The sequence below is a fragment of the Pseudomonas sp. EL_65y_Pfl1_R83 genome, assembly GCF_963970695.1.
Taxonomy (GTDB): Bacteria; Pseudomonadota; Gammaproteobacteria; order Pseudomonadales; family Pseudomonadaceae; genus Aquipseudomonas; species Aquipseudomonas tritici.
The window spans coordinates 397306-453094 of the sequence record NZ_CAXAQI010000001.1 but is presented as its reverse complement, the minus strand read 5'-3'; the positions used below and the strand labels follow the sequence as shown (position 1 = coordinate 453094).

Sequence of the window (55789 nt, the reverse complement as noted above, 5' to 3'; positions counted from 1 at the left end):
CAAACCGCTGACCACAGCGTTGTAGTCACTCTGTACAAAGCCCGGGTAGCCCCATTCGGTTTTCAGAATGTCGCGCATCAGGTGCTTGTTCTGGCAGGCGAACTCGCCGTTTACCTGCTGGAACGCACACATCATCATCGCCACCTTGCTGTTTTTCGAGGCGGACTCGAAGGGTGGCAGGGTCATCTCGCGCAGGACGCGTTCGCTGATGATTTCATTGAGGTGGAAGCGGTTGCTTTCCTGGTCGTTGGCGGCGAAATGCTTGGCATTGGCCCACACCCCGCGTGACTGAATACCGTTGATCAACGCTGGTCCCAGGCTGGCGCCGAGGAACGGGTCTTCACCGGATAAATACTCGAACGCGCGGCCGCTGTACGGCATGCGGTACAGGTTCACGCCGGGGCCGGTGACGAACTGATAACCGCCGCTCGCAGTGTCATAGCCCAGGGCACGACCCAGGTCGATGGCGCGACGCGGGTTCCAGCTGGCGGCCAGGTTTGGCCCGGACGGATAGACCACGCCCTGTGCATTGCCTTCGCTGGTGTAGCGCACACCCACGCCGCCATCGGCGCCATGAATCTGCGGGATACCGTACTGGGTCAGCGGCTTGACATCCCAGCCACCGGTGCCGCCGATGTAGGCGAGTTTTTCTTCCAGGGTCATCTTGGCCAGGGTTTTGTCTGCGGCTTTTTCCGCCCGGCTCACACGCCCTTCATCCAGGGCAGGGCTGGTCGCCGCGTGCACCTGGGACACGGCGAGTGCCAGCAGGGCGAATGCCGACTGTGCACCGATCATTTTGCGTTTATTCATGGGGTCTCCGACAACTGTTCAGTAAACATGGCGCGCCGAGAAGTGCGGGTTGCTGTGCACGCTCGTCACTTTTTTCTGGGCAATAGTTGCCCGTGATCGCAATTTTTAACCGATGGCTAATTGCAACTATTTGGCGAATTACGCAGTTTTATAAGTGTAATAATTGTATTGGTTATTGTTGTGGGTAGTGTCTAAGCGATATCACGATATGGCATTTCGAACCGATAAAACCGCATAATTAAGGCAATTCTTGCGGTAATAAGTCAAACGAAAGCTAATTTTTGCGTTAAATAAGAAATAATTTCTTACGCTTTGGAACTTGCCTTAAACCTATCTGTCGATTGGTTTAATAAAATATGTCGTGGCATGGCTAACTAATGGCATTGCTCGGTAGTTCTAAAGTGCCATGTCTTATACAGGCTGTAATACACACTGCTTTGGTGTAGGGTCTTGATCGAGTTCAAGGCGCCACTTGGGCTATCTGCTGTTTTTGATCTGGAGAAAGTTAATGAAGATTTTCCTGCTGGGTGCCGTTGTTGCACTGAGCGTCGCGCTGAGTGGCGCGGCGATGGCGGTTGAGTCCACGGACGCTGATGCGACATCCGGGGCCACCGATTCCACGGTGCTGACCCAGGCCCACGACGCCAAGGCGGCAAAAAAACAGAAGGCTGAAACCACCAAGGGTGGTCGGCCGCTGAACAGCAGCCAGACGACCGCGCCGAAAACGTCCAACTGACCGGAAAACGCGGACCCTGTGGGAGCGGGCTTGCCCGCGATAGCGGTGTATCAGCCGGCACATTCGGCCCTGATCCACTGCCATCGCGGGCAAGCCCGCTGCCACAAGGGGTTTACACAGCCCTTTAGCACATCGCCCCTCAGATTTTTACCCATGTCCCAGCCCAGCCTTTCAACGCCCATCAATGCCTGCCAGCTGCATATCCCGAACACCGAACAGGTGTGCGCGTGGCTGATGCAACAGGCCGGCTTGAAAACCGTCGACCTGGAGCGCGCCCGGCGCCTGTCCCAGGAGGGCGGCGACGGCGAGTTGCTCGGCTTGTTGACGCGCCTGGGACTGGTCTCCGAAGCGGAATTGGCCCGCGCCTGGGCAGACTTGCTCGGCGCACCGCTGCTGCTGGCGGATGCCGCGCCGCCGCTGCTGGACCCTTTGCCGCAACTGACCGAGCGTTTCATGCGCCACTACCAGGTGGTGCCCGTGGGCTGGAGCCAGGGCGGCCTGAGGGTTCTGGCGGCGAACCCATCGCTGGTGTACCCGTTCCAGGCTGTGGCCTATGCCTGTGGTGTGCCGGTGTGGTTGGCCGTGGGTCCGCGCAATGAAGTCGAGACGCTGATCGAGCGCTACTACGGCCAGGGCCGCTCAGCCATGGGCACCCTGATCGAAAACCTCGATGAGCAGGGCGGTGCACTGGAAGACATCGAACACCTCAAGGACATGGCCTCCGAGGCGCCGGTGATTCGCCTGGTCAACCTGATCCTGCAGCGCGCGGTGGAACAGCGCGCCTCGGACATTCATATCGAGCCGTTCGAAAACCAGTTGAAGGTGCGCTATCGCATCGACGGCGTGCTGCACGAAGCCGAAGCGCCGCCGTCGAGTTCCTCTGCGGCGGTGATTTCGCGGGTGAAGATCATGGCGCGTCTGGACATTGCCGAGCGGCGCCTGCCGCAGGACGGGCGCATCATGCTGCGTATCCAGGGCAAGGAGCTGGACTTGCGCGTGTCCACGGTGCCCACCAGTTTTGGCGAGTCGGTGGTCATGCGCCTGCTCGACCGGCAGACCGTGCAGTTCGATTTCCAGAGCCTGGGCTTCGATGGCCAACGTCTGGAAACCTTCCTGGAAGTGCTCGAACGGCCCCACGGCATCCTGCTCGTCACCGGGCCCACAGGCTCGGGCAAGACCACCACGTTGTACACCGCGCTGTCGCGCCTCAACACCGCCGAGCGCAAGATCATCACGGTCGAAGACCCGGTGGAATACCAGCTTGAAGGCATCAACCAGATCCAGGTCAAACCCGCCATCGGCCTGGACTTTGCCGGCGCGCTGCGCTCCATCGTGCGTCAGGACCCGGACGTGATCATGATCGGTGAAATCCGCGACCTGGAAACCTGCCGCATCGCGATCCAGTCGTCCCTTACCGGCCACTTGGTGCTGTCGACCCTGCACACGAATAGCGCGGCGGCGAGTATTACGCGGCTGCTGGATATGGGCGTCGAGAGCTACCTGATCGCGTCGACGGTCAATGGCATCCTGGCCCAGCGTCTGGTGCGGCGCCTGGACCCGGCCACGCGCGAAGCCTTCGAAGCACCCGCGGAGTTGATCGCCGAACATGGCCTGGATCGGTTTACCGAGCAGCGCCCGATCATGCTCTATCGCCCCCGCGCCGATGCAGCGGGTGGTGGCTACCACGGCCGCAGTGCAATCACCGAACTGCTGGTGATGAACGACGAACTGCGCAGCCTGTTGATGCGCCAGGCCGACGCCGCCACCCTCGAACAGGCCGCCCGCCGTGGCGGCCTGCGGACCTTGCACGAAGAGGGCCTGCGCCAGGCCGTGGCGGGTGTCACCTCGCTGGAAGAAGTGCTGCGCGTCACTCGTGGGGAGGGCGCGTGAGCCTGTTCAAATACCGCGCCCTCGACAGCCAGGGCCAGGCGCAAAACGGCACCCTCGAAGCCAAGGACCATGCCGCTGCCGTCGCCGCCTTGCACAAGCGCGGATTGCTGCTGTTGCAGGTCGATGCGGCGGGGGGCCAGGGGCTGCGCAAGGCCTTTGGCCGTGGTCAGTTGAACGGCGCGGCACTGGTCAGTTTCACCCAGCAACTGGCCACGCTGTTGGGCGCCGGCCAACCGTTGGAGCGCTCGTTGGGCATCCTGCTCAAGCAGCCTGGCCAGCCGCAGACCCGTGCGTTGATCGAGCGCATCCGCGAACACGTCAAGGCCGGCCAACCGTTATCCAAGGCGCTGGAGGAGGAGGGCGGCCAGTTCTCGCCGTTGTACCTGAGTATGGTGCGTGCGGGTGAGGCGGGCGGCGCGCTGGAGGACACCCTGCGCCAGCTCAGCGATTACCTGGAGCGTAGCCAGTTGCTCAGGGGCGAGGTGATCAACGCCTTGATCTACCCGGCCTTCCTGGTGGTGGGCGTGCTCGGTTCGCTGGCCCTGTTGCTGGCCTACGTGGTGCCGCAGTTTGTGCCGATCTTCAAGGACCTGGGCGTGCCGATTCCACTGATCACTGAAGTGATTCTGGCGCTTGGCCAATTCCTCGGTGCCTATGGCCTGGCGGTGTTGGCCGGTTTGATCGTGACGATCTGGATACTCGCCGCCCGCCTGCGCGACCCGCAGCGCCGCGAAAAATACGACCGCCGCGTGTTGGGCATTCGCATCATCGGCCCGCTGCTGCAACGGGTCGAAGCCGCGCGACTGGCCCGCACCCTTGGCACCTTGCTCAGCAACGGTGTGGCCCTGCTGCAAGCCTTGGTGATCGCCCGGCAGGTTTGCACCAACCGTGCGCTGCAAGCGCAAGTCGCCCAGGCTGCCGAGTCGGTGAAGGGCGGCGGCACCCTGGCGAGTGCCTTCGGCAGCGAGCCGCTGCTGCCCGATCTGGCCTTGCAAATGATTGAAGTCGGCGAACAGGCCGGTGAACTCGACAGCATGCTGCTCAAGGTCGCCGACGTGTTCGACGTCGAAGCCAAGCGCGGCATCGACCGCCTGCTGGCCGCCCTCGTGCCGTCCCTGACCGTGGTCATGGCGGTGCTGGTGGCGGTGATCATGCTGGCGATCATGCTGCCGCTGATGAGCTTGACCAGCAATATATGAACCCTTGAGGATTGCACCTATGCGCCATACCCGATTCAAACCCGCCCGCCGCCAGGGCGGTTTTACCTTGCTGGAAATGCTCGCGGTGATCGTGCTGCTGGGCATCGTCGCGACCATCGTGGTGCGCCAGGTCGGCGGCAATGTGGACAAGGGCAAATACGGCGCGGGCAAGGCGCAACTCGCCAGCCTGAGCATGAAGATCGAAAGCTATGGCCTGGACGTCGGCTCGCCGCCCAAGAACCTGCAGCAATTGGTCGACAAACCCGGCAACAGCGCCGGCTGGGCAGGGCCGTACGCCAAGCCGTCAGACCTCAAAGACCCGTTCGGCCATGCCTTCGGCTACCGCTTCCCCGGTGAACATGGCGCCTTTGACCTGATCTTCTATGGCCAGGACGGCCAACCCGGCGGCGAAGGCTACAGCGCCGACCTGGGCAACTGGGAATAACCCGCGACCATGATCAGCCCCCAACGCGGCTTTACTCTGCTGGAAATGCTGGTGGTGATCGTTTTGATCAGCATCGCGGCCGGGTTGGTGGGGGTTGGCCTGCAACAAGGCCTGCGTGCGGCGAAAGAGCGTCAGGCCGTGGGGCAGATGGTCGAGGCGCTGCGCGCCACGCGGGCGCGGGCGATTGTCAGCGGCAGTACCGAAAAAACGCTGTTCGACCTGCCCGCGTTGAGCTTCCAGGCGCCGGGTCGACCGTTGAAACACTGGCCGGCCGACCTGCAAGTGACCCTGCACACCGCCGAGCACGCAGGCTCTGCTGTGGAGTTCTACCCCGATGGCAGCTCCACCGGCGGCAACCTGCTGCTGGCCAATGGCAGCCGGCGTTGGCGCATCGATATCGGCTGGCTGACCGGCAGCGTGCAGTCCAAGGCGCTGCCATGAAGCACCAGGGCGGTTTCACGTTGCTGGAGATGCTCGCCGCGCTGACGCTCATGGCGATCTGCAGCAGCGTGCTGCTGGTTGCGTTCGGCCAGAGCGCGCGGTCGCTGTTGCAGGTTGCGCACAGCGACCGACTCACCCACGCCGCCGTCAGCGTGCTGGACCAGGAAGCCGCTGGGCCGTTGGCCAGTGGTGTGCGCTACGGCGATCTGGACGGCGTCGCCTGGCAATTGCGTATTGCCCAGCAGCCCACCCGTATCGGCCAGCCACAGCTGTTTCGGCTCGACCTCAGCGTCCGTGAAGGCCCGCGCCACGCCAGTTTCAGTACCTTGAAACTGCGCGCAGCCCGCGACAAGGCCGGCCTGTGACGCCGCGTCAGCAGGGCTTCACCTTGCTCGAGATCATGATCGTGCTGAGCTTGCTGGGCGTCTTGCTGGTGCTCGTCGGCGGCGCGTTGCTGGGGGCCAATCGTGCGGTGCTCAAGGCGCAGCGCTACACGGTCAGCCTGGATGAAATGCGCGCCGCGCAGCAGTTTTTGCGTACCTCCATCAGCGAGGCGTTGCCCTTGGACGTGACCGAGGACGACAGCCAGACCGATGGGTTTTTCGCCGGTGGCCCGCAGCGCATGCAGTTTGTCGCCACCTTGCCCGGCGTGCTTGGTGGCGGGATCCAGCGCTTCACCTTGCAGTTGGCCGGCGCCGAGGCGCAGCGCGATTTACAGGTGGCGTTCGCGCAGTTTGAGTCTGCGGCGCACGTCAGCGTGCCGGCCTCACGCAGTGAGCCGCAGGTGTTATTGAGGGGGGTCGAGAACCTGCAATTCAGCTACCGCGGCCTGTCGCCCAAGGGCCAGGCCACCGGCTGGATCAGCGAGTGGCCGTGGACCAAGCGCTTGCCTTATGCGGTGCGCATCGAGGCCCGTGTGAATGGACCGGTGCCCTGGGTGACCCAGGTGGTTGCGTTGCGTTTGAACCTGTCGGGCGGGGCACCGGAATGATCAGGCATCAGCGTGGCGTGGCCCTGTTGCTGGTGCTGTGGGTGCTGGCGTTGCTCAGCCTGTTGCTGGGCGGCCTGGCCGGCTGGGTGCAACTGGAAACGCGCCAGGCCGCCTGGCATCGCCAGCACACGCAGGCCGTGTTGGCCGCCGAGGCAGGCGTGGCGCTTGCGATGCAAGGGCTGGCCGACCCGATGCAACGTAAGCAGTGGGTGGCCGACGGGCGAGAAATCCCGCTGGCGTTTGACGATGCACAGCTGCACGTGAGCCTGCACAGCGAGCGCGGAAAGTTGTACTTGAACAGCGCCGAGGTCGCCGACTTCGCCCGTCTGGCCCTGGCCTGCGGCGCCACCCAAGCCCAGGCCAGCCAGCTCGCCAGGGACTTGGAAGTGCGGCGCAACCAGGGCCTGGCGCCGTTTCGGGTAGTCGAAGAACTGCGGCAACTGCCGGGCATGACCCAGGCCCTGTACAGCGCACTGGTGCCCGAGATCAGCCTGTGGAGCGGCCTGGATCGGCCCGATCCGGCGTTCTCCAGTGCCTTGATGCGCCGCGCGCTGAACCTGCCGCGCCAGAGCGCGATAGGGGCCGACCCCGGCGAAGTGCTGGTGGTCAGCAGCCGTGCGCAACGGCCCGGCGGCTACCACGCCCGGTTGCAAGCCACGGTGTTATTGAGCCCCGCGCAAGGCAGCGCACAACCTTATCGAGTCCTACGTTGGCAAGAATGAACGAACCCTTAACCGCACGGCTTCAATGGCTGACGGAGCCCATCACCCAACGCTGGCGCGGCAGCCTGATGCAACTGGGCTGGCGCCTGTGGCTCAAGGAACTGCGTGGCTGCCTGCCGGCGTGGCTGTCGCTGCAAGACATTCCCGAGCACCGCTATCGCTGGCCGTTGACCGCACCCGTGGCAAAACCCGCTGGCGAAGCGCGCCAGGTGTTGCTGCTGGCACCCGATGCGGTGCTGGTGCAAACCCTGCAATTGCCCCCGGCGGCGGCGCGCAACCTGGCCACGGTGGTCGGCTATGAGCTAGACCGCTTTACTCCGTTTGACGCCGCCCAACTGTACTTTGTCGTGCGCCAGGAACGCCGCACACCCACGCACGTGCACGTCACGCTGGTGGCGATCCTGCGCGAGCGCCTGGACCCGATTCTCAACGAGTGTGCGGCCCTCGGATTGCACCCCCATGCGGTGGATGTGGACACTGGCGCAGGCACACCCATGGGCATCGACTTGCTGCCGGCACCCTTGCGACCGCGCCAGCGCCCACAAGGCAAAGGCTTGCAGCGCAGCCTGCCGTGGCTGTGCGGAGCCTTACTGATTGCCGCGATGCTGCTGTGGCTCAACGATCGCCAGCGCGTGCTCGATGCCATGCAGCACAGCGTGCGCGAGCAGAAAGCCCAGGTTGCCGAGGTCCACGCCCTGCGCCAGCAACTGCTCACTACTCGTGGTGCGGCGCAGTACCTGATCCGCCGCAAGGCAGCCCAACCGCCGTTGTCGGCGCTGCTCAACGAGCTGACCGCTTGCCTGCCATCCGACACCTGGATCGACCAGTTGGAGGTCAATGATGGCGCCGACGTGTCCTTCTCCGGGCAAAGCGCCAAGGCCAGTGCCTTGATCACGCGGATCAAGGGCTGCCACAGCCTGGAAAACGCCCAGTTCGAAGGGGTGATTCAACCCGATGCGCAAACCGGCAAGGATCAGTTTTCCTTGCGCGCCCACCTGCACCAGGAGGCCGCCGATGCGCCGACCACTGACACCCCGTGAACGCCGTGGCGCCGCCCTGATCGGCCTGGCCCTGGTGCTTGGCGTGGGTTATTGGCTGTTGATCGACAGCTGGTTCGCCGGCCCCTTGCGCGACATGGGCGAGGAGGCCGAGCAGCTACGTGAGCAACAACAACGCTACGCCGGTGTGTTGCGCCAGGGCGATGGCCTGCGCCAACAGCTTGAGCTCGCACGGCAGGACCCGGCCAGCAGCACCAGTCTGTTGCCCGGCGATGACCCCAGCGCAGTCGCGGCCGACCTGATGCAACGCATCGCCGACCTGATCAACAGCCGCGCCGGCCTCGGTGGCGGCTGCAGCCTGACCCAGCGCATGCCCATCACCCCGGAGCAGGATGACGCCGAGCCGTATCGCCAGGTCAAAGTCAGCCTGACCCTCAACTGCGCCATCGAACCCTTGACCGCGATCCTGCATGAACTGGAGTACCAGCGGCCGTTCCTGTTTGTCGATGAGATGAGTATCCGCCGCCCGCCCAACGCACCCGCCAGTGGCGGTGCCGGCCAGCTGATTGTACATTTGCTGGTTCGCGGCTACCTGCAGCCGCCCGCCGCACAGCAGGTGCGTCGATGATCCCTGCATTGCGTCCTCTGGAATGGCTATTGCTCTGCGTGGCCGCGCTGCTGGGCCTGTTGATGGTTGGCATCCTCAGCAGCATTGGCGATGCGCCGCAGTGGTTGTCGACGCCTGATCCCGATGCGCGCGCCAACACCTCGGCCAACGCGCTGGTGGCCCCGAGTGCGACCCTGGAAAGCCTCGCCGGCACCTGGCAAGCCCCTTTGTTCAGCCCCGACCGCAGCCCTGATCGTGCGGTCGGCCAGGCCGCCGTCTCCAGCTTGGCGAGCCTGACGCTGACCGGCATCGTCCTGAAGGGCAACCTGCGCGTTGCACTGCTCAAACGCAGCGACGGCCCGCCGCTGAAAGTCCACCAGGACCAGACCCTGCCCAACGGCTGGCGCCTGGAACAACTGACACCCCGCGAAGCGCGCTTTGTGCTTGACGGCCGCACGCAGACCCTGAGCCTGCGCGCGCCGCGTTTGCCCGCGCCGTCCACGACACCCCCGATTACCCTTCCTCACGAGTCCGCCCCTTGATCGATTCCTTCCCCGGCGCTTTGCGCACCACCGTGTTTTGCCTGGCTACCGCCGTTTCCATAGGTGGCTGCGGGACATTTCCTGAGCATCTCGACCCGGACGAAGCCCTGTTGCATGAGGCGATGCAAGGCACCGGTTCGCAACGCCCGCCAGTGGACCCGGCCAGCGAACAGCCCCCGGTCGACAGCGGCCAACCCCAGGCGAAGACACCCCCTCAACGCCAGTTGATTCGCGGCAATCAGCAGTTCGTGCGCGCGCCGGCAGCAGCGCCGGCAATCAAGGAGCAGGGCAGCGGTGACATCGTGTTCAACTTCGCCGACCAGCCGATCGAGGCGGTGATCAACAGCGTGATGGGCGACCTGCTGCACGAAAACTACAGCATCGCCCAGGGTGTGAAAGGCAACGTCAGCTTTTCCACCTCCAAACCGGTGAACAAGCAGCAGGCCTTGTCGATTCTGGAAACCCTGTTGTCGTGGACCGACAACGCGATGATCAAGCAAGGCAACCGCTATGTGATCCTGCCCGCCAACCAGGCGGTGGCGGGCAAGCTGGTGCCAGAGATGCGCGTGTCTCAACCCTCCAGCGGCCTGTCGGCGCGGCTGTTTCCGCTTCGTTACATCTCGGCCACCGAGATGCAGAAACTGCTCAAGCCGTTCGCCCGCGAGAATGCATTCTTGCTGGTCGACCCGGCGCGCAATGTGCTGAGCCTGGCCGGTACTCCAGAGGAATTGGCCAATTACCAGGACACCATCGACACCTTTGATGTGGACTGGCTCAAGGGCATGTCGGTGGGCGTGTTCGGCCTGCAACGTGCTTCGGTGGCCGAGTTGATGCCCGAGTTGCAAAAGATGTTCGGCCCCGACAGCGGCATGCCTCTGGCGGGCATGGTGCGGTTCCTGCCGATAGAGCGCACCAACTCGGTGGTCGCGATCTCTTCACAGCCGCAGTACCTCAGTGAAGTGGGCGACTGGATTCACACCATCGATGAAGGCGGCGGCAACGAGCCGCAGATGTACGTCTACGATGTGCGCAATATGAAGGCCACCGACCTCGCCAAGTACCTGCGACAGATCTACGGCACGGGCGCGATCAAGGATGACACCCCGGCCAAAGTTGCCCCCGGTTTACGCACGGCGACCCTGTCTTCGCCGGGCACTAACAGCACGTCCGGCAGCACGCCTGGCGGCCTGAGTAACACCCTGAATAACAGCCAGCCCGCTGCTGATGACGGGGATCAGGAACCGCAAGCCGAGCAGGACAGCGCCGAGCAGGGCATGAGCGAAGACGCTCCGGCCAAAAGCCTCGACGCCGGCACCCGCATCACCGCGCAGAAAAGCAGTAACCAACTGCTGGTACGCACGCGCCCGGTGCAGTGGAAAGAGATCGAATCGGCGATCAAACGCCTCGACAACCCGCCGCTGCAAGTACAGATCGAGACGCGCATCCTCGAAGTCAAACTCACCGGCGAACTGGACCTTGGCGTGCAGTGGTACCTGGGCCGCCTGGCCGGCAATTCCACCAGCACCACCGTGGGCAACACTGCCGGCAGCCAGGGCGCCCTTGGCGGTGGCGGCGCGGGCCTGGGGGCAGCGGACTCGTTGTTCTACTCCTTCGTCAGCTCCAACCTGCAAGTCGCCTTGCACGCCCTCGAAACCAACGGCCGCACCCAAGTGCTGTCGGCGCCGTCGCTGGTGGTGATGAACAACCAGCCGGCGCAGATTCAGGTGGGCGACAACATTCCCATCAGCCAGACCACGGTCAACACCGGCACCTCCGACACCACCTTGAGCAGCGTTGAATATGTGCAGACCGGGGTGATCCTCGACGTCGTGCCGCGGATCAATCCGGGTGGTCTGGTGTACATGGATATCCAGCAGCAGGTCAGTGATGCCCAGGACCCGTCGACCAGTAATGACACACAAACCAACCCGCGTATTTCAACGCGCTCGGTGTCGACCCAAGTCGCGGTGCAGAGTGGGCAGACGGTGTTGCTGGGCGGGCTGATCAAACAGGACAACGCGCAGAGTGTCAGTGCGGTGCCTTATCTTGGAAAGATTCCGGGGTTGCGCTGGTTGTTTGGGAATACCAGCAAGTCCAAGGACCGTACCGAGCTGATCGTGTTGATCACGCCGAGGGTGATCACCAGCAGCAGCCAGGCGCGGCAGGTCACGGATGATTATCGGCAGCAGATGCAGTTGCTTCGGCCAGCTCAATAAGTCACGCCTAACACGCTAAAAATACGGGCGCGGGATTACCCGCGCGCCGAATTTTCATTTGCGTATGGCCTTATTGTTTCAATCACAGAACAACGGATTGATCGACGGGGCAAAATATGCACTTGGCTCCCGTTATTTTTCTGAGAAAAATCCTACAGATAGGTGGGATTTTTCATTCTTCCAGTCCGTACTTTTCCTCCTAGGATGGCGCGCTCGTTTGATCGCAAGCGAGACGGCAAGGGCCGCTCCATCGGTCCTGCAGCCATAAGAACATGCTTAGGAGTCAACACATGAAGATGACCAGTGTGAGCAAACGCCTGCGCCGCTCGGCCTGGGCCGTGATCGTCGCCGGTGCATTGGCAGGCTGTGCTACGCCGCAGCCGCCTGCGGCAAAAATCTCCCTGGCGCGTGATTCGGTTGGGCGCGCCCTGGCAGCGCAAGCGACCCAGTTCGCCCCGCTGGAGATGAAAACTGCCCAGGACAAACTGGCACGCATGGAGCAAGCCATCGGCGAAAAAAATTACATCCAGGTCGACGCCTTGGCCGATCAGATCGAAGCCGATGCCGGCCTGGCCGAAGCCAAGGCCACTGCGGTGCGTAAACAACAAGTCTTGAAGCAGGCGCGGGAGGGCATCCAGGTGCTCAAACAGGAAATGCTCAACGCCCCCGCGACTACCCACTGAGGATCTTGCCATGCGTGCCACTCTCGTCATTCCTGTTCTTTCGGCCCTGGGCCTGGCCTTGGCCGGCTGCGCTACCCCACCGGAAAACCCGCAACTGCTGCAAGCACGCAGCCAGTTCTCCAGCCTGCAGCAAAAGCCTGAGTCCAGCACCCTGGCGGCGGTTGAAACGCGCATCGCCTCCAACGCACTGGACCGCGCCAACCAACTGTCCCTGCACAGCCGTACTGACCCGCAGATCGATCAGCTCGCGTACCTCGCGACGCAGAAAATCGCCCTCGCCGAGCAGACCATCGTCGGTCGCAAAACCGATGCTCAACTCGACAACATCGCGGTCGACCGTACCCAGGTGCAGCTCGACGTTCGCACTGCGCAGCTCAAGGCCTTGCAGGCGATGAAAGCGCAGCCTACCGAACGTGGCCAGGTCGTCACCTTTGGCGATGTGCTGTTCGATACCGGCAAGGCTGAATTGAAACCCGGCAGCCAACGGGACTTCCAGGCGCTGGCGAACTTCCTGTTGCAGAACCCGGAGCGCCAGGTACGCGTTGAAGGTTTCACCGACAGCACCGGTGGCGATGCTTACAACCAGAGCTTGTCCGAGCGCCGTGCCCAAGCGGTTGCCCGTGGCCTGCAACGCCTCGGCGTCGGGGCTGAACGTATTGCAGTGATGGGCTATGGCAAGCAGTACCCGGTCGCCGATAACCTCAGCGCGCCGTCACGCCAGTTGAATCGCCGTGTGGAAGTGATCGTGTCTAACGATGCGTCGGCGGTTAGCGCACGTCGCTAGGCAGGCGGGTTGTTCGATGTGGCTGTTGTCGCGCCCCGGCGCGGCATGCCATTGAGCCGGGAGCAGCACTGCCGCTCCCGGACTTGACGCTCGCCAGTCGGTAACGTGTATCAGCCGAAGCCAACGATGGCTTTGGTTTCCAGGTATTCCTCAAAACCATAGATACCGTACTCGCGCCCATTCCCCGAGCGCTTATAACCGCCGAAGGGCGCCATGGGGTTCCAGGCCGGGTAGTTCAGGTGCACTTGCCCGGCGCGAATGCGCGAGGCGACCGCCCGCGCAAGCTCAAGGTCTTGCCCCTGAACGTGGGCGCCCAGCCCGTAAACCGTGTCGTTGGCGATAGCCACGGCTTCATCGACTGTGTCATACGCAATGATGCAGAGCACCGGGCCGAATATTTCCTCTTGAGCGATGCGCATGGCAGTGGCCACTTCAGAGAACACAGTCGGTCGGGTATAGAAGCCCTTTGCAAAACCCGGCACACGCCCTGGCCCACCGCACAGCAGTTTTGCACCCTCGTCGAGGCCCGCCTCGATCATCGCTTGCACGCGATCGAATTGTGCGCGGTTGGCGATGGGGCCCAGTTGCGTTTCTTCCAATTGCGGGTCACCCACGATAAGTGCATTGGCAGTCTGCGCGGCCAGTGCCTCGACCTCCGCCAGGCGGTTTCTGGGCACAATCATCCGGGTCGGCGCGCTGCACGATTGCCCGACGTTGCGAAACGCCGACAGCACGCCGAGCGGCACAGCCTTGGCGAAGTCTGTGTCAGGCAACAGCAGATTCGGCGACTTGCCGCCCAATTCCTGTGTGACACGTTTCACCGTAGGCGCGGCAGCCTGTGCAACCAGTGCGCCGGCGCGGTTTGAACCGGTGATTGAGATCATGTCGATGTCGGGGTGCGCCGCGATGGCTGCACCCACCTCCGGACCGCTGCCGTTGACCAGGTTGAACACGCCGGGTGGTAAGCCTGCGTCGTGCAGCAGTTGTGCAAAAAGCAGGGCGCTCAGGGGGGACAGTTCGCTGGGTTTCAAGACCACGGTGCACCCGGCGGCGATGGCCGGGGCAACTTTTGCGGTGATTTGATACAGCGGCCAATTCCACGGCGTGATGAGACCGCACACCCCGATGGGGTCGCGTTCAATCGCAGTGCCGCCTTCCACCGTCCGAAAGCGGTAGCTGGACAGCAGGTCACGTGCAACACGAACGTGTTCGGCCGCCAGCGGCACCTGCATGGCTCGCGCAAAACTGATGGCAGCGCCCATCTCCAGAGAAAGCGCCTGCGCCAGCGCTTCCTTGCGCTCAAGGATCAACGCATGGATTTTTCCGAGGATTTGCGCGCGTGACTCGACGGAGCGCGCCGACCACGCGGGGAACGCTGCGCGCGCCGCCGCGACTGCGCGATCGACATCTTCGGCCGAGCCGCGCGCCACCTCGGCCACCACCTCTTCAGTGGCCGGGTTGACCACCGGCAAACTGGCCGGGACGGCAGGGGGCGTCCAACAGCCGTTGATGTAAAACTGCTGAGACGTTGGCAGATCAACGCTGTCGTTATTCGAAGAGAGTGTGGTCATCCAACGAGCTCCTTGGAGCGGTGATAAGCGCTGCGAACAGCGGGGGCCTGGCGTCTGGATACGCTAACAAAACGGCCCAGGCAAAAGATGCCGTTGTTCAAGCCAGCAAGGAATAATCTGCTGTATCCGGCGGGCTGGCCTTGCATCATGCTGAGCCCTAGCCGATTGCTTGAGTCACCAGCGCAAACTGCTTGATCCCGTCGCGCGATTGCGGCGGCACGCCCAGTACCATCCTCGGCGCCCGATCAACGCAGGGCAGTCCCAGGTTTTCCAGCCAGTCAGCCAACCCACACTCGCTGAGAATGTCGAAGCGCACAAAAGCGCCTGGAATCAACTGCAGCAGGTGGCTGATCAACTGTCGGGCCTGGTCCAGATCCTGTGCGACCACTGGGCCAATGATATGGCCGCGACCAAAGCGACGGAGCAGGGCGCAACCTTTCAGGTGCCCGTCTACATCGATGCCGACGACGTGCTCGGCCGTTGGCAGTAGGTCGTTGAGGACTGCAGTACGGTCCAGTCCACTGCCGGCATTGGCCAATTCAATCACCTGAGGGTAATCGGCCAGGTTTAACGCACGACATTGTGCAAAGGGCGCCGGCGTCTGCGGCACCCCTTGGTGTTGCTGAATGCGCGCGAAATCAACGAACCCCATGCTTGCATACAACGGCGCGCCTGACTCGGTGGCATTGAGGATCGGCGTGCGCGGGGCTGCCGCGTCCAGGCACCGCTGCATCAACTGGCGGCCGATGCCTTTGCCTTGATGTTGATCGCTCACAATCACCAGGCCGATGGAGGAATAGGCACCCTGGTGGCACGCGAACGCCACGCCCACCAATTGACCCTCATGCTCAGCGACAAAGCCTTCCGACGTGCGCTGCACCATGGCCCAGTCTTCCTCGCGGTGCGGCCATTTGAGGTGCACGGAGAGCGCGTGGGCGGCGGGCATGTCTGCCGCGGTAGCCGTGCGATACGTGTAGGCGTGGGTCATATGAGTTTTCCTGTACTGAGAAGGCTTGTGGACAGCTGCGCTGTCATTGATGGCTGTGTGAACCGGCGGATATCGAAGGGACTGATCGAGGTGCTGGTACTGCCGGTGCTGATCAATTCGGCCATGACATCGCCGACGCCAGGGCCGAGCTGGAAGCCATGGCCGCAGAAACCAAACGCATAAAACAGCCCGTCCACCATGCCGCTCGGGCCCATCACCGGCAGCGAGTCCGGTGTGTAGCTCTCGATGCCGCTCCACACGCGGATGATGTTGAGCTTCTCGGCGCCCGGTAAAAGTCGGCGCATCTGCCGCATCTGGTTAAGCAAGCTTTCCGGCTTGAAAAACGCCCGTCGGTTGACCATATCCGGGGCGCAACGGTTACCACCGCCGATGATGATGTTGCCGCGTGGGATCTGCCGGAAGTAGATCACCTCTTCCTTGATTTTGGTGAACACGCCAATCACGGTCGGCAACGCGTAGGGCACCGGTTCAGTGACGGACATCTGCGGGCCGTTGGGTTCCAGCGGCACCGGCTCACCGAATTGCTCGGACAACCGGGCCGCCCAGGCGCCGGCGGTAATCAGCAATTGCTCTGCGACGAACAACTGCCCATCGGTGGTGGTGACGTGGAACAGGCCGTTGACCTTCTGCACATCGGCCACTTCGGTTCTTTCCTCGATTCGCGCCCCGAGGCGACGCGCCGCACGGGCAAACGCCGGGGCGGCCAGGCGTGGGTTGGCGTGACCGTCGTGGGGCGCGTAGGAGCCGCCCTTGACCTCCGGGCCAAGGAAGCCGAAGCGTTGATGCAGCTCGGCGCCGCGATAGATTTTCAAGTCCAGTTGCGCGGCTTCCGGTGCGGCGGCATAGGCCTCCAACTCGGCGATTTCGTCTTCGCGGTAACACACGCGCATGTGGCCACTGGGGATGAATTCGAGGTCATCGTCGATCAGTTCCGGCAGGCGCTTCCACAGCGCCCAGGAACGGTTGGCCAATTCAAGCTGCCCCAGATAACGCCCCTGGCGACGAACGTTGCCGAAGTTGACGCCGCTGGCGTACTGGCCAATCTGGTCGCGCTCCAGCAGCGTGACCGCACGGCCGCGCCGGCTCAGGAAAAACGCCGATGAGGCGCCCATGATGCCGCCGCCAATGATCAAAACATCGCTTTTTTGCGCGTTCATGAAGGCTCCTCTTGTGCGCCTCGGGCCACGGCTTCGATTTCGATCAGGTAACCATGATGCAGCACTGGGACAGGTACCACGGCGCGGGCTGGCCGGTGGTCGCCCAAATAGTGTGCATAAATGCGGTCAAACGCCGGCCAATGTTCTATCCCGACCACATACACCGTCACTTTGAGCAGGTCGCGGGGGCTCAGTCTGGCTTCCCTGAGGATCGCCATCAGGTTGTCGAGGGCAATCGACGCCTGAATCTCAAACGGTTGATCGGCGCTGTGTTCGCCATTGGCGCGTACCGGCAATTGCCCGGACACGTACACCACGCCGGCGTGGGCCACCGCCTGCGAATAGTGCCCGCCCGGCGCTGCCGCGTCTGCCGCATGAATCACCTTGAGATTACCAGCCATGCAGTCGACTCCATGTGTGCACCGCGCCGTCGGCGTCGAGGGCGTGATAGTCCGGGAACTGCGCGCCGGTGGCGCAGGCATGGTTGGGCAGGATGCGCAGGCGACTGCCGATGGGGAAGCGCGCGGCAATCTCGCCGCTGTTGGCGGCGCCCAGGGTGATGATGCCATGTTCCTGGTTGGCGCCCGTGACCAGCGCCCCATCGATCCAGTCGCCCGCTTCGGTACACACTTGCCCATAGCCAAAGTCCTGGCGCTGACGCTGCGTGCCGCGGTCACGACTCATGGCCATCCAGCCGGCGTCGGTGATGATCCAGCCCTTGTCCGGCTGATGGCCGATCACCGTGGTCAGCACGCTCAACGCCAACTCGTCTGCCCGGCATACGCCAATGTTGTGCATGACCAGGTCGAAGAACACATAGACGCCTGCGCGCACTTCGGTGACGCCGTCGAGGTTGAGCGCCGAGAGCGCTGTGGGCGTGGAGCCGATGCTGACTTCCGGGCACGCCAACCCGGCTGCGCGGATGCTCTCGGCGGCGCGCACGCAGAGGTCGCGTTCCTGTTCGGCCAGCGCTTGCAGGGCTTCAAGGGTGTCCAGCTCGTAACTGGAACCGGCGTGGGTCATCACACCGCGCAGGCGCATACCGCCGCTGCTGAGGATGGACGCGACATCGATAAGCGCAGGGTCTTCAGCGGCCAGGCCGGAGCGATGGCCGTCGCAGTCGATTTCAATCCACACGTCGAAGCGTTCATCGTGTTGCTGGGCGAACGCGACGATGGCCTGGGCACCTTGGACGCTGTCGGTGAGCACGCTCAGGTCGCAACCGTTGCGCCGCAGTGCCAACCCCTGGGGTAATTTGCCTGGTGCAATGGCAATGGCGTAGAACACATCGCGGATGCCTTGGGTGAAGCAATGCTCCGCTTCTTTCAAGGTGGAAACCGTGACGCCGCTGGCACCCGCAGCGAGCTGCGCCTCGATCACGGGCAGGCACTTGCTGGTTTTGATGTGGGGGCGCAAGCGAACGCCTAGGCTGTCCATGCGTTGCTGCATACGCTGGATATTGCGCTGCATTCGCGGGACATCAATGAGCGCTGCTGGCGTGTCGAGAGAGGCAATCGGCGTGGGCATGAGAGGACTCGGATGGCTGGGTACGGCAACACTCTACTCAGGCATCCTTAAGGTGTGGTTCAATCCAGGCTCATCAATCATTAAGTAAAATTGAATGATCTCCATCGAAGACCTGCGTCTCGCCGTGACGCTTGCACGTTCGGAGTCGCTGAGTGCAGCGGCCAGGGCGCTGAACGTCTCGCCGCCAGCGCTCTCCATGCGCCTGCGTAAGTTGGAGACGCTGCTGGGGCTGACCCTGGCCAATCGCGATGCGCGACGTCTCAGCCTGACGGCCGATGGCGAGCGGTTTTCGCGTGAAAGCGCGCTGCTGCTGGAACAACTCGAGGCGCTCCCGGAGTCGTTCAGGCAAAAGGACGAGAGGCTGGTGGGCACGTTGCGGCTGGCGGCTCCGTTTGGCTTTGGCCGGCAGCGACTCGCGCCGTTGCTGGCGCGCTTCATACGTTTGCACCCGCAGCTTTGCCTGCACTTGGATTTGCGTGAGACGCCCTGGCCTGACCGGCATGACAGCGACGCAGTGATTCATATCGGCCACCTCAATGACAGCCTGTGGACGGCCCGGCAACTGTCGCCGAACGAACGCTGGTTATGCGCGAGCCCGGCTTATCTGCAAGCGCAGGGCGTGCCGTCGACGCCGGACGAGCTCACGGCGCATCGCTGCATTTGCATTCGTGAAAATGATGAAGACGTCACGCTGTGGCATCTGCGCAAGGGCCAGGGGCGCAAGACGCTGCGCATCGAGCCCGTCTTGTTGAGCAACGATGGCAGCGTCGCCCGGCGCTGGGCCGAGCAAGGGCTGGGGTTGGTGCTGCGTTCGCAGTGGGACGTGAGCGACGCCATCGCCAACGGCAGCCTGGTACGGGTACTGGCCGATTGGAGTTTTGACAGCGCGCCAGTCAACCTGCTGGTGCCGTCGCGCAAGCTTCGCAGCCCGCGCGTGCAGGCGTTGGTGGCGTTTCTGGAAGAGGCGTTGAAGGTGTGATCAGCTTGCGCTGATCTCGGTTATTTCACCGCATACACCTTGCGTACGTAAACCGTACTGGTCCAGGCGCAGGGTGCGTTTTTGGCGACGAATACGGTGTCGCCGGTGTTGACGGTAACGTCGATACCTTTGTCATCCTGCAGCGTGACACTGCCTTCGAGCAGGTGCATCAACTCGTGCAACTTGTGCGGGCGGCCGTGGCGGGCGTAAGGCGTTGAGTCCCAGATACCGATGCGCAATTCGGTGGCCGCGTCGTCGAACAGGTTGAGTGCGCGGCACTGCGGCGCGGGGCCGATCAGGATCGCAGGCTCCGGGGCGGCCGAGGGGTTGAGCAGGGTGTACGGGTCGAGGAAGGTCAGGCCGGGGCAGGCAGGTGCGTCGGACAGGTCGAGGGCGCAGAACGCCCATTCACTGTTGGCACTCGCTTGTACGGTGAGGTGGGTACCACGGCCGATCACGGCGCTGGCGCCGACACCCAGTTCCAGCGTTTGTCCTGCGCTGCTGAGTACCACATGGCCGGCGTGCACCACCAGCGTCTCGCTGTGGGGGAAGTCTTCGATCACGGCTTCGCCGCTGAACTGCACCAAGCCTGCGGACACGCCATCGTCGCCCAGCCAGGCGAGTTGGCGGCTGTCGCCGAAGGGGTCACGTGCGCTCAACGCTGCGTGATCGAAGGACGTGGCAACGCGACTGCCGTCGGCGTGAGCCAACAGCAGGATTTGGGGAGATGACATGTGGAGTGCTCCGGGAGGAAAGTCAGCCGATCGCCTGGGTGATCAGGGCAAACGGGTATACACCTTGGCTGGCCTTGGGCGGCGTGCCCAGGGCCATCTGTGCGACGGTGTCGATGTTTTTCAGGCCGGCGCTCTCGAGCCAGTCGCTGAGGCCGCAGACCACGGGAATGTCGATGCGCACAAAGGCGTCCGGCACATGCGCCAGCAATGCCGCGATCAGGTGCTTGGCCTGGTCAAGGTTCTCGGCCACCACCGGGCCGATGCAGCGGCCACGGCCAAACGGGCGTAGCAGGGCGAAACCGCGTAGCTGGCCATCGCGCTCGATGCCCACGGCGTGTTCGACCTGCAGGTCGCGCAGCACTTCGCGGCGGTCCAGGCCGCTGGCGGCGTTGGCGAGGGCAAGCAGAATGGTGTGATCATCGGCGTTAAGCGCGCGGCAGGTTTCGCCTTCGGCCAGGTCCGGCAGGGCGGGTACCAGCGCCTGGCCCTGATGCTGTTGCACGCGTCCGAATTCGACAAATCCCTGGCTGGCATACAACGGCGCGCCGGCGAGGGTGGCGTTGAGGACGGGAGTGCGTGAATCGCATGCGGCGAGGGCTTTTTCCATCAGGCGACGGCCGATGCCTTGGCCTTGGTAGTCATTGCTGACGATCACCAGGCCGATAGTCGCGTAATCGCCTTGGGGGCAGGTGAAAGCGCTGCCGATCAGGCGTTCGCCGTCCATCACCACGAAGCCGTCGCTGACCCGTTGCAACATCGCCCAGTCTTCCAGGCGGTGGGGCCATTTGAGTTGCACTGACAAGGCGTGGGCGGCGGGGAGGTCGGCCACTGTCATCGGGCGGTAGGTATAAGCGGGGTGTGGCAGGGCGGACATGGCGAGGCTCCGTTTTTGCGTTGTTGGTGGGGTGCTGGGTGCTTGTATCCCACCTGTGTTGGGGGCTGGCAAGAGGGGCGGGAATATTCGGTAGATTTGGTGTGTGTTGGTGGGAGAGACCATAGTTAGTACTTAATTGCAGTGTGGGGTCAGCAGCAAATGCTAGAGGGGATTATTGAGTGCATATCCGTTATTTAGGTAACGGCTACTATTGGTTCCGCTCTTACAGCGGGTCACTTTTTGAAGAGCGCAAAAAGTAACCAAAAACGCTTCGCCCCAGATCAGGATCAAAAGCGCGGCGGCCTGAAAGCCGACCGTATTGTTTGGTCGAACTCGGTCGAAACTATGGGAGCGGGCTTGCTCGCGAAGAGGACGTGTCAGTTGTTATATTTTTGACTGGCCCACCGCTTTCGCGAGCAAGTCGAATCGTCGCACTGCCGCTCCCACATTTAGATCTCCACATAGTAGTTGGATATCGGCCAGCTTTTGATCTATGGCGGCCTGACAGCCGACCGGTTTTGTATGTCGAACTCGGTTCAATGTGGGAGCTGGCTTGCCTGCGATAGCATCAACCGGGTCAGTCTGGTGTACCGAGTTGCCAGCATCGCAGGCAAGCCAGCTCCCACAGAAAAGCAGATCGGCAGCGCATGTCACACCTGCTTTTGATCTGGCTTGTGATCTTGATCTCAGGCACACCGAGCCTAGGCGAGGTGCCGAGTGGTGGGGCAAGAGCGCTTTGGTTACTTTGCCGCTTTTGCAAAGTGACTCGCCGTAAGGGCGAAACCAATATCAGCCGTCACCGCAGAAACGGATATGCACCCAATCCTCCAACCAAACTTTCTGCCGCCTCAACCCCCCATCCCCAAGCCTCCCCACCCCAAAATCCCCATAAAAGCGCACAAACAAAGGCTCTGCCCAAGCCTGGCGCGCACCGCAAACTCTGCTGAGCCCAACCCCCAAAACGGTGGTTTGTATTGAGCACAGGTCGTTTTAGACGGCATATGCTGATTTCACAGTGGTGTAATGAACCTGTGCTGCAACGAGGCCGACGCGCCGCCAGGGCAGCGAACGCTTGTCACATTCAACTGACTCCAGGACCGCACTCAATGAGCTTTCTTCGTCCCAAATTCATTACGTTCGACTGCTACGGCACGCTCACTAACTTTCATATGGGCACCATGACCCGCGAGCTGTTCGCTGACCGCATCACCCCTGAGCAGATGGACCAGTTCGTCAAGGACTTCTCGGCCTACCGCCTCGACCAGGTCATGGGCGACTGGCGTCCGTACGATGAAATTCTCAAGACCGCCCTGGCCCGTACCTGCAAGCGCTGGGGTATCGATTACCGCGAAGAAGGCCAGCTGTATTACGACGCCGTGCCGACCTGGGGCCCCCATGCGGACGTGCCAGCCGGTCTGTCGAAGATTGCCGACAAGATTCCCCTGGTGATCTTCTCCAATGCGATGGACAGTCAAATCATGTCCAACGTCGACAAGCTCGGCGCGCCGTTCCATAAAGTGTTCACGGCTCAACAGGCCCAGGCCTACAAGCCGCGGCTGGCAGCGTTTGAATTCATGCTCGACAACCTCGGGTGCGGTCCGGAAGACATCTTGCATGTATCTTCCAGCTTCCGTTATGACCTGATCTCGGCCCATGACATGAAGATCAAGAACAAAGCCTTTGTTGCCCGTGGCCACGAAGTGCCCGCCAATGCGTTCTATGGTTACCAGCAGATCACCGATATCGGTGGGTTGCCGGCGTTGGTCGGTCTGTAAACGCGCACCTTGAGGGTAAGACATGGGCAGTGAATCCTATTGGCTCGACACCGCACCGGCCTTTACTGGTGCCCAGTTGGGCGGCTTGCCCAAGCAGGTCGACGTGGCTGTGGTCGGCGGTGGGTTTACCGGCCTGGCGGCAGCGCGGGCGTTGGCGCTCAAGGGCGCCAGCGTCGTGGTGCTGGACGCCGGGCGCGTGATCGGTGAAGCCTCAGGGCGTAACGGTGGGCAGTGCAACACCGGCGTGGCCCAGGATTACGCCGGGCTGCACGCCAGCCTAGGTGCCGCCAAGGCGCGCGCTTATTACCAGGCGTATGAAAGCGCGGTACAGAGCGTGGTGGCGCTGGTCGAGCAGGAAGGGATCGCCTGCGACCTGGTGCGCAACGGCAAGCTCAAGCTGGCGGCCAAGCCCATGCATTACGAAGGCCTGGCCCGCACGTGCGAGTTGATCCGCCAGGAGGTGGATGCCGATGTCGAGCTGCTCAGCGCCGAACAGACCCACGCCGAAGTCAACTCGGCGCAGTTCCATGGCGGTTTGCTGCAACGCAATGGCGTGCAGATGCATGTCGGGCGCTTTGGCGTCGGGTTGGCCGAAGCGGCGGCGCGACGTGGTGCGATGATTTACGAGCACACGGCCGTCAAGGATTGGAAGGCCCAGGCCGGTGGTTATCAGGTCAATACCACCAAGGGGTCGCTGCACGCCGGGCAAGTCTTGCTGGCCACCGGCGCCTGTCAGCATGGCGACCTTGGCTGGTACCGCAGGCGCATCGTGCCGGTGGGTAGCTTCGTGATTGCTACCGAAGTCTTGCCTCAGGCGTTGATCGACCAATTGTTGCCGCAGCACCGCGCGTACGTAACCAGCCGCATGATCGGCAACTACTTTCGCCTGACCCCGGACAACCGCCTGCTGTTTGGTGGGCGTGCGCGGTTTGCCATGTCCGACAGCGTCTCCGACGCCAAGAGCGGCAAGGTGCTGCAAGCGGCGATGCTGAACATGTTCCCGCAGTTGGCGGGGGTAAAAATCGACTACTGCTGGGGTGGGCTGGTGGACATGACGTCCGACCGCCTGCCCCGCGCCGGCCAGCATGGCGGCGTGTTCCATTCCATGGGCTACAGCGGCCATGGCGTGCAGATGTCGGTGCACATGGGCCAGGTCATGGCCGACGTCATGGCTGGCAACACGGCGGCCAACCCGTGGCGTGAACTCGAATGGCCGGCGATTCCCGGGCATTTCGGCAAACCCTGGTTCCTGCCGTTCGTGGGCGCCTATTACCGTTTCCAGGACTATTTGCACTGAGTTGCCGTTGTTGCGTCACCGTCGTTTGCGTTTCCAGGACGCTCCGGACATCCGTGAGCACTCGATTCTTCCGATTATCGACAGGTAGCCTTGCTATGACAGACAACAAAAACACACCCGAGCTCATTTCCGGCCAGGAAAGCCTGCGGGTGTTTGAAAGTCTCAATCGCGGCATGTCACGCCGCAACGCTTTGCAAATGCTCGGCGTTGCCGGTGTGGCCGCCGTCGGTGCGGGCAGCCTGTTCGGCAGTGCCGGTAAGTTGTTCGCTGATGAAGCCGCCGTTGAGGGCAAAGGCAAGCCCGGTGGCAAGATCCGTGTCGCCGGCATGTCCAGCTCCACCGCCGATACCCTCGACCCGGCCAAGGGCGCGCTGTCCACCGACTACGCACGCCACTACATGTTCTACAACGGCCTGACCCGCTTTGATAAGCACCTGGTGCCGCAACTGGAACTGGCCGAGCGTATCGACAATGCCGACGCGACCGTGTGGACGATCACCCTGCGCAAAGACGTGACCTTCCACAACGGCAAGGCCCTGACGGCCGCCGACGTGGTGTTCTCGCTCAGCCGCCACAAGGACCCGCTGACCGGTTCCAAGGTCATGCCACTGATGGAGCAGTTCGCCGAGATCAAGGCCAGTGGACCGAACGAAGTGCAAATTCGCCTCAGCGCGCCAAACGCCGAGCTGCCGTCGATCCTCGCCGTGTCGCATTTGTTGATCGTTCCTGAAGGCACCACCGAGTTCAACAAAGGCATCGGCACCGGGCCATTCACCGTCGGCGAGTTTAAGCCGGGTGTGCGCTCGATTGCCGTGCGCAACAAAAACTACTGGAAACCGGGCCTGCCGTACCTCGACGAGATCGAATTCATCGCCATCGCCGACGAACCGTCGCGGGTCAACGCGCTGTTGTCGGGCGATGTGCATATGATCAACGAGGTCAACCCGCGTTCCACCACGCGCATCGCCGCCAGTGCCAAACACCGGGTCGTGGATGCGCCGTCGGGCAACTACACTGACTTGATCATTCGCCAGGACCAGTTGCCCGGCAAAAGTCCGGAATTCACTCAGGCCATGAAGCTGCTGCTCGACCGTGAGCAGGTCAAGTCCGCGGTGTTCCGTGGGTTTGCGGTGGTCGGCAACGATCACCCGATTGCGCCGGGTTCGCGTTACTTCAACACCGACTTGCCCCAGACGGTCTACGACCCGGAAAAAGCCAAGTTCCTGCTGAAGAAAGCCGGCATGGAAAGCATCACCATGCCCGTCATGGCATCGCCTGCCGCCACCGGCTCGGTGGACATTGCTGTGCTGTTGCAGCAATCGGCCAAACAGGCCGGGCTCAAGCTCGACGTGAACCGCCTGCCAAGTGATGGCTACTGGTCCAACCACTGGATGAAGCACCCGCTGAGCTTCGGCAACATCAACCCACGGCCGAATGCCGACGTGATGTTCTCGCAGTTCTTCCAGTCCAAGGCGCCGTGGAACGAATCCGGCTGGCAGAACGATCAGTTCGACCAACTGCTGATGCTGGCCCGTGGCGAAACCGATGACGCCAAGCGCGCCAAAATGTATGGCGACATGCAGACCCTGGTGCACGACCACTGCGGTATCGGCGTGCCGGTGTTCATCAGCAACATTGACGGCGTGGACCAGCGCGTCAAAGGCTACGGCACCAACCCGTTGGGCGGTTTCATGGGCTACATGTTTGCCGAGCAGGTGTGGTTGGACGCGTGAGGAGGACGGTACGATGAATAGCAATACACTGTGGTTGATCGCCCGGCGCTTCGGCGCCGGGGCCGTGACTTTGTTGATCGTGTCCATGGTCGTGTTTGCGATCACGGCGGTACTGCCGGGGGACGCGGCGCAACAATCCCTCGGCCAGTTCGCGACCCCTGAACAGGTGGCGGCACTGCGCCTGAAGCTGGGGTTGGACCAGCCCGGTGTGTTGCGGTACCTGCACTGGTTGATGAGCCTGCTCACCGGGGACATGGGCGTGTCGGTCTCCAACGCGATGCCGGTGGGTGAACTGATGGCCGGTCGCGTGCCTAACACCCTGATGCTGGCGGGCGTCACTGCACTGGTCTCGGTGCCGGTGGCGTTGGTACTCGGTATCGGCTCGGCGATGGGCCGGGGCGGGCGCATCGACAGCTGTCTGAGCTTTGTCACACTGGCCATGGTCGCGGTGCCGGAGTTTCTGGTGGCGACCCTGGCGGTGCTGGTTTTTGCGGTCAACCTCGGCTGGTTGTCGGCGCTGTCCTACGCCAGCGACATCACCTCACCGCTGCAATTCATGCGTACCTATGCCTTGCCGGTGATGACCCTGTGCTGCGTGATCGTCGCGCAAATGGCGCGCATGACGCGCGCCGCCGTGATCGACCAACTCGACAGCCCCTACGTGGAGATGGCCCGGCTCAAAGGCGTCAGTCCCATACGCATCGTGCTGCGCCATGCCCTGCCCAATGCGATCGGGCCGATTGCCAATGCCATCGCCCTGAGCCTGTCGTACCTGTTGGGCGGGGTGGTGATCGTCGAAACCATCTTTAACTACCCCGGCATTGCCAGCTTGATGGTCGATGCTGTGACCAACCGTGACATGGCGCTGGTGCAAGCGTGCACCATGTTGTTCTGCGCGGCCTACCTGGCGTTGGTGCTGCTCGCCGACCTGTGCGCAATCCTGTCCAATCCGAGGCTGAGAAACCAATGAACCCGCTCATTGCGAAATCCAAGCCCCTGTCCTCCGCCCTGGCCCTCGCCAAGGTTTCCAGCGGCCCGTCGTGGCTGGGCCTTTTGGGCGCCGTTGTGTGCGTCGCCTGGTTGCTGGTGGCGCTGTTGGGCCCCTGGCTGGCGCCACACCCGGTGGGTGAAGTGGTGTCCGATAACATCTTCGAAGGCTTCAGCCTCACTCATCCGTTCGGCACTGATTACCTGGGCCGCGACATGCTCAGCCGGGTATTGGTGGGCGCGCGATTCACGGTCGGGCTGGCGTTGGTGGCGGCGTTGTTGGCCAGTACCTTTGGCACCGGGTGTGCGCTGCTGTCGGTGGTGTCGCCCAAGTGGCTGGACGAAATCATCAGCCGCATCATGGACGCCTTCATTTCGATCCCAAGCAAAATGCTTGCACTGATCATGGTCTCGGCGTTTGGCTCGTCAGTCACGCTGCTGATCTGCACGGCGGTGATCAGTTATATCCCCGGCTCGTTCCGTGTTGCCCGCAGTATGGCGGTCAATATCGAAGCCCTGGAATATGTGCAGGTGGCGCGTACGCGCGGCGAAGGCCGTTTGTACGTGGCGTGCATGGAAATCCTGCCGAATATGCTCAACCCGGTGCTGACCGACCTGGGGCTGCGTTTCGGCTACATCGTGCTATTGCTCAGTGGCATGAGTTTTCTCGGCCTTGGCGTGCAACCGCCAGACGCCGACCTCGGCTCGCTGGTGCGCGAAAACATCGGCGGCCTCAATCAGGGCGCGCCGGCCATCATTATTCCAGCGTTGGCCATTGGCACACTGACCATCGGTGTGAATCTGTTGATCGACTACCTGTCATCACGACGCAGTCGACGCACGGGAGGCCACTGAAATGACCCAATTGATTCGCGTCGAAGACCTGCGCGTCGTTGCTGGCGACGAAGGCAGTGAGATTGAGATCGTCAAGGGTGTGAGCTTTTCCCTGGAAAAAGGTGAAGTGCTGGCACTGATCGGCGAGTCCGGCTCAGGCAAGACCACCATCGCCCTGGCGTTGCTCGGCTATGCACGGCGTGGCTGTCGCTTGTCCGGCGGGGTGGTGCAGGTGGGTGAACACGACATGCTCGCCCTGAGCGAAAAAAAGCTGCAGGGCCTGCGTGGAAACCGCGTGTCCTATATCGCCCAAAGCGCCGCCGCCGCGTTCAACCCGGCGAAAAAACTCATCGACCAAGTGGTAGAGGGCGCGTTGATCCATGGCCTGGGCACCCGGGCCGAGTTGCAAGCCAAGGCCATCGGCTTGTTTCGTGACCTTGCCCTGCCCAATCCCGAGCGCATCGGCCGGCGTTACCCGCACCAGGTTTCCGGCGGGCAACTGCAGCGAGTGATGGCGGCGATGGCGCTGATCAGCGACCCGCTGCTGGTGGTGCTCGACGAGCCGACCACAGCGCTGGACGTGACCACCCAGATCGACGTGCTGCGCGCATTCAAACGCGTGGTGCGCGAGCGTGGCGCGACGGCGGTGTATGTGTCCCACGACCTGGCCGTGGTTGCGCAAATGGCCGACCAGATTGTGGTGCTCAACGGTGGGCAAATCCTCGAGCAGAGCGCCACCGCGCCGCTGCTCAAGACCCCGGCCCATGAATACACACGCAGTTTGCTGGCCGCCGCGCGGCCGGATACCACTATTCGCCCGCCCTGCGGGATTGCCGAAGACGTACCGCTGCTGACCATCAGCGGCCTCACCGCCGGTTACGGCAACAAGAACATGCAGGGCATGCCGGCGATTCGGGTGCTGGAAGACATCGACCTGACGGTGCGTCGCGGCCAGGCCATCGGTGTGATCGGTGAGTCGGGCTCCGGCAAATCCACCCTGGCGCGTGTGGTCGCGGGGCTGTTGACCCCGGCCATCGGAGGGCTGACGTTTGACGGCCAGCCGCTGGGCGGCAGCCTGTCTGAGCGCACCCCGGAACAATTTCGACGCATCCAGATGGTGTTCCAGAACGCCGACACCGCCCTCAACCCGGTGCACAGCGTGGCGACCATCCTCAGCCGCCCGTTGAAGATGTATTTTGGCCTAAAAGGCGCAGCGCTACAGGCGCGTATCGGCGAATTGCTCGACCTGGTGCGCCTGCCGCGCACCCTGGCTGAACGTCGGCCGAATGAACTTTCCGGCGGGCAAAAACAACGGGTCAACCTGGCCCGCGCGCTCGCCGCCAAGCCTGACCTGATCCTGTGCGATGAAGTCACCTCGGCCCTCGACACCGTGGTCGGCGCCGCGATCCTCGAGCTGCTGCGCGACCTGCGCCAGCAACTGGGCGTGTCCTACCTGTTTATCAGCCACGACATCTCCACCGTGCGCGCGCTGTGCGATGACATCGTGGTGATGTACAGCGGCCATAAAGTGCAGGCCGGCAATCGCCAGTCGTTTGCCGAGCCACCGTTCCATCCGTACACCGACCTGTTGATTCACTCGGTGCCTGAATTGCGCCAGGGGTGGCTGGAAAGCTGCGGCACCACCTGCGCGACACTGCCGCCGATTGGCGAGCGGGCCAACGTGCCGGAACTCTGCACCTTCCTCAGTCGCTGCCCGGTCCGGGTCGACGGCCTGTGCAACCGCTCCGCGCCGAACCGGCGCACCTTGGACAACGGCGGTGAAATTCTCTGCCACCACGACAGCGCCCAGTTGCTGAACACCCAGCAGGGCGTCATTACCATGACCTTGGGAGCGTATGCATGAAAGGGCGTTTTGTGAGACTGGCCGAACAGGGCCGGCCGACGGTTAGCCTGACCGTGGATGGCGCACCGGTCGAAGCCTTGCAAGGCGATACCTTGATGGTCGCGCTGCTGACCCAGGGCAACGCCTTGCGCCAATCGGAATTCGACAGCGGGCGCCGCGCCGGCTTCTGCCTGATGGGCGCGTGCCAGGATTGCTGGGTGTGGACCCGCAGCGGCGAACGCCTGCGGGCTTGCTCCAATGAGGTCCGTGACGGACTGGACATTGTCACCACACAACCGGAGGCGACATGGCCACTGCACGGGTAATTATTGTCGGCGCCGGGCCGGCCGGTGTTCGCTGCGCACAAACCTTGCTGGCGGCCGGTATCCAGCCGATCGTGATCGATGAAAATCGCCGCGACGGCGGGCAGATCTACCGTCGCCAGCCAGACGGCTTTACCCGCGATTACACGACGCTGTACGGCACTGAAGCAGCCAAGGCCCAGGCCCTGCACCAGAGTTTCGACCGCCTGCGCGACGCCATCGACTATCGCCCCGACACCCTGGTGTGGAACCTCACGCCGGGGCAGTTGTGCTGCGTGAGCCAGGGCCGCCACAGCACAGTGGATTACGACGCGCTGATTCTTTGCACCGGCGCCACCGACCGCTTGATGCCCATTGAGGGTTGGCACTTGGCGGGCACCTATAGCCTGGGCGGCGCGCAGATCGCGCTGAAAAACCAGGCCGTGTCCATTGGTCATCGCGTGGTGTTCATGGGCAGTGGGCCGTTGCTGTACCTGGTCGCGAGCCAATACGTCAAAGCCGGCGCCGAAGTGGCAGCGGTGCTCGACACTTCGCCGCTGAGCCTGCGCCTCAAAGCCTTGCCCAAACTGCTGGCGCGCCCGGCAGTGCTGTTCACCGGGATCAAGCTGCTTGCACAACTGTATCGGGCCAAAGTCGCAGTGCACCTGGGGATCAAGCCGCTGCAAGTCATGGGCGATGCGGCCAATGGCGTGATGGGCGTGCGGTTCACCACGGGCAGCGGACGGACTGAGACGGTGCAAGCCGATGCAGTCGCGCTGGGTTACCACCTGCGCCCGGAAACCCAACTGGGCGACCTCGCCGGGTGCGCCATGGCATTTGATCATGCGTCCAGCCAGTGGTGGCTGGCGACCGATGAGGCCGGGCGCACGTCGGTAAAGGGCGTGTATGCGGCTGGCGACGGTTCGAAAATTCGTGGTGCGGATGCCGCCGAGCACGCCGGGCGCCTGGTGGCGTTGGCGCTGCTGGAAGATCTGCAGAAACCGATCAATGCAGGTTTACGTGATGAACAACAGCAGGCCCTGGCCGTGATGGATCAGTTCCGCCTTGGCTTGGCCGAAGCGTTCCCGTGGCCCAGCGAACAGGCCAAGGCGCTGCCGGACAGCGCCATTGTGTGCCGCTGCGAAATGATCAGCGCCGGTGAATTGCGCCGCACGGTGAGCGAGAAGGGCGCCTGCGAGGTTAACCGCGCCAAGGCGTTCAGCCGCGTGGGCATGGGCCGTTGCCAGGGGCGTTATTGCTCCCAGGCCGGCGCCGAAGTGATCGCCGCCGCCGCCGGTGTGCAAGTGCAGGAAGTCGGCCGCCAGCGCGGCCAGGCACCGGTTAAACCGTTGTCGATGCTCACCGAGGAGGTTTCGCCATGAGCGTGCAAAAAGCCGATGTGGTGATTGTCGGCGGTGGACTGATGGGCTCGGCGACCGCGTTTTTCCTGCGGCGTCGCGGGCAGTCGGTGATCCTGCTGGAGCGTGACCAGATCGGTCAGTACGCCAGCGGCGTCAATTTTGGCAATGTGCGCCGGCAGGGGCGGTTCCTCGGCCAACTGGCCCTGGCCAACCGTTCCTGGGCCTTGTGGAAACGCTTGCCGGAGCTGATCGACGATGACTTGGAGTTCATCCCCAGCGGGCATATGCGCGTATGTTATCGCGAAGATGAGATCGCCGAGTTGGAGGCCTATGCCGCCGCGCCGGAAGCCGCGCAACTGGACCTGAAAATCTATCGTGGCGCCGAGTTGCGTCAACGCTTCGGCTTCCTCGGCCCGGACGTTAAGGGTGGCTCCTACGCACCCCATGACGGCCACGCCAACCCACGTCTGGCTGCACCGGCGTTTGCCCGTGCCGCCAAGCGCCTGGGCGCGCAGATCGAAGAGCGCACCGAAGTGGCTGAGGTGCAGAAAGTCGGCGCCGACTTCCATCTCACCACCACCGACGGCCGCCAGTTCCAGGCCGCGCAACTGCTGATCACCGCCGGCGCCTGGGGCCAGAAACTCTCGGCGCAGTTTGGCGAGCCGGTACCACTGGACACCCATGGCCCGCAAATGGCGGTGACTGAACCGGTGCCCTATGCGCTGCCAACAGTGATCGGCGTGTACACCAAGATTCCCGAGGAAGTGATCTACTTCCGCCAGATCCCGCGTGGCAACATCGTCATCGGCGGCGGCTACCGCAGCAAACCCGACATGCTTAACCGCCGCGCCTACGTGGAACCGCGCAGCATCCTCAATCAGGTCAACCAGATGCGCCGCCTGCTGCCAGGCGTAGGCAACCTGAACATCGTTCGCGTGTGGAGCGGCATCGAAGGCTATCTGCCGGATTCGTTGCCGATAATGGGGCCCAGCGGCACCGTCGACGGGCTGTTCTATGCCTTCGGTTTTTGCGGCCACGGCTTCCAGCTCGGCCCTGGCGTGGGGGATGTGATGGCCGAACTGCTCAGCACCGGTAGCACCAGCACGCCCATCGAGCCGTTCTCCATCACCCGCTTTGCGGTACCTGCCGAACAACGGAGCCAGGCCTTATGAAACCCCGCGTCCTCGAGATTCTCAAACAACTGATAGCCTTCGACACGGTGTCATCGGAATCGAACATGGCCCTGATCGACTACGTGCGCGGCCTGCTGCTGGGCAAAGGCATCGAGTCGTTGATCGTCAAGGACCAGAGCGGCAAGAAGGCCAACCTGTTCGCCAGCACCGGGCCTAAGGATCAGCCTGGCGTGTTGCTGTCCGGGCACACCGACGTGGTGCCGGCAGCAGGGCAGGCGTGGACCTTTCCCGCCTTTGCCGCCACCGTGCAGGACGGACGCATCTATGGCCGGGGCAGTTGCGACATGAAGGGGTTTATCGCCCTGGCCATCGACGCCATGCTGGATGCCGCCGACCATCACCTGAACCGCCCGCTGCAACTGGCCCTGTCCCATGACGAAGAGATCGGTTGCGTTGGGGTGCGGCGCTTGCTCGACGTGTTGCACCTGGCACCGGTGCGACCCTTTTTGTGCGTGATTGGTGAACCGACCACTATGCAGTTTGTACTCGGCCACAAGGGCAAGGGGTCCTACCGCACTTTTTGCCGGGGCCAGGAGGCGCATTCGTCGCTGGCGCCGCGTTCTGTCAACGCGATCCATGTCGCCTGCGACTTTATCGCCGCCCTTCGCGAGCGCCAGCAGCACCTGCAAAACCACGGTGCCCAGGACAGCGACTACGACGTGCCCTACAGCACGGTACATGTCGGGCAGATTGTCGGCGGCAAGGCGCTGAACATCGTGCCCAACCTGTGCACCTTGGATTTCGAGGTCCGCAACTTGCCGGCTGACGATCTGGATCAGTTTCTTGAGCAGATGCGCGAGCGTGCCGAAGTGATCGTGCGTGAGGCGCAGAAGCTGTCCAGCGTGGCCGCCATCGAGATTGAAACCGTCAACGTCTACCCTGGCCTCGACACGCATCCCAGCGTCGAAGCGGTGCGCTTCCTCAAACAGTTCGCCGCGCCCGACACCGGCACCTCCAAGGTCTCGTTCGGCACCGAGGGCGGCCTGTTCAAGCAGCGTCTGGATGTGCCCGTGGTGGTGTGCGGGCCAGGCTCTATCGAGCAGGCGCACAAGCCCGATGAGTTTATCGAGATCAGCCAGATGGACGCCGGCGAGCGCTTTTTGCAGGGCTTGCTGGGCTCGCTTACGGCTTAGCAGAGCCTGCCGTCCTGGGGTGAATTTCAGCACGGCACGCTGCTGTAACTGCACTTTCGGCATCCTCATCCGTGGCAGCTCCCTAGACTGGAACCTGTCTCGGATCAGGACTCGACCATGCTCAAGAATCGCTTGCAAGACCCCAGCCTGCTGGCTGAATTCGCCTACGTGGATGGCCAATGGATTGCTGCCGACAGCGGCGCCACCCTGGACGTCCGCGACCCCGCTACTGGCGGCCTGCTCGCGCAGGTCCCGGCGATGGATGCGGTGGATACCCGCCGTGCCATCGAAGCCGCCGAAAGCGCCTGGCCCGCCTGGCGTGCGCGCCCGGCGGCAGAGCGCGCGGCGCTGCTGGAGCGCTGGTACCAGGCGATGATCGACAACCTTGACGACCTCGCGCTGATCATGACCAGCGAGCAGGGCAAGCCGCTCAACGAAGCGCGCGGCGAGGTGCGCTACGGTGCCGGTTTCGTCAAATGGTTCGCCGAGGAAGCGCGCCGGGTCTACGGCGAAACCATGCCGGCGCCCAGTGGCGATCGCCGCCTGCTGACCCTCAAGCAACCGGTGGGTGTATGCGCTGCCATCACCCCGTGGAATTTCCCCAACGCGATGATCACCCGCAAATGCGCACCCGCGCTGGCGGCCGGGTGCCCGATCATCGTCAAGCCGTCGGACCTTACACCGCTGTCGGCCCTGGCCCTGGCGGTGCTGGCTGAGCGCGTCGGCCTTCCTGCAGGGGTGTTCAATGTGATCACCGGGCTGCCCGCCGGCATCGGCGCAGAGCTGACCGGCAACCCGGCGGTGCGCAAGATTTCGTTCACCGGCTCCACGGCGGTGGGCCGCTTGTTGATGCGCCAGAGCGCCGAGCACATCAAGCGCCTGAGTCTGGAGTTGGGCGGCAATGCGCCGTTTGTTGTGTTCGATGACGCCGACCTGGAACAGGCGTTGGCTGGCGTGATGATCAGCAAATTCCGCAACGCCGGGCAAACCTGCGTGTGCGCCAACCGCATCCTCGTGCAAGACGGCATCTACGAGCGTTTCGCCGCGCGCCTGGTGGAAGAGGTGGGCAAGCTCAAGGTGGGTAACGGCCTGGAAGACGGCGTGACCATCGGACCGCTGATCAACCCCGCTGCGGTAAACAAAGTGGCGCGGCATATCGAGGATGCCCTCAGCCAGGGCGCTCGATTGTTGTGTGGTGCGATCCCTGCTGGCGACAACCCGTTTGTGCAGCCCACGGTGCTGGGGGATGCCCATGCCGGGATGTTACTGGCCAATGAAGAAACCTTCGGTCCGGTGGCGCCGCTGATGCGCTTTACCGATGAAGCCGACGCGCTGGCGCTGGCCAACGCGACGCCGTACGGCCTGGGCGCCTACTATTTCACCCAGGACTTGAAGCGTTCGTGGCGCTTTGGCGAGGCCCTTGAGTTCGGCATGGTCGGGCTCAACACCGGGATTATCTCGATGGAAGTCGCGCCATTTGGCGGCGTTAAGCAATCAGGGTTGGGGCGTGAGGGCAGCAAGTACGGCCTGGACGAGTACCTTGAAGTCAAAGCCTTCCACATTGGCGGCTTGAATTGACAGTCAGTGAGGAGTGGTTCATGAACAAGGCATTCAGGATCGCCGCGATTGCCGGCGATGGCATTGGCAAGGAAGTGTTGCCCGAAGGGCTACGGGTACTGGAACAGGCTGCGAAGATCTGGGACCTGAACCTGAGCATTGAGGTGCTTGATTGGGCGCACTGTGATTACTACCTGGCGCACGGGCAGATGATGCCCGAGGACTGGTTTGAGCAACTCAAGGACTTTGACGCCATCTACTTCGGCGCGGTCGGCTGGCCGGAAAAAGTACCGGACCATATTTCTCTGTGGGGCTCGCTACTCAAATTTCGCCGCGATTTCGACCAGTATGTGAACATCCGCCCGGTGCGGCTGTTCCCCGGCGTGCCGTGCCCGCTGGCCGGGCGCGAGCCTGGGGATATTGATTTTGTGGTGATCCGTGAGAACACCGAGGGCGAGTATTCGTCGGTGGGCGGCAAGATGTTCGAGGGCACCGAGCATGAGTTTGTGTTGCAGGAGTCCGTGTTTACCCGGCGTGGGGTCGACCGCATCCTCAAGTTTGCCTTCGACCTGGCCCAGACCCGCCCGCGCAAGCGGTTGACGGCGGCGACCAAGTCCAATGGGATTTCCATCAGCATGCCGTACTGGGATGAGCGCACGGCGTTGATGGCAGCGAACTACCCCGAAGTGACATGGGACAAGCAGCACATCGACATCCTGTGTGCGCGGTTTGTGTTGCAGCCGGACCGGTTTGACGTGGTAGTGGCGTCGAATCTATTTGGCGACATCCTGTCTGACCTGGGGCCGGCGTGTGCGGGCACGATCGGGATTGCGCCGTCGGCGAACCTGGACCCGCAGCGGCGGTTTCCCTCATTGTTCGAGCCGGTGCATGGCTCTGCACCGGATATTTATGGGCATAACATTGCCAACCCGATTGCGATGATCTGGTCGGGGGCGCTGATGCTGGATTTCCTGGGGAATGGGGATGAGCGCTATCGGGCGGCGCATGATGGGATTTTGCGGGCGATTGAACAGGTAATTGCCGAAGGGCCGATTACGCCGGACCTGGGCGGGCAGGGCTCGACGCAGGATGTCGGGCTGGCGATCACTGAGAGGCTCGATTTCTAAGCAGAGTACGCTCAAAAATGTGAGAGCGGCGGTGCGACGATTCGACTTGCTCGCACCGCCGCTCCCACATTTTGATCTTCATACATCAGTAACCCAGTGAGCGATCTACCTCACCCACCATGGGTTCGCCGCGCTCAAACCGGCGGATATTTTCCAACAACACCGCAAACGCACTCGCCGGCTGAGTCATCGCAGCAATATGCGGCGTCAGCACAATCTGCGGATGATCCCAAAACGGATGACTTGCCGGTGCAGGCTCCTCCTGCAACACATCCAACACAGCGCCACTCAACCGGCCGCTGCCCAATGCCTCCAGCAAATCCTCTTCAACCAGATGCCCTCCACGACCCATATTGATCAACGTCGCTCCCTGTGGCAGTTGCGCAAACAAGCGCCGATCGAGGATGCCCTTCGTCTGCTCGGTCAGCGGCAGCACACACAGCAGAATGTCGCACTGACTGAGAAACGCCGGCAGTTGCGCTTCTCCTGCATAACACTCCACCCCTGATACCTGGTGCGCGCTGCGTGCCCATCCCGACAACGCAAACCCCAGCGGCGCCAACGTCGCTAGAATCTCTTGGGCCTGGGCGCCCAACCCCATCACCCCAATCCGCCGATTCACCGCCGGTTGCAACAGGTGCGCCTGCCAGCAGCGCGCAACCTGTTGCTGGCGATAACGCAACATATCCCGGTGCAGGCTGAGCACGGCCCAACTGGCGTATTCGCACATGCCACGGGTGATGCCCGGATCGAGCAGACGCACCACCGGCAGCGCCGGCGGCAAGCGAGACAGGTCCAGTTGATCGACACCGGCTGACAGCGCGAACAGCACTTTGAGGTTGGGCAGCAATTGCGCCACATCATCCGGGGCTGTCCAGGCGGCGAGGTACTCGACCTCTTCGGGGTTGCCGATGTCTGGCCAGGCACGCCATTCGATATCCGGGGCATGGTTGGCAAAGAGCGCCTGCCACTGTTTGCCACGCACCGGATCAGCTTTGTAGAGCAAGGCCATGGGGCATTTCCTGCTGGATAAAGGGAAGCCTCATCATCGCCCATACCCCGGCGCAGGATCTGTTGAAAGGCGGGGGCAAAACAGTCGATCCGAATTTCTCACGGGGCAAGTTCGGCTGAGTGCGTTGCCCGCAGGCCGTAATCTGAACAGCATCGCAACCACCTCCAGGTTGCCGGACTCACGATGGGAAATGCCATGAATAGCAAAGTCGACGAAACCCCTCATTTGCTCCGTCAGCGCGAGCAGTTCGTGCCCCGTGGGCTGGTTACCGCGCATCCGCTGGTGATCGACCGCGCCCAAGGCGCTGAGTTGTGGGACGTGGATGGCAAGCGTTACCTGGACTTCGTTGGCGGCATTGGCGTGCTGAATATCGGCCACAACCACCCTAAAGTCGTGGCGGCTGTGCAGGCCCAATTGCAAAAAGTTTCCCACGCGTGTTTCCAGGTCGTGGCTTACCAGCCTTATCTCGACCTGGCCCAGCGGTTGTGTGAAATGGTTGGCGGTGAGCAGGCCTATAAAGCTGCGTTCTTCACCTCCGGCGCCGAGGCGGTGGAAAATGCGGTGAAGATCGCCCGCGCCCACACCAATCGTTCGGCTGTGATCGCTTTTCGTGGCGGCTTCCATGGCCGTACGTTGCTGGGCACTACGCTCACGGGGATGAGCCAGCCTTACAAACAAAACTTCGGCCCGTTTGCGCCGGAGGTATTCCACACCCCCTACCCGAACGCTTATCGCGGGGTGACCAGCGAGGTCGCGCTCAAGGCGCTGGATGAGTTGCTGGCAACCCAGGTCGCACCGGAGCGTGTCGCGGCGATCATAATTGAACCCGTGCAGGGCGACGGCGGTTTCCTCACGGCGCCGCCGGAGTTTCTGCAGGCGCTGCGCGCGTTGGCCGACAAGCACGGCATTGTGTTGATCCTCGACGAGATCCAGACCGGCTTCGGTCGCACCGGCACCTGGTTCGGTTTCCAGCACGCCGGCATCAGGCCCGACCTGGTCACCGTGGCCAAGAGCCTGGCCGGTGGCTTGCCGTTGTCCGGCGTGGTCGGCAAAGCGCATATCATGGATGCGCCGCTGCCCGGCGGCCTCGGTGGTACCTATGGCGGTAACGCCCTGGCCTGTGCGGCGGCGCTGGCGGTCATCGAAGCGTTTGAACACGAGCAGTTGCTGGCACGCAGCCAAGTGCTGGGCGAGCGTTTGCGTCAGGGTTTGCTCGGTTTGCAGGCGCGCTTCGCGAACATCGGCGACGTACGCGGCACCGGTTTTATGCTGGCCATCGAGTTCATCAAGAATGACCCTGAGCGCACCCCGGATGCCGACCTCAATCAACGGGTGATCGACGCCGCCCGCGCCGGTGGTTTGCTGGTGATCAAGTGCGGCGTACACCGCAACGTACTGCGCTTCCTCGCGCCGTTGGTGACCACCGAAGCGCAGGTCGACGAAGCCTTGCAGATTCTCGACGCGGCCTTGGCACGGGTCTTGAACTGAGGCTGTGCCCGCTAGGGGCGAAATGCATCAAGGGAGGCTTGACCCACCATGGGGCTGACAGATTATCGGGCGTTGCTGATTGACTGCGATGAAGTGCTGGTGGATCGGGATTCGGGGGTGTGGGCGGCGTTGCAACCGCTGCTCGACAGCCGTGGTGGGCAGCCAACCCGGGAGACCGTGCTGGCCGAATTCGACGCGGTCGTTGCCGCGCTCTATCCGCGGTTTGCTGAGCTAGGCTTCAGTGGCGTCTTGTGTTTCGCCCATCGCCATCTGGCTGAAAAGTGGGGCCTGCATGCCAGTTGGGAGGAGGGCATGAGCTTTGCGCGTTCGGCGGGCAATTGGTCGCTGTTCGAGGATGCGCCGGGGGCGATGCTGTACCTGCGCAAGTTTTATCGCCTGCTGGTGCGTGGCGACCGCGATGCCGAGGATCGCGGTAAGCTGTGCGAGCGCCTGGGGATTGCACCGGAAGATTTCATTTCCCTGGCCGACGACCCGCAATGGCACAATCCTCAAGCCTTTGATGAACAGCCGATCCTGCACGTGACACGTCCGTCGGTCGGCGCAGAGCACGCGCTGGACCGCTGTTTGATCGGCCGCCACCGGGCCAAACAGCCTTCGCCTTGCGCGGCGGACTATTGCATCAACAGCATGGCGGATCTGGTGGCGCAGCATCAGCTGTCTTTACGGCGCTGATTTTGCTAGAAGATTGTCTTACAAACGGCAGTCAAGAGGTACGCAATGGAAGGGCAAGTCAAGCTGGACCGGATCGACATCAGCATTCTGGTTGAACTGCAAAAGGACGGCCGGATGACCAATGTCAGCCTTGCCGACGCCGTGGGCCTGTCTGCCAGCCCCTGCCTGCAACGGGTCAAGCGATTGGAGTCGGCCGGGTTTATTTCCAGCTACAAGGCGCATTTGAACCTGGCCAAGATCACCGATTCGGTCACGGTATTCACGGAGATCACCCTCAGCGACCACAAACGCGAGGATTTCGCCAAGTTCGAATCCAATATCCGCCTGGTCGACGAAGTGCTTGAATGCCACCTGATCAGCGGCGGCTACGACTACCTTGTGCGCTTCATGACGCGCAGCATCCAGCACTATCAGGAAGTGGTCGAGAGTTTGCTGGACAAGAATATCGGGATTTCCAAATACTTCAGCTACATCGTGATCAAGTCGCCGGTGCTCAAGGACGGCGTGCCGCTGCGCAAGTTGCTGCGGCACTGAAATATCGCCCAATTCAACCTATGGGAGCTGGCTTGCCTGGGATGGCTTCCATTGTGGGGGCCTCATTGACCGATGTGTCAGCCACGCCAGCTCGGCATGGCGCCGTCTATCGCCCAATGGGGGCGGCCAGGTCTCAAGCACACACCGCCGACCCAGCGCGCATGGCTGGCGTGGTCGAGCCAATAACTGTCGCCGCTCAGCACCTGATGCCCCAATGGCGTCAGCGTTAATTCGCGTCGAGGCCAGTCCCGGTCCGGTTCTGTCTCGGTCAATAACGGATGCTTGCCATCAATCAACGGCCGCATCAGCGCATGGAACATCATGTCCCCCAGGAACGGCAGCGGCTCGCGCTTGGCCATCAACTCGGCGAACACCCGACCAAACGGCACCGGCCCGGCTTCGGCAATGTAGGTCAGGGACAGGCGTTCGGTGAGCGATAAACCGTCCCGGATGCCCGGCAGCTCCTGCAACTGGCGCAACAGTGCGGGCGCCAGCAACGGCAAGGCGGCATGTGTGCCGTGGGCCAGTTCCGCCAAGGTTTCGGGTGACGGTTCGCAATACGCCGACCAGGCCTGTTTGGCCAATTGCACCGCGTCATCGTCGATCAAACGCCGTTGCGGCCAAAGCCAGGCCAGCACATCGGGTGCCAATTGGCCGATGCCGATAAAACGTTCGACACCTGGGATCCGGTCGACTTCGATCAGCTCCAACTTGCGCGGCGCCTGCTCAAGACCTGCGAGTGCGCGGATCAGGAACAGTTGGTCGTAGGCATCCGCCTCGCACCACAGCACGCAGTGATCGGCGCTGGTCAAGGCTTGCAGCTGGTCGTATTCATCGGCGACACGGCGCGCTACCTCCGTTTCGTCGAGGGCGAAGGCCTGGCTGATAAACCTGCTGCGCAGGGCGCGGAATGCTTCGCTGGGCACGTCGCGGACCGGCCCCATGCACAGTGGGTCAGTGAGCATTTGAAAGTGTCCCTTGAACCCCGCTATCTGCAGGCTATGCGCGATGTCATTGCCGCAGCGCCAGTGCGTGGTACGGGCTTCATCGCTGGCCGCGAAGTCGGGGTGGCGAGCGGCGAAGTCGATCGCATCGACGTGGGCCTTGAGCTTGGGCCAACTGCTGAAACCCAACTGCTTTGCGATCTGCCATTGAGCCTGGGACAAGGTGGCGGTGGGATCCTGGATTCTCAGGCGCGGCAGCAGTTCCTTGGCACGCTTGCGCTGCTGCCCAAGGTTGAGGCGGCCATCGGTGTTGACGTGGTGGGGCATACGAGCTCCTTGCACAAACCTTTTCCGCTTTAAGGTTGGGAGTCGTAGACAAAAGAGGGTGTTGCAGGGTCTTGGGCGCAGCCCTTTCCGCGGAAGGTGGCGTAGAGAGCGCCAGGCGGGAAATATAGGCAGTGTAAGGCGCGATTGCAAATTCCCGAGGGCACGCTGATCAAACGGTGGAAGCGAGCAGGCCCGCTCCCACAGTTTTTGCTCTGAGGTGTGTCACCTGCCCGCGCTACTTGTCGGTGCGCGCATCCAGGGTCTTCTGATGCTCCGCCAGAAACGGCTGTTCCGCCGGATCAAAGCGGTCGATCCCGGCGGTGAAACGATGCCAGTACGGGTACAGCGGCTGGCGACGCGTCACCGCCTCGATGCGCAAAGACTGCTCTTCGGTGAGTTTCAGTTCTGTCGCCGCAAGGTTGTCACGCAGGTGCTCTTCGGTGCGCGCGCCGACAATCAGCGAGGTGATCCCCGGTCGATCCTTGAGCCATGCCAGGCACGTGCGGGCAACTGAGACACCGTGTTCATCACCGACAGCAGCGAGGGTTTCAATAATGTCCAGGGCGCGCTCCTGGTCGTGCACATAGGGTTCCGGCCAATCGCTGCCCTGACGGGTGTTAGCGGGCGGTTTTTGCCCGCGACGGGTGGAACCGGTCAGCAAACCCTCGCCCATCGGGCCCCATACCAGGGTGCCCACTGACTGATCCAGCGCCAGTGGCAGCAGCTCATACTCGGCTTCGCGGGATTCCGGGGTGTAGTAGATCTGCTGGGTGATGGGCTTGAGCATGCCATGCAGCTCGGCTTTGCCCAGGGTTTTCATCATCTGCCAGGCGGTGAAGTTGCTGGTGCCGAAGTAGCGGATTTTGCCCGAGCCCACCAGCAACCGCAGCGCTTCGAGGGTTTCCTCGATGGGCGTCATACCGTCCCAATTGTGCAATTGGTAAAGGTCGATATGGTCGGTACCCAAGCGTTTTAAACTGGCCTCACACGCACGGATTAAGTGATAGCGCGAGGAACCGGAGTTGTTCGGGTTCTTGTCAACGGGGCTGCGGCCCTTGGTGGCCAGGAGGATGTCGTGGCGCTTGTCGCCCAGGGCTTTACCGACCACTTCTTCGGCCAGCCCGTGGGAGTAGAGATCGGCGGTGTCGACCATGTTCACACCCGCGTCGAACGCGATATCGAACATGCGCTTGGCCTGGGGTACGTCCACCGATCCGCATTTTTCAAACTCTGCGCGGCCCCCAAAAGGCACGGTGCCCAGGATGATTTCGGACACCAGCAAGCCGGAATGGCCCAGTTGTCGGTATTGCATGTTGCCTCCTACTGAACGTTGCACGTGATGGTGTGAACGACGTGGGTGGCGATAGTTTGAATTTTTTCATGAAAACTTCGTGCGTCTGCCTCACCATTGCGTCCATCAGGATTTAAAAGGAACCCCGCGTCCATGAGCGCACTGATCGAAACCCGCGCCCTCATGCGCATGGACGAGCGCCGCCAAGTGCCCTTGCTCCAGCCTACCGATTTCAGCTTGACCGCCAGCGACCGCGTGTCGATCACCGGCGCGTCCGGTTCCGGAAAAAGTGTGTTCCTGCGCGCGCTGGCGTTGCTGGATGCGCCCACGTCCGGGCAGATCCTGTGGAACGGCCAGCCAATCGGCAATGCGCAGATTCCCCACTACCGCTGCCATATCAGCTACCTGTCCCAACGCCCGGCGCTGCTCGACGGCACGGTGGAAGACAACCTGCGCTTTCCCTTCAGCCTCAAGACCTCGCGCAAGCGTAGCTTCGATCTGGCGGCGGTCACCACACTGCTCGGGCACGCCGGCAAGGCCCCGGATTTTCTGGCCAAGCGCGCCGTCGACCTGTCGGGTGGTGAATCCCAGGTGGTTTCGCTGATCCGCACCTTACAACTCAACCCCGAAGTGCTGTTGCTCGACGAACCCACCGCCGCCCTTGATCCAGCTTCCTCGCGCGAGGTGGAAGCGTTGATCGATGCGTGGTTTGCCGGCGATCCCACACGGGCCTCTATCTGGGTGTCCCACGACCTCGACCAGGCCCGGCGCATGAGCGACATCCACTTGCAGATGAGTGCTGGCGTGTTGAGCGCAGTGACACAGGCATGAACTATCAAAACCTCACCGCGCTGGACCTGGGCATCGCCGCCTCGCTGATCCTGATTAACGGTGCGCTCTCGTTGCTGTTGCGCCTGGGCCTGGAGCGCCAGTTGCTATGGGCGGCGGTGCGGACCGTGGTGCAACTGCTGGCCATCGGTTACCTGCTGGGCTGGGTGTTCGAGTTTGCCTACTGGTACGTGGTGCTGCCGTTGATGTGCGCCATGACCCTGATCGCCGGTCTCTCGGCAGCGGGGCGTGGGCAGCGGACTTATCGGGGGCAGCGTGTCGACAGCATCCTGTCGGTGTGGGGCAGTTCGTGGCTGGTAACGGCGGTGGGCCTCTTTGCGGTGATCCGTATTCATCCGTGGTACGAGCCGCAGTATGCGATCCCGATTCTCGGCATGATCCTCGGCAACACCCTGACTGGCGTATCGCTGGGTATCGAACGCATGACCCAGGAGCTGACCTCAGGGCGCAACACCATTGAAATGATCCTGGCCCTCGGCGGCTCACGCTGGGAAGCGGCGCAGGAAGCCATCCGTCAGGCGGTGCGCGCGGGGATGATCCCGGCGCTGAACCAGATGACCGTGGTGGGCATCGTCAGCCTGCCCGGCATGATGACCGGGCAGGTGCTGGCGGGAGAGAGCCCGGTGGATGCGGTGCGGTATCAGATCGTGATTATGTTCTTGATTGCGGCCTCGTCGGCGTTGGGCACGGTGGGGGCGGTGCTGTTGACGTATCGCCGGTTGTTTTCCCCAAGCCATCGGTTCTTGCGCGATCGTTTGCAAGAGCGCTGATGGCGTGGGGAACGCCACTGAACACTGTGGGAGCAGGGGCTCAGTGTTGTTGGGAGGGCTGCATTCCCGGATCAGGCACGCCGAAATCCAACACCACCTTCATCGCCTGCGTCTTGTCCGCCGCCAGTTCAAACGCCTGTAGCGCCTGCTCAAATGGCACCGTATGGGAGATTACCGGGCGCACGTCGATGATCCGGCGGTTGAGCAAGTCCACCGCCTGGGCGAACTCCGGGTGGAAGCGGAAGGTGCCGCGCAGGTCGATCTCGCGGCTCACCAGCAGATTGAGCGGCAGCGACACGTCGCCGCCCAAGCCCACGGTGACCAGCACGCCTCGCGGCGCGATGCATTCCAGGCCGTTGCGCAGGGCCTGGGCGCTGCCGGAGACTTCGAACATGACGTCGAAATAGCCTTTTTCAGTGGTGTAGCGTTTCAGCGCATCGGCACCGCCAGCGAGGTTGTGGGTGCGCGTGGCCCCCATTTTTTCAGCGCAGGCGAGGGCGCTGGTGGACAGGTCCACAGCGACAATTTCAGCGGCGCCAGCAGCGCGCAGGCTACCGATCAACAGGTTGCCGATCGGACCGCAGCCGGTCACCAGCACGCGCTTGCCGAACACCGCGCCGGCCCGTTGGATCGCGTGCAAACCCACAGACAAGGGTTCGGCCAACGCCCCTTCGGCCAGGCTGACTTCATCGGCCAGCAGATGGGCCTGATGGGTCTCGATCACCAGGCTTTGGCGAAACGCGCCCTGGATATGCGGGAAAGGCATGGCGCTGCCGTAGAAGCGCATGTTCAGGCAATGGTTGGGCAAACCTTGATGACAGTAACGGCAACCGCCGCAGGGGCGCGACGGGGACACCGCAACGCGTTGCCCGACCTTGAACGACCCGGCATCGCTGCCCACCGCGTCGATTACCGCCGACACTTCATGGCCGAGCACCATCGGCTCGCGCAGACGCACGGTGCCGAAGCCGCCGTGCTGGTAGTAGTGCAAATCGGAGCCGCAGATACCGCCCCGGGCGATGCGTACCCGCAGTTGGGCGGGGGCGAGGGGCTGTGGTTCGTCCAGGCGGTCGACTCGCAAGTCTTTCGAGGCATGGCAGACAATGGCGTGCATACAATTCTCCAGGGTTACAGCGACGCGGTGATGCCACCGTCGACGTAAAGAATATGACCGTTGACGAAGCTGGCGGCGTCACTGGCGAGGAATACGGCGGCGCCGGCCAGCTCGTCCACCTCACCCCAGCGGCGGCTGGGTGTGCGTTGCACCAGCCAGTCGCTGAATTGCGGATTGGCGACCAGATTGGCGTTCAGCTCGGTCTTGAAATACCCAGGCCCGATCCCGTTGACCGTCAGCCCATGGGGGCCCCAATCGATGGCCATGCCCTTGGTGAGCATTTTCAGCGCGCCCTTGCTCGCCGCGTACGGCGCAATACCCGGGCGGCCCAACTCACTTTGCACCGAGCAGATATTAATGATGCGCCCACGCTTGCGCGGGATCATTGCCCGCGCCACGGCCTGGCCGACCAAAAAGGCGCTGTCGAGGTTGGTGCTGATCAGTTCGCGCCAGTGCTGCTCGCTGTAGTCTTCCAGCGAGCCACGGCGTTGCATGCCGGCGTTGTTCACCAGGATATCCAGCGGGCCGAGGCGTTCTTCGATGTTCGCTACGGCGGCCTGGATAGCCGCGCTGTCGGTCACATCAAAGGCCTGTGTGTGCACCTCGAGGCCTTCCAGCGTCAACAGTGCGGCGGCGTCGCGCAAGGTACTGCGGTTGCGCCCGTTGAGCACCACCCGCGCACCGGCCTGGGCCAGGCCGCGGGCGATCGCCAGGCCGATACCGGCGCTGGAGCCAGTGACTAGCGCAAGCCGGCCATCGAGGCGAAAGTGGTCTAAAACGTTGTGCATGGGGCGGTTGCTCCTGACGCGCTTATTGTTATCAGCAAAACCCGATGATGTCCTGCTTGGTTGGCCTCAGTTCACTCCAGTACAGGCAGTGGGTCCAATGTTCATTTATGATCGGGTGATCAACATCTGTGATAACCGGGGAAGCTTGATGGAGCTAAAGCACTTGCGCGCCTTTGTGGTGCTCGCCCAAGAGCTGCATTTCGGCAGGGCGGCGGCGCAGCTGTCGATTGTGCAACCGGCGTTGAGCATGCAGATCAAATTGCTGGAAAGTGGCCTGGGCGTACGCCTGCTGGATCGCAATCGCCATTCGGTGACCCTGACCGATGCGGGCCGCGTGTTTCTGCCTGAGGCCCAGGCCACTTTGCATCAGGCGGCGCGTGCGGCGGACGCGGCGCGGGCGTCCAATCGCGGCGAAATCGGCCGGGTGCGCCTGGGGTTTGTGTCGTCGGTGCTGCCGCAGTTGTTGCCGGAATTGATTCGCACGGTGCACCGGCGATACCCGCGTATCGAGCTGGAGCTCAAGGACATGCCCGGCCCCGACCAGGCTGCCGCGCTGAAGAACGGCCTGCTGGACTTCGGCCTGATGCGCCTGCCCGCCAGTCACCCCGGCGTACAGACCCGTGCGGTGTTGCACGAGCATTTTTGTGTGGCGTTGCCGATGGATCATCCCTTGGCGTTGAAGCCGTCGATCCACCCCACCGATCTGCTTCGGGTGCCGGTGTACATTCTCGCGCGACGCTATGCGCCGGGTTTCTACGACGAATTTATCCAGGCCGTGGGCATGCCCCTGGAGATCGCTTCTGAGCTGGGCGAATTTACCACCATGCTCGCGCTGGTCTCCGCAGGGCTGGGTGTTGGGGTGCTGCCGCAGCAGGCGGCACGGGCGCTGCCGTCCAATTGCGTGTCGCGGCCTATGGAGCTGGGCGCCTTTCAGGCCACTACTGGTTTGGCTTGGACCGAGCTGGACAGCGCGGTGAAGACCACCTTGTTCAACCTGATCGTGGCATTATCCGGCGCGTGATTGTTTCGCCGGATGAAATGCTGGATTGTAAATCCTGGTGATTCCTGCGGTCGGGGCAGCGGTGGAACATGCGGGGCGTCGATACCCCACGCTGTTGGAGCTTCTCATGATCAAACTCTTTGGTTTCCCGTTGTCCGGCCACTCCCACCGGGTCGAGCTGATGCTGTCCCTGCTGGGGCTGCCCACCGACTATATCCTCGTGGACCTCAAGCAAGGCGCCCACAAAGCCCCCGACTTTATTGCCACGGTCAACAGCTTCGGCCAGGTGCCAGCGATTGACGACAGCGGCACTGTGTTGGCCGATTCCAATGCAATCCTGTTCTACCTGGCGGCCCAATACGGCAAAGGAAAATGGCTGCCGAGCGACCCTTTGGGGCAGGCCCGCGTGCAGCGCTGGCTCTCGGTTGCCGCCGGTCAACTTCACGCCGGGCCCGCCACAGCACGCTTGGCCCTGGTGTTTGGTGCCGAGGTCGACACTGTCACTGCCATTACCAAATCCCACGCTTTGCTGAAGTTGATCGAAGCACAACTGAGCCAAAGCCGCTTCCTGGCCAGCGAGCAACCGACCATTGCCGATATCGCTTTCTACACCTACGTGTCCCATGCGCCGGAAGGCAATGTATCGCTGGCCGACTACCCTCATGTGCGTGCCTGGCTCGCCAGCATCGAGGCGTTGCCGGGCTTTGTCGGCATGCCGCGCACGGCGGTAGGTTTGCAGTCACAGTAACGTTCAAGAGGGCCACCGATGGATCGATTTCATGAAATGCAGGTGTTCCTGGCGGTGGCCGAGGAGGAGGGCTTTGCCGCCGCCGCGCGCCGCCTGAAAACCTCACCCCCGAGCGTGACCCGGGCCATCGCCGCGATGGAGGCGCGCATCGGCACTCAACTGCTGGCACGCACCACCCGCAGCCTGCACCTGACCGAAGCCGGCCAGCGTTACCTGGAAGATTGTCGGCGCATCCTGGCGGAACTCAATGAAGCCGAGGAAGCGGCGGCGGGCAGTTATTCCATCCCCTGTGGCCACCTGACGGTGACCGCGCCGGTGCTATTTGGCGAGCTGTATGTGGCGCCGGTGCTGGGGGAGTACCTCGACCGGTTTCCCTTGGTCAACATAAACGCCTTGCTGGTCGACCGCGTGGTCAACATGACCGACGAAGGCGTCGATGTGGCGGTGCGTATTGGCCATCTGCACGAGCCGGGGCAACAGGCGATCAAGGTCGGCGAAGTTCGTCGGGTGGTGTGTGCATCGCCGGCCTATCTCGACCGGCACGGGCGGCCCCGGCATCCGTCGCACGTGCGTGAGGCCAAGATTGCCACGTCCTCGTCCAGCCAATTGGTGAGCGAGTGGGATTTTGTCGACGCGGATCAGCCGCTGACGGTGCCTATTGAGCCGCGCCTGGTCGTCTCGGCGAACAATGCCGCGATCAACCTGGCGAGGCTGGGCTGGGGCATGACGCGGGTACTGTCCTATCAAGTCGCAGCCTCGGTGGCCGCCGGGGAGCTGGAAATTGTCCTGGAAGCCTTCGAACCGGCACCCTTGCCCATTCAGGTGGTGTTCCAGAGAAGCGGCCGCGTGCCTGCCAAGATCAACACCTTTGTCGACTTTCTCAGCCATCGCCTGAGCCAGGACGCCGCCCTTAACCCGGCGATGAAACGGCGCAGCTGATGGCGCGTTATCGCGATATGCAACTGTTCGCCGCGCTGGCCGGACAACCGAGCCTGGCGTCGGCGGCGCGGGATGCGCGGGTGTCGGGGCCCACCCTGGTGCGGGCGATTGCACGCCTGGAAGCGCGTTTGCGCGTGCCTTTGCTTGAGCGCAGTACGCGCGGCGTTAGCCTGACCGACGCTGGCAGCGCCTACCTGGCAGACTGCGTGCGCCTGCTCACCGCCGTGGACGCCGCCGAAGCCTCGGCCAAAGGGTTGCATGTGCAGGCCGAGGGCAATCTGCGAGTGTTTTTGCCATTCCTGTTCAGCCGCTATGTGATGGCGCCAGTGTTGGCCGACTACATGGACCGCTACCCCGAGGTGCGCCTCGTCGCTCACTACCATGACTATTACCCGAACCTGCATGAAGAGGGACTGGATGTGGCGATCCTCGTCGGCGAACTGCCCAGCTCATCGTTGATTGCACGGCCGGTGGGCCGGGTGCGGCCTATCCTTTGCGCCAGTCCCGATTACCTTGCGGCCAACGGCGAACCCCTGCACCCGGATGACCTCAAGCAACATCGGCTGATTGCCAGTGCCGATCAGGTGTATTGGGATTTCCATGGCTATCAGCTCAAGACCCGCGCGCGCCTGAGCTGCGCCACGGTGCAGGGCGCGATCAATGCGGCCGTGCACGGGGCGGGGCTGATTCGCTGCCTGAGCTATCCGGTTCACGACCATCTGCTCAAGGGCCAACTGCGACAGGTGTTGCCGGACTACGAACCGCCGTCGCTGCCGGTGCACGTGGTGTATCGCGAAGGTCGCAATGCGCCGATGCGTGTGCGCAGTTTTGTCGACCACTGCGTGGCTGCGCTGCGCGAGCATCCAGCCTTTCAACTGGCGTAATAGTGGATTGCCCGGGGTGGTTATTCCCTCGGTGGTTGGCAAGGCGCAGCATCGAGGTATCCAACATGAGGTGCTCGCCATGAACCTGATCGAACAAACTCCCTGGCATGCCGGCGAACGGCAGATGCAAGCAGCGGTTGGCGTGGCCGAACGCATGGCCGTGGTCGGGCCCAAGGTGATTCGTGATCATCTGCCGGAGCAGCATCGGGATTTCTATCCCTTGTTGCCTTACCTGATGTTGGGCGCGGTGGACGAGCAGGGCATTCCCTGGGCGACGATGGTGGAAGGGGCGCCGGGCTTTGTCCACTCGCCAGGCCCACAGACCTTGCAGATCGATAGCCTGCCGTCTGCGGGCGATCCGGCCCGCAACGCTTTGCTCAACGGCGCGTCGGTGGGCGTGCTGGGCATCGACCTCAACACCCGCCGTCGCAACCGCATGAATGGGCGAATCAGCGGGCGCGATCACGATGGTTTTTCGGTCGACGTGGTGCACACCTTCGGCAATTGCCCTAAGTACATCCAACTGCGGCCGATCGATTCCATCGCGCGCAAGCCCGGCACGCAGGTGGAACGCTTCAATGGCCTGGACGACGCGGCACAAGCGATGATCCGCGACGCCGACACGTTTTTTGTCGCCAGTTACGTGGACGTGGACGGCCAACGCTCGGTGGACGTCTCTCATCGCGGTGGTAACACCGGCTTTGTGTGGGTTGAAGGGAACGTGCTGACCATCCCCGACTTCGCCGGCAACCTGTTCTTCAACACCCTGGGCAATTTGCAGGTGAACCCGCTGGCGGGGTTGCTGTTTGTCGATTTTGCCTCGGGGGATGTGTTGCAGGTTGCCGGGCGGACCTCGCTGATCCTCGACGGCCCGCACGTGGCCTTGTTTGAAGGCGCCCAGCGCTTGTGGACGGTGACCGTGGAGCACGTGATCCGCCGCCCGGCGGCGTTGGCGCTGAGGTGGCAGTTCGTGGAGTTTTCCCCGTTCAGTCTGGCGATGGGGCGTTGGTAGGCGGGGTTGTGGCATAGGACGCCTTGGGGAACAACTGATTGGTCATCTCGAAGATTGCCATCCGCGCGCCGCCATTGCAGTGAGCGGGCTTGTCGAATCGTCGCACCGCCCGCGCTGGGCGGCGAAGCCGCCCCAAACAAGGCGCCGCAAAACTCACCTGACACACCGAGACGATCCGTTTTGGGGCGACTTTGCGCCCTAGCGCGGGGCAAGCCCGTTCACTACAAAGGGCCCGGCAACGAATGGTTGAAATGTTGCCAGATATTGAATCACCAGATTGCCCCAACCCAGTGCGTTAGCCTTGTTTTCCCACCGACAACAAGGACTCGTCATGCAGCGAAAAGTCATCAATCCCACAACCGTGTTCAACTCCCTGCAATACGGCTTCAGCCAGGCCCTGGAAGTACCGGAAGGCCGGCGCATCCTGCTTTCCGGCCAGGTGGGCGTCGATGCCCAGGAGCGTACTGTCGGCCCTGGCATCGCTGAGCAGACCGCGACCGCCCTGGACAATATTGAAAAGGTTCTGGCCGAGGTCGGCGGCGATCTGTCCCATGTGGTGATACTGCGGCTGTATATCGTCGAGTCAGCGCGTGACCAGCAGGAGCCGATTGCCCAAGCGCTGCGTGAGCGCTTCGCGCACAACCCTCCGCCGTCTTCGTGGATCATTGTCAGCGGGTTGTCGTTGCCGGAGTGGTTGATCGAGATTGAGGCTGAGGCTGTGATTTCACGACAGTGATCGCAACAAATCCCCTCACCACAGGAAGTGCCTCATCCCACGGGGCCTCCAACGCTTTACATCAAGGGACGTAGGATTGCTGTCGATGTCGCCGCGGTAGCGGTGTTTGGTCGGGAGGATATCCGGGCGGCATTGCAGCAGGACCCCGGGAACGGATGGGCGCGCTGGATACGCTACTGTGCCTGAAATACCTCGGGCCTTTGATAGTCTGCGATCAACAGCTGAGCATCCCTACCATCGCGAATGCGCTCAATTTACTCATCAAGCACCGATCATCCATTTGGCCAAACCATGCCGGCCACTGACGCCCAGCTTGGCAGCGGCGCGCTTGAGGTAGGTTTCGATGGAGCTGTTCTTCACGCTGAGTTTTTCCGCCATCTGCGGCACGGTGCCGCCCGTCAGCAGACCGAGGCACACCTCCTGCTCGCGTGCCGAGAGGGTGATGTCGCCGAGGGACAGGCGCTGGTAGAACTCACGCTGCAATTGCGATTGTTCCAGCAACGTGTGGGCCGGTTCGACTTCGGCGTGCGGCGCCTGGCGCAGGCTCTGCGCATGGCACTCGATCAGTGGCAGCAGGGTGTCCGACAGGCACTTGAGAAACGACAACTCGGCCAGGGAAAACCCGCGATGGTTGGGCGGACGATAAAACGAAATCACACAGCGCCGGTTGCCCTGGCGCGACACCAGGTTGCACTGGTGCGAGTTGCCGCGTGGGTACGCGCTTTTAGCCTTGGCCTTTAGCTGGATCAGCAGCGGGTCCTGCATGCCGAGCATTTCCCGCAGCAACGGGTGGTCGTCCATGGAGTTCAGGGGCAGGGGCGGCGGCAGATCCTGCGTCTGGCCAGCGCTGCCGAGCAACGTGATATCGAGCACGCGGTTGCGTAGCTCGTCGAGGGTCCATTCGCTGAGGTCCACCAGGTGGATCGGTACCCACTTGTCCACCAGGTGCAGCATGTGCGCGGCGAAGTCCGCGTGGCCACTGTTGGCAATCAACTCGCCCATTTCGGCATAGAAATTCGGGCTTTGGGTGTTTGCAATACTGCGGGTCAAACTCATTGCCATCTCATCCTTGATGTCGAAAACCGTCTACAAATTCTCTGGCCTTTGCGGGGCGATCCGTGGCTCACACACCAGAGTGGGTACTCGAAATTGTAGTTAGCTAGGGGATTCGTCCTACGCATGTAGCAGAAACGATGGACACAAAGTGCCATAAAAACAACGTCATTAATTCGACGTTTCTGAGGGGCAATTCCGGACGCGAAAAACCTAGAGATGTTTCTGAGGTTATTTAACGTATTGATAATTAAGCAATAATTACTTTTTTTAAGTGATCATGAGATCCGGCAGCGGCTAAACATAGCCAATGTCCTACAGCTCTTTAATCGTTTCAGCGGATCACCGTCAGCCGAGCAATCAACCAACTGCTGATACGGACCCTATAACTCAAAGTCTTTTTGCTATGCGATTCAGCTATTGAGTTGTTCATGAGGCAACGCATTTAATTCGGGCGTGACAATCCTCCGCAGCACCCTGGCACCGGATGCCGGTGAACCGTGGGTCGATGGGCAGCGCCAACGCTTTAGCTCGCCCTTGTCGGCACGCCGAGTCGGCATTGTGGCCGTGCACCAACAGCCCGACGAACCCACCGCGGCCTTGCCGGAACCCGACACCGAACGCCTGCTTTGCCTGGTCGACAGTCAGCGCACACAAGGCGTGGCCATCCTCTACATATCCCAGCGCCTTTCCGACCTGCAAAGGGTCACCAACCGCGCGATCGTATTGCAGGAAGGACGGTTGACCAGCGACCTCAACACCCGGCACTTGCCGAGTGCGGCTTACACCTTGTTTGGGGATGTGGCCGAGCATCCTGCGGTGACACCGGGCACGTCGTTACCGGTGCAGTTTCTGGAACGGTTCACTGGGGCTGGGTTTATTCGCAATCGGGCCGAGGGGCGGGCGGTGCAGGAGCAGGTGAGGGGGTTGCCAGCCCATAAGACTAGCTCGCTGCTGAACGACGAAGCGGAGTCAAATTAGGGTTACATATCTGTTCGGGCGCGCTATGAATGGTGCCATTTGTCGGATTGTTTTATGCGTGCTTGTAGGAATAATCGTCATCCTGCAAAAAATATCTGAGTTGGAGCTTTCTGTTTCTTATGATTTGGTAAGCCGTATCGTATTGATTTTATAAAAGGTCGTATTTGATGAGGAAGGCTGGAAGAAACTTTGGCACTTTGTGCAATTGTTAGTATTCCGAAAGTGGTGAGTGAAACTTCCTAATTAAAATCGTCAGCTGTCCTGCGCTAAATGTTTATAACTGTTGCGGTTTTCTCCGGGAGGGCTAGAGTGTTTTTTTTTTGCGGGTTGGTAAGCGGTTGAGTATTAGAAAGAAAGGTCCCGTTCCGTGAGGTGAATAATGAATCAGTATTTGTTGTTCGCGCCATGTTCACTCGCGGCGCTCTTTATAAAGGAACAATTGAAAGAGCCTGTTGCATTATTTTGGACAGTGGTATCTCCTGTGGCGACCTACTATTTGATCACCTACACCAAGGTTCCAGTGAGTGATACCGCTGTCGATTATTTGTCCAGCACTTCCTGGTTTTACGCTTTTGTAGCGTCAAGTGTGGCGCTATTTGGTCTGGCGTTTTACATCGTGGGCCGGAGGGAAAGTGGCTTTCTGCGGTCATTCGTTTATACGGGCCGAACAAGAATTATCTTTCTTGTGGGGCAGTTTCTCGCGTATTCGGCCGTTGCAGTACTGTATTGCACTGTCTTCTATGTGCTCACGCGTCATTCTTTGGGTGTGTTTAATGGTGCTGAATACTTAACTGTGGTGGCGCGATTTTATATATGTTTTCTTATTTTTTCCATACCCTCGCTCTTGCTGACGCTGGTGCCGCTGGGTTTCCAGAATGCGAGTACTGTCTTTTCCATGTTATCCCTGACGATGTTGGCGCTTGGAATTGTGAGTGCTGGTTCTTCCAGTCCAGTCATTACCGTCGTCAGTTTTTTTAATCCAATGGGGTGGGCAAACAAGGTTATGTTAGTCGGGTTGGCGGAGTGCCGGCTGGTGGTTTTGATGGTTATCGTTTTGTTGTTGGCTTCGCTCTTTTTGACCTTTCGCTTTTTACTTATCAATCCCGTATGGAGTCGTTATTGATGAAGCGGCTTATCGCAAACTCTCTTGACGTCAGGTATGCCTCTCATATTTTGTTGCATCATGCGACTCTGACAATTGAGTCGGGCTCCATTTCAGGGTTGCTGGGCCCTAATGGCTCCGGAAAAACTACCTTTTTCGATGTGATTTGTGGCCTGAAGAAGATTGCTGGCGGTGAGATAAACAACTCTTTTTCCAAACTGCTTTACCTGTCGCAAATCATCAACACGCCCCCCGTGTTCCGCATGTTCGACATCTTCAAAATGACCATGCTCTTTTGCTCCGAAACAAAGGTCACTCAACAGCACGCTCTGGAGAGGATCGGAAAATGGAGCCCCGGCATTGCAGAAAGGTATTGCGACATTTGGAACAAAAAATCCTCCCTCTGTAGCTACGGAGAAAAGCGTTGGTTTTTTACTTTGTCATTGCTCTGCGCCAACGCGGACCTGGTGATACTGGACGAACCCACGGCGGGTGTAGACCCTGAGTTTCGTTATCACATTTGGCGATGTCTGAAGGGGGCGGCGGCGGAAGGTGTCGCGGTGCTGGTTTCGTCGCACAACGTTGATGAAATCGTCATGCATTGCGATGACTTTTACATGCTTAGTCAGCGGCGATTCAACCGTTTCACAGACGCGCAAAGCTTCATGAGCACATACGGTGGTGACAGTCTGGATGAGGCATTTATCCATGCCGCCAGCCTGCCAAATGGATAGACCACGCCGAATAACAGCAGCAGGATCACCGCGTTCAGTTATCCACAATGCCGCCCTCAGGCCGATTTCGGGTAGATGATCAGTTCCAGGCAACCCTTGTGGTAGCGTTTGCCCCCAGGCGGCAGTTGCCCTGCCTCACGCATTTCACTGGTGCTGTTGACTCGCATCAGCACGCCTACCGAGCCGCGCTGGCGCGCGTCCTTGAGCCAGGTTTGTACGTCCTCCAATTCGACTTTGCGACGTACCGACCCCGCGTATTGCAAACCGTAGCGCAGCTCGCCCTCGGTGTCATACAGCGCCACTTCCGGGCGTTTCAGGCGCCAGGCCAGGGCGCTGGCATTGCTCAGTTCATTGCTCAACAGTGCGTTGGTCTGCTGCAATTCTTCAAGGTGTTCGAGCACGAACTGGTCGGGCATTTCGTTATCTGCGATCCACGCCGGCATGCTCGCTGGCAGCAGGGTCACCAGCAGGCCGATGCCCAGCACCGGCATTGCCCACAACGTCAGCGGGCGAAACGCTTGCAACAAGTTGGTGAGGATCCACACCAGTAACACGATAAAAGCCAGGGACAGGCTGAACATCTCTGCATGGCTGTTGCTGTACATCGGCCGAGCGATTTGCAGGTAGATCAAGCCGATCATGGCGACCATGCCGATCACGAAGTTGAGCAGGCCATTGAGGCAGATTGTGCGGGCGCGGCCGGTGCTGATCAGGTCGACCAGGGTATGCCCCA

The 55789-nt window shown here is 61.9% G+C and carries 56 protein-coding genes (2 of these 56 running past the window's edge); 41 read left to right on the top strand and 15 right to left on the bottom strand.

Annotated elements, in window-relative coordinates:
* A protein-coding gene (locus AACY08_RS02090) for a beta-glucosidase (RefSeq protein ID WP_339467688.1) crosses the window boundary here: on the bottom strand, positions 1-810 show its start. The gene continues 1941 nt to the left of window position 1, outside the view; only the first 810 of its 2751 coding nucleotides appear in the window; its start codon is at positions 808-810; its stop codon lies off the left edge, out of view.
* Between the two features lie 508 nt (positions 811-1318).
* On the opposite strand from AACY08_RS02090, the gene AACY08_RS02085 reads away from it, so the two are divergent.
* The 14 genes from AACY08_RS02085 (at position 1319) to AACY08_RS02020 (ending at position 13064) form a co-directional block, all read left to right on the top strand.
* Positions 1319-1546, top strand: coding sequence for a hypothetical protein (locus AACY08_RS02085; RefSeq protein ID WP_339467686.1), 228 nt, complete (start codon positions 1319-1321; stop codon positions 1544-1546).
* A 153-nt stretch (positions 1547-1699) separates the two neighbouring features.
* Positions 1700-3436, top strand: coding sequence for a type II secretion system ATPase GspE (gspE, locus tag AACY08_RS02080; protein ID WP_339467685.1), 1737 nt, complete (start codon positions 1700-1702; stop codon positions 3434-3436).
* Positions 3433-4635 (top strand): type II secretion system inner membrane protein GspF, encoded by a 1203-nt coding sequence (gene gspF / locus AACY08_RS02075; RefSeq protein ID WP_339467684.1) that lies wholly within the window; start codon positions 3433-3435, stop codon positions 4633-4635. Before gspE ends, gspF begins: the two co-directional genes overlap by 4 nt.
* Positions 4636-4654: 19 nt before the next feature.
* Positions 4655-5080, top strand: a complete 426-nt coding sequence (gspG, locus tag AACY08_RS02070; RefSeq protein ID WP_339467682.1) for a type II secretion system major pseudopilin GspG — start codon at positions 4655-4657, stop codon at positions 5078-5080.
* Positions 5081-5089: 9 nt separating this feature from the next.
* Positions 5090-5521: a type II secretion system protein gene (locus AACY08_RS02065; protein WP_339467680.1), complete on the top strand. Its 432-nt coding sequence runs from the start codon at positions 5090-5092 to the stop codon at positions 5519-5521.
* On the top strand, positions 5518-5886 hold the full coding sequence (locus AACY08_RS02060) for a type II secretion system protein (RefSeq protein WP_339467678.1): 369 nt from the start codon (positions 5518-5520) through the stop codon (positions 5884-5886). The genes AACY08_RS02065 and AACY08_RS02060 overlap by 4 nt, the downstream gene beginning before the upstream one ends.
* Positions 5883-6512 (top strand): prepilin-type N-terminal cleavage/methylation domain-containing protein, encoded by a 630-nt coding sequence (locus tag AACY08_RS02055; RefSeq protein WP_339467676.1) that lies wholly within the window; start codon positions 5883-5885, stop codon positions 6510-6512. The genes AACY08_RS02060 and AACY08_RS02055 overlap by 4 nt, the downstream gene beginning before the upstream one ends.
* A complete protein-coding gene (locus AACY08_RS02050) occupies positions 6509-7234 on the top strand; it encodes a type II secretion system minor pseudopilin GspK (RefSeq protein WP_339467674.1) in 726 nt (241 codons plus the stop codon). The genes AACY08_RS02055 and AACY08_RS02050 overlap by 4 nt, the downstream gene beginning before the upstream one ends.
* Positions 7231-8274, top strand: coding sequence for a type II secretion system protein GspL (locus AACY08_RS02045; RefSeq protein WP_339467672.1), 1044 nt, complete (start codon positions 7231-7233; stop codon positions 8272-8274). The genes AACY08_RS02050 and AACY08_RS02045 overlap by 4 nt, the downstream gene beginning before the upstream one ends.
* Positions 8249-8860 carry a type II secretion system protein GspM gene (gene gspM / locus AACY08_RS02040; protein ID WP_339420954.1) on the top strand — a complete coding sequence of 204 codons (612 nt, stop codon included), beginning with the start codon at positions 8249-8251 and terminating at the stop codon, positions 8858-8860. Before AACY08_RS02045 ends, gspM begins: the two co-directional genes overlap by 26 nt.
* Positions 8857-9381: a hypothetical protein gene (locus AACY08_RS02035; RefSeq protein ID WP_339467670.1), complete on the top strand. Its 525-nt coding sequence runs from the start codon at positions 8857-8859 to the stop codon at positions 9379-9381. The genes gspM and AACY08_RS02035 overlap by 4 nt, the downstream gene beginning before the upstream one ends.
* Positions 9378-11597: a type II secretion system secretin GspD gene (gspD, locus tag AACY08_RS02030; RefSeq protein WP_339467668.1), complete on the top strand. Its 2220-nt coding sequence runs from the start codon at positions 9378-9380 to the stop codon at positions 11595-11597. Before AACY08_RS02035 ends, gspD begins: the two co-directional genes overlap by 4 nt.
* 290 nt (positions 11598-11887) lie before the next feature.
* Positions 11888-12280 carry a DUF4398 domain-containing protein gene (locus tag AACY08_RS02025; protein WP_339420951.1) on the top strand — a complete coding sequence of 131 codons (393 nt, stop codon included), beginning with the start codon at positions 11888-11890 and terminating at the stop codon, positions 12278-12280.
* Between the two features lie 10 nt (positions 12281-12290).
* The gene (locus AACY08_RS02020) at positions 12291-13064 is read left to right on the top strand and encodes an OmpA family protein (protein WP_339467667.1); all 774 of its coding nucleotides are present in this window, start codon (positions 12291-12293) and stop codon (positions 13062-13064) included.
* Positions 13065-13174: 110 nt separating this feature from the next.
* On the opposite strand, the gene AACY08_RS02015 is transcribed toward AACY08_RS02020, so the two are convergent.
* The 5 genes from AACY08_RS02015 to AACY08_RS01995 form a co-directional block, all read right to left on the bottom strand.
* A complete protein-coding gene (locus tag AACY08_RS02015; RefSeq protein ID WP_339467665.1) occupies positions 13175-14635 on the bottom strand; it encodes an aldehyde dehydrogenase family protein in 1461 nt (486 codons plus the stop codon).
* A 157-nt stretch (positions 14636-14792) separates the two neighbouring features.
* Positions 14793-15623: a GNAT family N-acetyltransferase gene (locus AACY08_RS02010; protein WP_339467663.1), complete on the bottom strand. Its 831-nt coding sequence runs from the start codon at positions 15621-15623 to the stop codon at positions 14793-14795.
* Positions 15620-16801, bottom strand: coding sequence for an NAD(P)/FAD-dependent oxidoreductase (locus AACY08_RS02005; protein ID WP_339467661.1), 1182 nt, complete (start codon positions 16799-16801; stop codon positions 15620-15622). Before AACY08_RS02005 ends, AACY08_RS02010 begins: the two co-directional genes overlap by 4 nt.
* Positions 16798-17202: a RidA family protein gene (locus AACY08_RS02000; RefSeq protein ID WP_339467659.1), complete on the bottom strand. Its 405-nt coding sequence runs from the start codon at positions 17200-17202 to the stop codon at positions 16798-16800. The genes AACY08_RS02005 and AACY08_RS02000 overlap by 4 nt, the downstream gene beginning before the upstream one ends.
* Complete coding sequence (locus AACY08_RS01995) at positions 17192-18328, bottom strand: DSD1 family PLP-dependent enzyme (protein WP_339467657.1); 1137 nt, start codon at positions 18326-18328, stop codon at positions 17192-17194. The genes AACY08_RS02000 and AACY08_RS01995 overlap by 11 nt, the downstream gene beginning before the upstream one ends.
* 94 nt (positions 18329-18422) lie before the next feature.
* Between AACY08_RS01995 and AACY08_RS01990 the strand changes: the two genes are divergently transcribed.
* On the top strand, positions 18423-19307 hold the full coding sequence (locus AACY08_RS01990; protein WP_339467654.1) for a LysR family transcriptional regulator: 885 nt from the start codon (positions 18423-18425) through the stop codon (positions 19305-19307).
* A 20-nt stretch (positions 19308-19327) separates the two neighbouring features.
* Here the strand turns inward: AACY08_RS01990 and AACY08_RS01985 are convergent, their stop codons facing one another.
* Both AACY08_RS01985 and AACY08_RS01980 read right to left on the bottom strand, forming a co-directional pair.
* On the bottom strand, positions 19328-20041 hold the full coding sequence (locus AACY08_RS01985; RefSeq protein WP_339467651.1) for a cupin domain-containing protein: 714 nt from the start codon (positions 20039-20041) through the stop codon (positions 19328-19330).
* Between the two features lie 22 nt (positions 20042-20063).
* Positions 20064-20915 (bottom strand): GNAT family N-acetyltransferase, encoded by an 852-nt coding sequence (locus AACY08_RS01980; RefSeq protein WP_339467649.1) that lies wholly within the window; start codon positions 20913-20915, stop codon positions 20064-20066.
* A 1106-nt stretch (positions 20916-22021) separates the two neighbouring features.
* Between AACY08_RS01980 and AACY08_RS01975 the strand changes: the two genes are divergently transcribed.
* The 12 genes from AACY08_RS01975 (at position 22022) to AACY08_RS01920 (ending at position 36057) form a co-directional block, all read left to right on the top strand.
* Complete coding sequence (locus AACY08_RS01975) at positions 22022-22690, top strand: haloacid dehalogenase type II (protein WP_339467647.1); 669 nt, start codon at positions 22022-22024, stop codon at positions 22688-22690.
* A gap of 22 nt (positions 22691-22712) precedes the next feature.
* Complete coding sequence (locus AACY08_RS01970; RefSeq protein WP_339467645.1) at positions 22713-23987, top strand: NAD(P)/FAD-dependent oxidoreductase; 1275 nt, start codon at positions 22713-22715, stop codon at positions 23985-23987.
* 95 nt (positions 23988-24082) lie between these two features.
* On the top strand, positions 24083-25720 hold the full coding sequence (locus AACY08_RS01965) for an ABC transporter substrate-binding protein (protein WP_339467643.1): 1638 nt from the start codon (positions 24083-24085) through the stop codon (positions 25718-25720).
* 13 nt (positions 25721-25733) lie between these two features.
* The gene (locus AACY08_RS01960; RefSeq protein ID WP_339467641.1) at positions 25734-26690 is read left to right on the top strand and encodes an ABC transporter permease; all 957 of its coding nucleotides are present in this window, start codon (positions 25734-25736) and stop codon (positions 26688-26690) included.
* Positions 26687-27562: an ABC transporter permease gene (locus AACY08_RS01955; protein ID WP_339467638.1), complete on the top strand. Its 876-nt coding sequence runs from the start codon at positions 26687-26689 to the stop codon at positions 27560-27562. The genes AACY08_RS01960 and AACY08_RS01955 overlap by 4 nt, the downstream gene beginning before the upstream one ends.
* 1 nt (position 27563) lies before the next feature.
* The gene (locus AACY08_RS01950) at positions 27564-29405 is read left to right on the top strand and encodes an ABC transporter ATP-binding protein (RefSeq protein WP_339467637.1); all 1842 of its coding nucleotides are present in this window, start codon (positions 27564-27566) and stop codon (positions 29403-29405) included.
* Positions 29402-29710 carry a (2Fe-2S)-binding protein gene (locus tag AACY08_RS01945; protein WP_065875926.1) on the top strand — a complete coding sequence of 103 codons (309 nt, stop codon included), beginning with the start codon at positions 29402-29404 and terminating at the stop codon, positions 29708-29710. The genes AACY08_RS01950 and AACY08_RS01945 overlap by 4 nt, the downstream gene beginning before the upstream one ends.
* The gene (locus tag AACY08_RS01940) at positions 29692-31068 is read left to right on the top strand and encodes an FAD/NAD(P)-dependent oxidoreductase (protein WP_339467633.1); all 1377 of its coding nucleotides are present in this window, start codon (positions 29692-29694) and stop codon (positions 31066-31068) included. Before AACY08_RS01945 ends, AACY08_RS01940 begins: the two co-directional genes overlap by 19 nt.
* On the top strand, positions 31065-32219 hold the full coding sequence (locus AACY08_RS01935) for an NAD(P)/FAD-dependent oxidoreductase (protein WP_339467631.1): 1155 nt from the start codon (positions 31065-31067) through the stop codon (positions 32217-32219). Before AACY08_RS01940 ends, AACY08_RS01935 begins: the two co-directional genes overlap by 4 nt.
* Positions 32216-33373, top strand: a complete 1158-nt coding sequence (argE, locus tag AACY08_RS01930) for an acetylornithine deacetylase (protein WP_339467629.1) — start codon at positions 32216-32218, stop codon at positions 33371-33373. The genes AACY08_RS01935 and argE overlap by 4 nt, the downstream gene beginning before the upstream one ends.
* A 117-nt stretch (positions 33374-33490) precedes the next feature.
* On the top strand, positions 33491-34951 hold the full coding sequence (locus AACY08_RS01925) for an NAD-dependent succinate-semialdehyde dehydrogenase (RefSeq protein WP_339467627.1): 1461 nt from the start codon (positions 33491-33493) through the stop codon (positions 34949-34951).
* Positions 34952-34971: 20 nt separating this feature from the next.
* Positions 34972-36057 (top strand): tartrate dehydrogenase, encoded by a 1086-nt coding sequence (locus AACY08_RS01920; RefSeq protein WP_339467624.1) that lies wholly within the window; start codon positions 34972-34974, stop codon positions 36055-36057.
* An 85-nt stretch (positions 36058-36142) separates the two neighbouring features.
* On the opposite strand, the gene AACY08_RS01915 is transcribed toward AACY08_RS01920, so the two are convergent.
* Complete coding sequence (locus AACY08_RS01915; protein ID WP_339467622.1) at positions 36143-37069, bottom strand: 2-hydroxyacid dehydrogenase; 927 nt, start codon at positions 37067-37069, stop codon at positions 36143-36145.
* 195 nt (positions 37070-37264) lie between these two features.
* On the opposite strand from AACY08_RS01915, the gene gabT reads away from it, so the two are divergent.
* The 3 genes from gabT to AACY08_RS01900 are packed head-to-tail and all read left to right on the top strand — an operon-like array spanning position 37265 to position 39784.
* Complete coding sequence (gene gabT, locus AACY08_RS01910) at positions 37265-38557, top strand: 4-aminobutyrate--2-oxoglutarate transaminase (protein ID WP_339467620.1); 1293 nt, start codon at positions 37265-37267, stop codon at positions 38555-38557.
* Positions 38558-38605: 48 nt separating this feature from the next.
* Positions 38606-39250: a 2-haloalkanoic acid dehalogenase gene (locus tag AACY08_RS01905; RefSeq protein WP_339467618.1), complete on the top strand. Its 645-nt coding sequence runs from the start codon at positions 38606-38608 to the stop codon at positions 39248-39250.
* Between the two features lie 45 nt (positions 39251-39295).
* Positions 39296-39784 (top strand): Lrp/AsnC family transcriptional regulator, encoded by a 489-nt coding sequence (locus AACY08_RS01900; protein ID WP_339467616.1) that lies wholly within the window; start codon positions 39296-39298, stop codon positions 39782-39784.
* 77 nt (positions 39785-39861) lie between these two features.
* Here the strand turns inward: AACY08_RS01900 and AACY08_RS01895 are convergent, their stop codons facing one another.
* Positions 39862-41055, bottom strand: coding sequence for a DUF1835 domain-containing protein (locus AACY08_RS01895; RefSeq protein WP_339467613.1), 1194 nt, complete (start codon positions 41053-41055; stop codon positions 39862-39864).
* Between the two features lie 235 nt (positions 41056-41290).
* Positions 41291-42367, bottom strand: coding sequence for an aldo/keto reductase (locus tag AACY08_RS01890; protein ID WP_049712509.1), 1077 nt, complete (start codon positions 42365-42367; stop codon positions 41291-41293).
* Between the two features lie 132 nt (positions 42368-42499).
* Here AACY08_RS01890 and AACY08_RS01885 point away from each other — a divergent pair, with 132 nt between their 5' ends.
* Together AACY08_RS01885 and AACY08_RS01880 are read left to right on the top strand one after the other, a co-directional pair.
* Positions 42500-43177, top strand: a complete 678-nt coding sequence (locus AACY08_RS01885; RefSeq protein ID WP_339467611.1) for an ABC transporter ATP-binding protein — start codon at positions 42500-42502, stop codon at positions 43175-43177.
* Entirely contained in the window at positions 43174-43965 is a 792-nt protein-coding gene (locus AACY08_RS01880) for an ABC transporter permease (RefSeq protein ID WP_339467610.1), read from the top strand. Before AACY08_RS01885 ends, AACY08_RS01880 begins: the two co-directional genes overlap by 4 nt.
* Positions 43966-44005: 40 nt before the next feature.
* Here the strand turns inward: AACY08_RS01880 and AACY08_RS01875 are convergent, their stop codons facing one another.
* Positions 44006-45079 carry an L-idonate 5-dehydrogenase gene (locus AACY08_RS01875; RefSeq protein ID WP_339467608.1) on the bottom strand — a complete coding sequence of 358 codons (1074 nt, stop codon included), beginning with the start codon at positions 45077-45079 and terminating at the stop codon, positions 44006-44008.
* A 14-nt stretch (positions 45080-45093) separates the two neighbouring features.
* Positions 45094-45867 (bottom strand): glucose 1-dehydrogenase, encoded by a 774-nt coding sequence (locus AACY08_RS01870; protein WP_339467606.1) that lies wholly within the window; start codon positions 45865-45867, stop codon positions 45094-45096.
* A 148-nt stretch (positions 45868-46015) separates the two neighbouring features.
* Here AACY08_RS01870 and AACY08_RS01865 point away from each other — a divergent pair, with 148 nt between their 5' ends.
* The 6 genes from AACY08_RS01865 (at position 46016) to AACY08_RS01840 (ending at position 51186) form a co-directional block, all read left to right on the top strand.
* Positions 46016-46888: a LysR family transcriptional regulator gene (locus tag AACY08_RS01865; RefSeq protein ID WP_339467604.1), complete on the top strand. Its 873-nt coding sequence runs from the start codon at positions 46016-46018 to the stop codon at positions 46886-46888.
* Between the two features lie 106 nt (positions 46889-46994).
* Positions 46995-47615 (top strand): glutathione S-transferase family protein, encoded by a 621-nt coding sequence (locus AACY08_RS01860; protein ID WP_339467603.1) that lies wholly within the window; start codon positions 46995-46997, stop codon positions 47613-47615.
* An 18-nt stretch (positions 47616-47633) separates the two neighbouring features.
* Positions 47634-48554, top strand: a complete 921-nt coding sequence (locus AACY08_RS01855) for a LysR family transcriptional regulator (protein ID WP_339467602.1) — start codon at positions 47634-47636, stop codon at positions 48552-48554.
* Complete coding sequence (locus tag AACY08_RS01850) at positions 48554-49438, top strand: LysR substrate-binding domain-containing protein (protein WP_339467601.1); 885 nt, start codon at positions 48554-48556, stop codon at positions 49436-49438. Before AACY08_RS01855 ends, AACY08_RS01850 begins: the two co-directional genes overlap by 1 nt.
* A gap of 79 nt (positions 49439-49517) precedes the next feature.
* Positions 49518-50450, top strand: a complete 933-nt coding sequence (locus tag AACY08_RS01845; RefSeq protein WP_339467598.1) for a pyridoxamine 5'-phosphate oxidase family protein — start codon at positions 49518-49520, stop codon at positions 50448-50450.
* 331 nt (positions 50451-50781) lie between these two features.
* Positions 50782-51186 carry a Rid family hydrolase gene (locus AACY08_RS01840; RefSeq protein ID WP_339467596.1) on the top strand — a complete coding sequence of 135 codons (405 nt, stop codon included), beginning with the start codon at positions 50782-50784 and terminating at the stop codon, positions 51184-51186.
* Positions 51187-51447: 261 nt separating this feature from the next.
* Here the strand turns inward: AACY08_RS01840 and AACY08_RS01835 are convergent, their stop codons facing one another.
* Positions 51448-52242 (bottom strand): helix-turn-helix transcriptional regulator, encoded by a 795-nt coding sequence (locus AACY08_RS01835; RefSeq protein WP_339418053.1) that lies wholly within the window; start codon positions 52240-52242, stop codon positions 51448-51450.
* Positions 52243-52695: 453 nt separating this feature from the next.
* Here AACY08_RS01835 and AACY08_RS01830 point away from each other — a divergent pair, with 453 nt between their 5' ends.
* The 3 genes from AACY08_RS01830 (at position 52696) to AACY08_RS01820 (ending at position 55056) form a co-directional block, all read left to right on the top strand.
* Positions 52696-53220: a hypothetical protein gene (locus tag AACY08_RS01830; RefSeq protein WP_339467595.1), complete on the top strand. Its 525-nt coding sequence runs from the start codon at positions 52696-52698 to the stop codon at positions 53218-53220.
* A gap of 379 nt (positions 53221-53599) precedes the next feature.
* On the top strand, positions 53600-54343 hold the full coding sequence (locus tag AACY08_RS01825; protein WP_339467593.1) for an ABC transporter permease: 744 nt from the start codon (positions 53600-53602) through the stop codon (positions 54341-54343).
* Positions 54343-55056 (top strand): AAA family ATPase, encoded by a 714-nt coding sequence (locus AACY08_RS01820; RefSeq protein ID WP_339467591.1) that lies wholly within the window; start codon positions 54343-54345, stop codon positions 55054-55056. Before AACY08_RS01825 ends, AACY08_RS01820 begins: the two co-directional genes overlap by 1 nt.
* A gap of 56 nt (positions 55057-55112) precedes the next feature.
* On the opposite strand, the gene arnT is transcribed toward AACY08_RS01820, so the two are convergent.
* A protein-coding gene (gene arnT / locus AACY08_RS01815) for a lipid IV(A) 4-amino-4-deoxy-L-arabinosyltransferase (RefSeq protein WP_339467590.1) crosses the window boundary here: on the bottom strand, positions 55113-55789 show its 3' portion. Its footprint extends 979 nt past the window's final position; the window shows 677 of its 1656 coding nt (coding positions 980-1656); the start codon falls outside the window, past its right edge — the gene reads right to left on this strand; its stop codon occupies positions 55113-55115.

Coding starts and splice junctions, on each gene's coding strand:
- AACY08_RS02085 (WP_339467686.1), top strand. CDS start 1,319: ATGAAGATTTTCCTGCTGGGTGCCGTTGTTGCACTGAGCGTCGCGCTG.
- gspE (WP_339467685.1), top strand. CDS start 1,700: ATGTCCCAGCCCAGCCTTTCAACGCCCATCAATGCCTGCCAGCTGCAT.
- gspG (WP_339467682.1), top strand. CDS start 4,655: ATGCGCCATACCCGATTCAAACCCGCCCGCCGCCAGGGCGGTTTTACC.
- AACY08_RS02065 (WP_339467680.1), top strand. CDS start 5,090: ATGATCAGCCCCCAACGCGGCTTTACTCTGCTGGAAATGCTGGTGGTG.
- AACY08_RS02060 (WP_339467678.1), top strand. CDS start 5,518: ATGAAGCACCAGGGCGGTTTCACGTTGCTGGAGATGCTCGCCGCGCTG.
- AACY08_RS02050 (WP_339467674.1), top strand. CDS start 6,509: ATGATCAGGCATCAGCGTGGCGTGGCCCTGTTGCTGGTGCTGTGGGTG.
- AACY08_RS02045 (WP_339467672.1), top strand. CDS start 7,231: ATGAACGAACCCTTAACCGCACGGCTTCAATGGCTGACGGAGCCCATC.
- gspM (WP_339420954.1), top strand. CDS start 8,249: ATGCGCCGACCACTGACACCCCGTGAACGCCGTGGCGCCGCCCTGATC.
- AACY08_RS02035 (WP_339467670.1), top strand. CDS start 8,857: ATGATCCCTGCATTGCGTCCTCTGGAATGGCTATTGCTCTGCGTGGCC.
- AACY08_RS02025 (WP_339420951.1), top strand. CDS start 11,888: ATGAAGATGACCAGTGTGAGCAAACGCCTGCGCCGCTCGGCCTGGGCC.
- AACY08_RS02020 (WP_339467667.1), top strand. CDS start 12,291: ATGCGTGCCACTCTCGTCATTCCTGTTCTTTCGGCCCTGGGCCTGGCC.
- AACY08_RS02015 (WP_339467665.1), bottom strand. CDS start 14,635: ATGACCACACTCTCTTCGAATAACGACAGCGTTGATCTGCCAACGTCT.
- AACY08_RS02010 (WP_339467663.1), bottom strand. CDS start 15,623: ATGACCCACGCCTACACGTATCGCACGGCTACCGCGGCAGACATGCCC.
- AACY08_RS02005 (WP_339467661.1), bottom strand. CDS start 16,801: ATGAACGCGCAAAAAAGCGATGTTTTGATCATTGGCGGCGGCATCATG.
- AACY08_RS02000 (WP_339467659.1), bottom strand. CDS start 17,202: ATGGCTGGTAATCTCAAGGTGATTCATGCGGCAGACGCGGCAGCGCCG.
- AACY08_RS01995 (WP_339467657.1), bottom strand. CDS start 18,328: ATGCCCACGCCGATTGCCTCTCTCGACACGCCAGCAGCGCTCATTGAT.
- AACY08_RS01990 (WP_339467654.1), top strand. CDS start 18,423: ATGATCTCCATCGAAGACCTGCGTCTCGCCGTGACGCTTGCACGTTCG.
- AACY08_RS01985 (WP_339467651.1), bottom strand. CDS start 20,041: ATGTCATCTCCCCAAATCCTGCTGTTGGCTCACGCCGACGGCAGTCGC.
- AACY08_RS01980 (WP_339467649.1), bottom strand. CDS start 20,915: ATGTCCGCCCTGCCACACCCCGCTTATACCTACCGCCCGATGACAGTG.
- AACY08_RS01975 (WP_339467647.1), top strand. CDS start 22,022: ATGAGCTTTCTTCGTCCCAAATTCATTACGTTCGACTGCTACGGCACG.
- AACY08_RS01970 (WP_339467645.1), top strand. CDS start 22,713: ATGGGCAGTGAATCCTATTGGCTCGACACCGCACCGGCCTTTACTGGT.
- AACY08_RS01965 (WP_339467643.1), top strand. CDS start 24,083: ATGACAGACAACAAAAACACACCCGAGCTCATTTCCGGCCAGGAAAGC.
- AACY08_RS01960 (WP_339467641.1), top strand. CDS start 25,734: ATGAATAGCAATACACTGTGGTTGATCGCCCGGCGCTTCGGCGCCGGG.
- AACY08_RS01955 (WP_339467638.1), top strand. CDS start 26,687: ATGAACCCGCTCATTGCGAAATCCAAGCCCCTGTCCTCCGCCCTGGCC.
- AACY08_RS01950 (WP_339467637.1), top strand. CDS start 27,564: ATGACCCAATTGATTCGCGTCGAAGACCTGCGCGTCGTTGCTGGCGAC.
- AACY08_RS01945 (WP_065875926.1), top strand. CDS start 29,402: ATGAAAGGGCGTTTTGTGAGACTGGCCGAACAGGGCCGGCCGACGGTT.
- AACY08_RS01940 (WP_339467633.1), top strand. CDS start 29,692: ATGGCCACTGCACGGGTAATTATTGTCGGCGCCGGGCCGGCCGGTGTT.
- AACY08_RS01935 (WP_339467631.1), top strand. CDS start 31,065: ATGAGCGTGCAAAAAGCCGATGTGGTGATTGTCGGCGGTGGACTGATG.
- argE (WP_339467629.1), top strand. CDS start 32,216: ATGAAACCCCGCGTCCTCGAGATTCTCAAACAACTGATAGCCTTCGAC.
- AACY08_RS01925 (WP_339467627.1), top strand. CDS start 33,491: ATGCTCAAGAATCGCTTGCAAGACCCCAGCCTGCTGGCTGAATTCGCC.
- AACY08_RS01920 (WP_339467624.1), top strand. CDS start 34,972: ATGAACAAGGCATTCAGGATCGCCGCGATTGCCGGCGATGGCATTGGC.
- AACY08_RS01915 (WP_339467622.1), bottom strand. CDS start 37,069: ATGGCCTTGCTCTACAAAGCTGATCCGGTGCGTGGCAAACAGTGGCAG.
- gabT (WP_339467620.1), top strand. CDS start 37,265: ATGAATAGCAAAGTCGACGAAACCCCTCATTTGCTCCGTCAGCGCGAG.
- AACY08_RS01905 (WP_339467618.1), top strand. CDS start 38,606: ATGGGGCTGACAGATTATCGGGCGTTGCTGATTGACTGCGATGAAGTG.
- AACY08_RS01900 (WP_339467616.1), top strand. CDS start 39,296: ATGGAAGGGCAAGTCAAGCTGGACCGGATCGACATCAGCATTCTGGTT.
- AACY08_RS01895 (WP_339467613.1), bottom strand. CDS start 41,055: ATGCCCCACCACGTCAACACCGATGGCCGCCTCAACCTTGGGCAGCAG.
- AACY08_RS01890 (WP_049712509.1), bottom strand. CDS start 42,367: ATGCAATACCGACAACTGGGCCATTCCGGCTTGCTGGTGTCCGAAATC.
- AACY08_RS01885 (WP_339467611.1), top strand. CDS start 42,500: ATGAGCGCACTGATCGAAACCCGCGCCCTCATGCGCATGGACGAGCGC.
- AACY08_RS01880 (WP_339467610.1), top strand. CDS start 43,174: ATGAACTATCAAAACCTCACCGCGCTGGACCTGGGCATCGCCGCCTCG.
- AACY08_RS01875 (WP_339467608.1), bottom strand. CDS start 45,079: ATGCACGCCATTGTCTGCCATGCCTCGAAAGACTTGCGAGTCGACCGC.
- AACY08_RS01870 (WP_339467606.1), bottom strand. CDS start 45,867: ATGCACAACGTTTTAGACCACTTTCGCCTCGATGGCCGGCTTGCGCTA.
- AACY08_RS01865 (WP_339467604.1), top strand. CDS start 46,016: ATGGAGCTAAAGCACTTGCGCGCCTTTGTGGTGCTCGCCCAAGAGCTG.
- AACY08_RS01860 (WP_339467603.1), top strand. CDS start 46,995: ATGATCAAACTCTTTGGTTTCCCGTTGTCCGGCCACTCCCACCGGGTC.
- AACY08_RS01855 (WP_339467602.1), top strand. CDS start 47,634: ATGGATCGATTTCATGAAATGCAGGTGTTCCTGGCGGTGGCCGAGGAG.
- AACY08_RS01850 (WP_339467601.1), top strand. CDS start 48,554: ATGGCGCGTTATCGCGATATGCAACTGTTCGCCGCGCTGGCCGGACAA.
- AACY08_RS01845 (WP_339467598.1), top strand. CDS start 49,518: ATGAACCTGATCGAACAAACTCCCTGGCATGCCGGCGAACGGCAGATG.
- AACY08_RS01840 (WP_339467596.1), top strand. CDS start 50,782: ATGCAGCGAAAAGTCATCAATCCCACAACCGTGTTCAACTCCCTGCAA.
- AACY08_RS01835 (WP_339418053.1), bottom strand. CDS start 52,242: ATGAGTTTGACCCGCAGTATTGCAAACACCCAAAGCCCGAATTTCTAT.
- AACY08_RS01825 (WP_339467593.1), top strand. CDS start 53,600: ATGAATCAGTATTTGTTGTTCGCGCCATGTTCACTCGCGGCGCTCTTT.
- AACY08_RS01820 (WP_339467591.1), top strand. CDS start 54,343: ATGAAGCGGCTTATCGCAAACTCTCTTGACGTCAGGTATGCCTCTCAT.